General features: G+C 68.1%; 48 protein-coding genes and 1 riboswitch (2 of these 49 only partly in view). Of the genes, 17 read left to right on the top strand and 31 right to left on the bottom strand.

Annotation, left to right across the window (positions count from 1 at the left end; translation table 11 throughout):
* From KW843_RS01530 to KW843_RS01520, 3 genes are all read right to left on the bottom strand, one after another.
* Positions 1-114, bottom strand: the 5' end (the start) of a protein-coding gene (locus KW843_RS01530) for a carbohydrate ABC transporter permease (RefSeq protein ID WP_218293336.1). 768 nt of this gene lie to the left of the window's left edge; the window shows 114 of its 882 coding nt (coding positions 1-114); the start codon lies at positions 112-114; the stop codon falls past the left edge of the window.
* A gap of 275 nt (positions 115-389) precedes the next feature.
* A complete protein-coding gene (locus KW843_RS01525; RefSeq protein ID WP_255591227.1) occupies positions 390-1577 on the bottom strand; it encodes a carbohydrate porin in 1188 nt (395 codons plus the stop codon).
* A gap of 24 nt (positions 1578-1601) precedes the next feature.
* Complete coding sequence (locus tag KW843_RS01520) at positions 1602-2852, bottom strand: ABC transporter substrate-binding protein (protein WP_218293335.1); 1251 nt, start codon at positions 2850-2852, stop codon at positions 1602-1604.
* 238 nt (positions 2853-3090) lie between these two features.
* Here KW843_RS01520 and KW843_RS01515 point away from each other — a divergent pair, with 238 nt between their 5' ends.
* Both KW843_RS01515 and KW843_RS01510 read left to right on the top strand, forming a co-directional pair.
* Positions 3091-3804 carry a response regulator transcription factor gene (locus KW843_RS01515; protein WP_218293334.1) on the top strand — a complete coding sequence of 238 codons (714 nt, stop codon included), beginning with the start codon at positions 3091-3093 and terminating at the stop codon, positions 3802-3804.
* Between the two features lie 153 nt (positions 3805-3957).
* Positions 3958-5352, top strand: a complete 1395-nt coding sequence (locus KW843_RS01510; RefSeq protein ID WP_218293333.1) for a sensor histidine kinase — start codon at positions 3958-3960, stop codon at positions 5350-5352.
* 816 nt (positions 5353-6168) lie between these two features.
* On the opposite strand, the gene tal is transcribed toward KW843_RS01510, so the two are convergent.
* The 4 genes from tal to KW843_RS01490 are packed head-to-tail and all read right to left on the bottom strand — an operon-like array spanning position 6169 to position 11524.
* Positions 6169-7119 carry a transaldolase gene (gene tal / locus KW843_RS01505; RefSeq protein WP_218293332.1) on the bottom strand — a complete coding sequence of 317 codons (951 nt, stop codon included), beginning with the start codon at positions 7117-7119 and terminating at the stop codon, positions 6169-6171.
* A gap of 7 nt (positions 7120-7126) precedes the next feature.
* Complete coding sequence (locus KW843_RS01500) at positions 7127-8209, bottom strand: ABC transporter ATP-binding protein (RefSeq protein WP_218293331.1); 1083 nt, start codon at positions 8207-8209, stop codon at positions 7127-7129.
* 24 nt (positions 8210-8233) lie between these two features.
* Entirely contained in the window at positions 8234-10492 is a 2259-nt protein-coding gene (locus KW843_RS01495) for an iron ABC transporter permease (RefSeq protein ID WP_218293330.1), read from the bottom strand.
* Positions 10493-10495: 3 nt separating this feature from the next.
* Entirely contained in the window at positions 10496-11524 is a 1029-nt protein-coding gene (locus KW843_RS01490; RefSeq protein WP_218293329.1) for an ABC transporter substrate-binding protein, read from the bottom strand.
* A 286-nt stretch (positions 11525-11810) separates the two neighbouring features.
* On the opposite strand from KW843_RS01490, the gene KW843_RS01485 reads away from it, so the two are divergent.
* A complete protein-coding gene (locus KW843_RS01485) occupies positions 11811-12656 on the top strand; it encodes a MurR/RpiR family transcriptional regulator (RefSeq protein ID WP_218293328.1) in 846 nt (281 codons plus the stop codon).
* Positions 12657-12785: 129 nt separating this feature from the next.
* On the opposite strand, the gene KW843_RS01480 is transcribed toward KW843_RS01485, so the two are convergent.
* The 9 genes from KW843_RS01480 to KW843_RS01440 all read right to left on the bottom strand — a co-directional run bounded on the left by KW843_RS01480 (position 12786) and on the right by KW843_RS01440 (position 25324).
* Positions 12786-14642 (bottom strand): hypothetical protein, encoded by a 1857-nt coding sequence (locus KW843_RS01480; RefSeq protein ID WP_218293327.1) that lies wholly within the window; start codon positions 14640-14642, stop codon positions 12786-12788.
* 356 nt (positions 14643-14998) lie between these two features.
* The gene (locus KW843_RS01475) at positions 14999-16051 is read right to left on the bottom strand and encodes an ABC transporter ATP-binding protein (RefSeq protein ID WP_218293326.1); all 1053 of its coding nucleotides are present in this window, start codon (positions 16049-16051) and stop codon (positions 14999-15001) included.
* Positions 16048-17037 carry an ABC transporter ATP-binding protein gene (locus tag KW843_RS01470; RefSeq protein WP_218293325.1) on the bottom strand — a complete coding sequence of 330 codons (990 nt, stop codon included), beginning with the start codon at positions 17035-17037 and terminating at the stop codon, positions 16048-16050. Before KW843_RS01470 ends, KW843_RS01475 begins: the two co-directional genes overlap by 4 nt.
* A 32-nt stretch (positions 17038-17069) precedes the next feature.
* Complete coding sequence (locus tag KW843_RS01465; protein ID WP_218293324.1) at positions 17070-17981, bottom strand: ABC transporter permease; 912 nt, start codon at positions 17979-17981, stop codon at positions 17070-17072.
* A 133-nt stretch (positions 17982-18114) separates the two neighbouring features.
* Positions 18115-19698 carry an ABC transporter substrate-binding protein gene (locus KW843_RS01460; RefSeq protein WP_218293323.1) on the bottom strand — a complete coding sequence of 528 codons (1584 nt, stop codon included), beginning with the start codon at positions 19696-19698 and terminating at the stop codon, positions 18115-18117.
* 85 nt (positions 19699-19783) lie between these two features.
* Positions 19784-21001 (bottom strand): M20 aminoacylase family protein, encoded by a 1218-nt coding sequence (locus KW843_RS01455; protein ID WP_218293322.1) that lies wholly within the window; start codon positions 20999-21001, stop codon positions 19784-19786.
* A gap of 148 nt (positions 21002-21149) precedes the next feature.
* Positions 21150-22130 (bottom strand): ABC transporter permease, encoded by a 981-nt coding sequence (locus KW843_RS01450; RefSeq protein WP_218293321.1) that lies wholly within the window; start codon positions 22128-22130, stop codon positions 21150-21152.
* Positions 22131-22271: 141 nt separating this feature from the next.
* A complete protein-coding gene (locus KW843_RS01445; protein ID WP_218293320.1) occupies positions 22272-23852 on the bottom strand; it encodes an ABC transporter substrate-binding protein in 1581 nt (526 codons plus the stop codon).
* Between the two features lie 413 nt (positions 23853-24265).
* A complete protein-coding gene (locus KW843_RS01440) occupies positions 24266-25324 on the bottom strand; it encodes a porin (protein ID WP_218293319.1) in 1059 nt (352 codons plus the stop codon).
* A gap of 316 nt (positions 25325-25640) precedes the next feature.
* On the opposite strand from KW843_RS01440, the gene coq7 reads away from it, so the two are divergent.
* Positions 25641-26258 carry a 2-polyprenyl-3-methyl-6-methoxy-1,4-benzoquinone monooxygenase gene (gene coq7 / locus KW843_RS01435; protein WP_218293318.1) on the top strand — a complete coding sequence of 206 codons (618 nt, stop codon included), beginning with the start codon at positions 25641-25643 and terminating at the stop codon, positions 26256-26258.
* A gap of 70 nt (positions 26259-26328) precedes the next feature.
* Here coq7 and KW843_RS01430 read toward each other — a convergent pair whose 3' ends face one another.
* Positions 26329-26778 carry an OsmC family protein gene (locus KW843_RS01430; RefSeq protein WP_218293317.1) on the bottom strand — a complete coding sequence of 150 codons (450 nt, stop codon included), beginning with the start codon at positions 26776-26778 and terminating at the stop codon, positions 26329-26331.
* 359 nt (positions 26779-27137) lie between these two features.
* Here KW843_RS01430 and ilvA point away from each other — a divergent pair, with 359 nt between their 5' ends.
* The 3 genes from ilvA to KW843_RS01415 all read left to right on the top strand — a co-directional run bounded on the left by ilvA (position 27138) and on the right by KW843_RS01415 (position 30180).
* A complete protein-coding gene (gene ilvA, locus KW843_RS01425; protein ID WP_218293316.1) occupies positions 27138-28700 on the top strand; it encodes a threonine ammonia-lyase, biosynthetic in 1563 nt (520 codons plus the stop codon).
* 86 nt (positions 28701-28786) lie between these two features.
* On the top strand, positions 28787-29593 hold the full coding sequence (gene cobS, locus KW843_RS01420) for an adenosylcobinamide-GDP ribazoletransferase (RefSeq protein ID WP_218293315.1): 807 nt from the start codon (positions 28787-28789) through the stop codon (positions 29591-29593).
* A complete protein-coding gene (locus KW843_RS01415) occupies positions 29590-30180 on the top strand; it encodes a histidine phosphatase family protein (protein WP_218293314.1) in 591 nt (196 codons plus the stop codon). Before cobS ends, KW843_RS01415 begins: the two co-directional genes overlap by 4 nt.
* A 43-nt stretch (positions 30181-30223) precedes the next feature.
* Here the strand turns inward: KW843_RS01415 and KW843_RS01410 are convergent, their stop codons facing one another.
* The gene (locus tag KW843_RS01410; RefSeq protein WP_218293313.1) at positions 30224-30679 is read right to left on the bottom strand and encodes a type II secretion system protein N; all 456 of its coding nucleotides are present in this window, start codon (positions 30677-30679) and stop codon (positions 30224-30226) included.
* A gap of 48 nt (positions 30680-30727) precedes the next feature.
* Between KW843_RS01410 and gspG the strand changes: the two genes are divergently transcribed.
* From gspG to KW843_RS01360, 10 genes are all read left to right on the top strand, one after another.
* A complete protein-coding gene (gspG, locus tag KW843_RS01405; protein WP_370628420.1) occupies positions 30728-31180 on the top strand; it encodes a type II secretion system major pseudopilin GspG in 453 nt (150 codons plus the stop codon).
* 31 nt (positions 31181-31211) lie between these two features.
* On the top strand, positions 31212-31730 hold the full coding sequence (locus KW843_RS01400) for a prepilin-type N-terminal cleavage/methylation domain-containing protein (protein ID WP_255594485.1): 519 nt from the start codon (positions 31212-31214) through the stop codon (positions 31728-31730).
* The gene (gspI, locus tag KW843_RS01395; protein ID WP_218293312.1) at positions 31727-32113 is read left to right on the top strand and encodes a type II secretion system minor pseudopilin GspI; all 387 of its coding nucleotides are present in this window, start codon (positions 31727-31729) and stop codon (positions 32111-32113) included. The genes KW843_RS01400 and gspI overlap by 4 nt, the downstream gene beginning before the upstream one ends.
* Before the next feature lie 178 nt (positions 32114-32291).
* A complete protein-coding gene (locus KW843_RS01390; RefSeq protein ID WP_218293311.1) occupies positions 32292-32918 on the top strand; it encodes a general secretion pathway protein GspJ in 627 nt (208 codons plus the stop codon).
* 80 nt (positions 32919-32998) lie between these two features.
* Positions 32999-34009 (top strand): type II secretion system minor pseudopilin GspK, encoded by a 1011-nt coding sequence (gene gspK, locus KW843_RS01385; protein WP_218293310.1) that lies wholly within the window; start codon positions 32999-33001, stop codon positions 34007-34009.
* An 83-nt stretch (positions 34010-34092) separates the two neighbouring features.
* Complete coding sequence (gene gspL, locus KW843_RS01380) at positions 34093-35391, top strand: type II secretion system protein GspL (RefSeq protein WP_218293309.1); 1299 nt, start codon at positions 34093-34095, stop codon at positions 35389-35391.
* Positions 35388-35936, top strand: coding sequence for a type II secretion system protein GspM (gspM, locus tag KW843_RS01375; RefSeq protein WP_218293308.1), 549 nt, complete (start codon positions 35388-35390; stop codon positions 35934-35936). The genes gspL and gspM overlap by 4 nt, the downstream gene beginning before the upstream one ends.
* Before the next feature lie 50 nt (positions 35937-35986).
* Complete coding sequence (gene gspN / locus KW843_RS01370; protein ID WP_369641434.1) at positions 35987-36802, top strand: type II secretion system protein N; 816 nt, start codon at positions 35987-35989, stop codon at positions 36800-36802.
* Between the two features lie 4 nt (positions 36803-36806).
* On the top strand, positions 36807-39431 hold the full coding sequence (gene gspD, locus KW843_RS01365; RefSeq protein WP_218293307.1) for a type II secretion system secretin GspD: 2625 nt from the start codon (positions 36807-36809) through the stop codon (positions 39429-39431).
* Positions 39432-39444: 13 nt separating this feature from the next.
* Positions 39445-40833 carry a GspE/PulE family protein gene (locus KW843_RS01360; RefSeq protein WP_218293306.1) on the top strand — a complete coding sequence of 463 codons (1389 nt, stop codon included), beginning with the start codon at positions 39445-39447 and terminating at the stop codon, positions 40831-40833.
* Between the two features lie 126 nt (positions 40834-40959).
* Here KW843_RS01360 and KW843_RS01355 read toward each other — a convergent pair whose 3' ends face one another.
* The 13 genes from KW843_RS01355 to mraY form a co-directional block, all read right to left on the bottom strand.
* Complete coding sequence (locus KW843_RS01355; protein ID WP_218293305.1) at positions 40960-42618, bottom strand: methyl-accepting chemotaxis protein; 1659 nt, start codon at positions 42616-42618, stop codon at positions 40960-40962.
* A gap of 178 nt (positions 42619-42796) precedes the next feature.
* Complete coding sequence (thiC, locus tag KW843_RS01350) at positions 42797-44677, bottom strand: phosphomethylpyrimidine synthase ThiC (protein WP_218294387.1); 1881 nt, start codon at positions 44675-44677, stop codon at positions 42797-42799.
* A 141-nt stretch (positions 44678-44818) separates the two neighbouring features.
* Positions 44819-44942, bottom strand: a riboswitch (TPP riboswitch).
* A gap of 44 nt (positions 44943-44986) precedes the next feature.
* The gene (locus KW843_RS01345; RefSeq protein WP_218293304.1) at positions 44987-45163 is read right to left on the bottom strand and encodes a hypothetical protein; all 177 of its coding nucleotides are present in this window, start codon (positions 45161-45163) and stop codon (positions 44987-44989) included.
* 82 nt (positions 45164-45245) lie between these two features.
* Positions 45246-46169 carry a UDP-3-O-acyl-N-acetylglucosamine deacetylase gene (lpxC, locus tag KW843_RS01340; RefSeq protein WP_218293303.1) on the bottom strand — a complete coding sequence of 308 codons (924 nt, stop codon included), beginning with the start codon at positions 46167-46169 and terminating at the stop codon, positions 45246-45248.
* Between the two features lie 406 nt (positions 46170-46575).
* Positions 46576-47817, bottom strand: a complete 1242-nt coding sequence (gene ftsZ, locus KW843_RS01335) for a cell division protein FtsZ (protein ID WP_218293302.1) — start codon at positions 47815-47817, stop codon at positions 46576-46578.
* A gap of 175 nt (positions 47818-47992) precedes the next feature.
* Positions 47993-49222, bottom strand: a complete 1230-nt coding sequence (gene ftsA, locus KW843_RS01330) for a cell division protein FtsA (RefSeq protein WP_008903721.1) — start codon at positions 49220-49222, stop codon at positions 47993-47995.
* 107 nt (positions 49223-49329) lie between these two features.
* The gene (locus tag KW843_RS01325) at positions 49330-50136 is read right to left on the bottom strand and encodes a cell division protein FtsQ/DivIB (protein WP_218293301.1); all 807 of its coding nucleotides are present in this window, start codon (positions 50134-50136) and stop codon (positions 49330-49332) included.
* Entirely contained in the window at positions 50133-51119 is a 987-nt protein-coding gene (locus KW843_RS01320; RefSeq protein ID WP_218293300.1) for a D-alanine--D-alanine ligase, read from the bottom strand. The genes KW843_RS01325 and KW843_RS01320 overlap by 4 nt, the downstream gene beginning before the upstream one ends.
* Positions 51116-52549 carry a UDP-N-acetylmuramate--L-alanine ligase gene (murC, locus tag KW843_RS01315; RefSeq protein ID WP_218293299.1) on the bottom strand — a complete coding sequence of 478 codons (1434 nt, stop codon included), beginning with the start codon at positions 52547-52549 and terminating at the stop codon, positions 51116-51118. The genes KW843_RS01320 and murC overlap by 4 nt, the downstream gene beginning before the upstream one ends.
* Positions 52546-53613 carry an undecaprenyldiphospho-muramoylpentapeptide beta-N-acetylglucosaminyltransferase gene (murG, locus tag KW843_RS01310; RefSeq protein ID WP_218293298.1) on the bottom strand — a complete coding sequence of 356 codons (1068 nt, stop codon included), beginning with the start codon at positions 53611-53613 and terminating at the stop codon, positions 52546-52548. Before murG ends, murC begins: the two co-directional genes overlap by 4 nt.
* Positions 53610-54881, bottom strand: a complete 1272-nt coding sequence (gene ftsW, locus KW843_RS01305; RefSeq protein WP_218293297.1) for a putative lipid II flippase FtsW — start codon at positions 54879-54881, stop codon at positions 53610-53612. The genes murG and ftsW overlap by 4 nt, the downstream gene beginning before the upstream one ends.
* Positions 54878-56875, bottom strand: coding sequence for a UDP-N-acetylmuramoyl-L-alanine--D-glutamate ligase (gene murD / locus KW843_RS01300; protein WP_218293296.1), 1998 nt, complete (start codon positions 56873-56875; stop codon positions 54878-54880). The genes ftsW and murD overlap by 4 nt, the downstream gene beginning before the upstream one ends.
* Positions 56872-57671: the 3' portion of a phospho-N-acetylmuramoyl-pentapeptide-transferase gene (gene mraY / locus KW843_RS01295; RefSeq protein WP_218293295.1), read on the bottom strand. The gene runs 379 nt beyond the window's last position; 800 of the gene's 1179 nt are visible here — the last part of the coding sequence; its start codon lies off the right edge, out of view — the gene reads right to left on this strand; the stop codon is at positions 56872-56874. The genes murD and mraY overlap by 4 nt, the downstream gene beginning before the upstream one ends.

Raw genomic sequence — 57671 nt, 5'->3', positions numbered from 1 at the left:
CAGGCTCAATACGCCGTTCCACAGCATCAGGCCGTAGATGAACGCAAAACCCAGAACAAAAGCCGGTGTCACGACCAGCTTGGGCAACCATGTCTCGAACGTATTCTTGGTCATCGCCGGGCCCCCCCATGGTGAAGAAACATCCCCCTCGGGGGCAGCGACCCGCGCGGCGGCGGAGCGTGGGGGTCATTTTTCATGGCTGCGAAAAAATTTCTGGCATGTGCCTGCATATGAAAAAAAGGGGGGCACGCACAGAGTGCCCCCCAAAGAACAAAGTCACCTCTGACTAACTCGCTAACTCACTTCACCATTCCATGTCCGGGCCACAGGGGCCGCCGCGCCGGGCCAAGCCCCGCGCCGCGCCTCCCTGCGGCCCGAAGTGGAATCACTTACCACCAGACCTCGTACTGCACACCCACCAGCGTGCGCGAAGTCTTGCCGTTGGCACCGAAGGTGGCCGCATTGGCCACGGCGGCGGCCTGGTTCCAGTTGGCCTTGGTTACATACAGGCGCAGCTCGGGGCGCGACCAGAAATCTTCCGACAGGGCCAGGGCACCCGCCAGCGTGACCTTGGACAGGCGCTGGTCGGGGCCCGTGCCCTTGCGCGTGGTGGTGGACAGCTCGGCCAGCATCTTGAAGTTCTGCGTGAACGCGTACGAACCACGGCCGCCCAGCGAGAAGTCCTTGGTCTCCACGCCGGTCAGGTCGGCCTTGTTGGTCTGGTAGCCAATGAGCGCCTGGCCGCCGAAGGGGCCGCTTTGCCAGTTGATGGAGTCAGCGATGCGCGTGGAGCGCCGGCCGGGCCGGCTGCCGTCGATGGCCTCGAACTCCCCGTCGATGCGGGCATGGCCCCGCGAGGTCTGCAGGTACAGGGTATTGCTGATGCTGGGCAGCAGGAATTCCTTTTGCGTGTGCATCAGCGAGACGCCCGAGCCCGAGCCGCCATTGGCCTGGCCCTTGCCGCCCACGGCCGTCAGCAGCACGCGCAGCTTGCCGCCGGGGTTGGTGTTGATTTCCGACAGGTCGGCGTTGATGCGGTGCGCCTTGACGTTGTTGGGCAGGTTGCCGTCGAACTTGTCACCGGTGAACACGCCCACACCCAGCTTCATGCCGCCGATCGGCACGTCGGTCACGCCGGCGCCGATGTTGTCGCCGTAGTTGAGCAGGAAGTAGTCGACGATGTGCACGTCCTGGATCCGCAGGCGGCGCTGGCCGGCCCAGAACTTGGCCTCGGGCGAGAACGAGAAGCCGCTCATTTCCACGTAGGCCTGCTCGGTGCTGATGTCGCCGCTGCCCCACTTGGCGGGCATGTAGTTCACCTTCCACTTGATGCCGTTGGTCTCGAAGCCGCGCGCGAAGTTGACTTCGATGCCGTTGTCGCCCTCGTTGCCCAGGCGGAACTTCTGCAGCTCGCCGCCGAGCGACAGGTTGCCCTTGACGCCGTCGGAGTGGTTGAACACGGGACCACCCCGCGAGTAACCGTTCATCTCGAAGCCGGCAACTTCCAGTGCCATGGCTCCATTCATCGCGCATGCGGCGGCCAAAGCCACCGCCGTGAGGCGGTTTCTTTTCATCATGTTGATTCCCTCAGTGGTGGTGGTTTATTTGGTCTTCGCGGCGGTCGCGATCTTCTTCATGGCGTCGGCGACGCTCACCTTGTCGTCATTCCAGAACTGGCTGACCACGTCCTTGATGGCGCCTTCCGTGGCGGGCGCGATCGCCATGCCATGGGCCACGCTGGGCAGCAGGCTGCCGCTCTTGGCGGTGTCGGCGAAGTCCTTGGCCGAGGCCTTGGCGCAGTCGTCGAACTTGTCCATCTTCTGGCCGGCGCGCACCGGGATGGAGCCCTTGTTGAGGTTGAACACCTCCTGGAATTCGGGGCTCATGATGGAACTGGCCAGGTCGCTCTGCGCCTTCTGGGCAGCGGCATCCTTGAGCTTGAACAGGATGAACGAGTCCACGTTGAAGGTGAACGACGTGGTCGTGCCCGGCGCCGCGGCGCACAGGAAGTCCTTGCCCGGCGCCTTGTTGGCCGCCAGGAACTCGCCCTTGGCCCAGTCACCCATGAGCTGGAAGCCCGCCTTGCCCTGGATCAGCATGGCCGTGGCCAGGTTCCAGTCGCGGCCGGGTGCTCCGGGGTCGGTGTACGACTTGATGCGGCGGAAGGTCTCGAGCGACTTCTTCATGGTGTCGCTGTTGATGGCCTTGTCGTCAAGCTTGACCAGGGCGTCCTGGTAGAACTTGGGACCACCGACACCGAGCACCACCGATTCGAAGGTGGTGAAATCCTGCCAGTTCTGGCCCCCGTGGGCCACGGGCACCAGGCCCGCGGCCTTGAGCTTGTCGGCGGCGGCGAAGAACTCGTCCCAGGTCTTGGGCATGGCGGCCACGCCGGCCTTCTTCAGGGCCTCGGAGCTGCCCCACATCCAGTTGACCCGGTGCACGTTGACGGGGGCCGCCACGTAGGCGCCCTTGTACTTCATGACGTCGGCGACCACCTTGGGCAGCAGCTCGTCCCACTTCTCGGCCTTGGCCAGGGCGTCCATGTTGGCCAGCACGCCTTCGGAGGCCCACTCCTGGATGGCCGGGCCCTTGGTCTGCGCGGCCGAAGGCGGGTTGCCCGAGATCACGCGGCTCTTGAGCACGGTCATGGCGCTGTCGCCGCCGCCGCCGGCCACGGCGAAATCACGCCAGGTGTGGCCCTTGGCCTGCATGATCTTCTTGAGCTCGGCCACCGACTTGGCCTCGCCGCCCGAAGTCCAGTAATGCAGGACCTCGACCTCCCCCGCGCTGGCGGACATCGCTGCCGCCAGGCCCACCGCCACTGCGGCGATCTTTGTCATCTTCCACATACCCTTGTCTCCTCGATGTTTGAATCCGTTTGGTGCGCAGCAGACCGGTGCCGTTCAGCGCAGTCGGTACTTTAATTACAATAATTAATGAACATATCAGGACTTTCCCGGGGTGTGCTTTCTCCGCCAGGGCTCCACCCTGTTACCGGATTACGTGCGGCGCGCAGGCCCACCCCCGCGCCACCCCGGGCAGGCGGACCGGCGCGGCCGCGCAGGCCGCTTTGTTATGCTCAATCCCATGGCCACGATACTGATAGTCGAAGATGATGCCCTGTTGCTGGACGCGCTGACCGGGCAACTGCAGCAGCTGGAGTTCGGCGTCTGCACGGCGTCGAGCGTGGCCGAGGCCACCGCCCTTTTGCAGGCGCAGGCGGTGGACGGCATCATCCTGGACCTGGGCCTGCCGGGCGCCGACGGCATGGAGCTGCTGACCTGGGCGCGCACCCACATCGCCGGCCTGCCGGTGCTGATTCTCACCGCGCGCGACGGCGTGGAGGACCGCGTGCTGGGCCTCAACGCCGGGGCCGATGACTACATCACAAAACCCTTCAACATGCAGGAGCTGCAGGCCCGCCTGCAGGCCATGCTGCGCCGCGCGCGGCAACCGGCGTTCACCCAGGCGAGCAGCGCCGGGGGCCCCGGCACCACCATCGGCCCCCTGGCGCTGGACCACGCCAGCCACAGCGCGGCCCTCGACGGCGAGCCGCTGGACCTCACCCAGCGCGAATGGGAGCTGCTGGAGCTGCTCGTGAACCGCTGCGGCGAGGTGGTCACGCGCGACGACGTGCTGGCCGCCTGGCGCGCCAGCCCGCCCGAGCCCGGGCAGACCGCTGCGCCGCTGAACTCCAATGCGCTGGAGGTCTACGTGCACCGGCTGCGCAAGAAGCTCGACCCATCGCCGCTGAACATCCGCAACATCCGGGGCCTGGGCTACATGCTGGCGAAACCATGAACAACCCCCTGAGGCGCTGCGCGCCTTCCCCCTTCTCTCGCGCTGCGCGCGGGAAGGGGGACGCCGCCGCCAGCGCGGCGGGGCGGCCCTTGCGCGGCGGCCCTGGCATCGGCCGCGCCAGTTTCATACGGCCTGCACTGGGCCACCACTGACATGCGGCAGGTCCCGGGGGTCTCCCTGCAGCGCAAGCTGCTGCTGTGGCTGCTGCTGCCCCAGCTCGTGCTGTGGCTGTCGGGCGGTTTCCTGGCGTGGCGCATCGCGCTGCAGAACGGCGAAAAGGGCATCGACCAGACGCTGACCCAGTCAGTGCGCGCGCTGGCGCGGCAGATCAAGCCCATCGGCGACGGGCTGCTGGTGGATTTCCCCAAGGCCGCGCAGGACATCCTGGAGCAGGACCCGGCCGACCGCATCACCTACATGGTGTCGTCCCCGCCCGGCCGCTTCCTGCTGGGCAATGCCCAGCTGCCCGCGCCGCCGCCGGTGGAGGTGCGCGTGGGCGATCCGTACCTCTACCACGCGCGGGTGGACGACCGCCCCGTGCGCGTGGCGCTGCTCGATGTGGACTACGGCACGCCCCAGACACGGCAGACCCTGCGCGTGCAGGTGGCCCAGAGCCTCACGGTGCGCGAACGCATCGCGCAGGAGCTGCTGGAGCAGATGGTGTTCCCGATGGGGCTGATGGGGCTGGCGCTGAGCGCGGTGGTCTACGCGGGCGTGCTGCGCGGCCTGCAGCCGCTCAAGCGCCTGGAGGCCCAGATCGAGCAGGCCGGCGCCCGGCCCCAGGCGGGCACCACGCCCCTGCCGCCCATCGAGCTGACCTCGGCCCCCCAGGAGGTGCATTCGCTGGCCAGCACCATCAACCGGCTGCTGGAGACCGTGGCTCGCGGACAGCAAAAGGAAAAGCGCTTCCTCAACGATGCCGCGCACCAGCTGCGCACGCCGCTGGCGGGGCTCATCGGCCAGACCGAGCTGGCGCTGCACGAGAGCCATGAGCCCGCGGTGCAGGAGCGGCTGCACAAGGTGCTGTCGGCCGCGCAGCGCAGCGCCCACCTGGTGCACCAGCTGCTACAGCTGGCGCGCTCGGAATCGAACGTGGAGATGCAGTCCATCGACCTGGCGGCGCTCGCGCGCGAGGTGGCCCGCGAATGGGCGGCCCGCGCCCTGGCGCAGGGCATGGACCTGGGCTATGAGGGCGACGACCAGCTGGCGGTGCAGGGCCACCCGCTGCTGCTGCGCGAGGCGCTCAACAACCTCATCGACAACGCGCTGCACTACGCGGGCGAAGGCGCCACCGTGACGGTGCGCGTGGGCCGCGAGGAGCCCGGGCGCTGGGCCCTGCTGGTGGTGGAGGACGACGGGCCCGGCGTGCCGGCCGAGCACCTGGGCGATCTGTTCGCGCGGTTCTGGCGGGGGTCGGACAAGGCGGGCGGGTGCGGGCTGGGGCTGTCGATCGTGGAGGAGATCGCGCTGCGGCATGGGGGCCGGACGGTGGCCGAGGGGGTGGTACCGAGGGGATTGCGGGTGGGGATGCGCTTGCCTGCGGGGTGAATTTTTAGGTGTTTTGGCTCCTGGCGCTTATCTATCAAGCGCTAGCAGCTATTGTTTTTATAGTTCACGCAGTGCCTGAGTGAAGGCGGAGGCCGGGGTGTGCGCCCGGCGGCGCAGTAACTTTCTCTTGGGTCGCCAAGAGAAAGTCACCAAAGAGAAGGCGACCCTGCTGTCTGCGACCCCTTCGCTGCGCTGCGGGGCAACCTGGGGTGCTCGGTCACGAGGTGCACCGCAGAACTCGCTGCGCGCCCCAGGCGCATCCAGAAGGAAACCCACGAATCGGACATTCCTTCGGGCCATCGCTGCGCTCGGCCTCGCGGTCGCGGCGCGAAGCGCCCGCGCGTTCCGGGCCGAGCGAAGCAAAGGCCCGTGTGGCTGTTTGGCTGTTCGCTCCCCACCCCCATCTGGCTGCGCCTGCGGCGGGGCGGTTGCGGGGTGAGCATGGGCGTCGCAGCGCCCATGCCTCGTGCTCTGACTCGCCGTGGTTGTCCGAGCGGCGCGCGCCAGCGCACAGCGAGTTCCACGGCGCACCCCGCAACCGCACCGACGCAGGTTTGCCCCGCAGCGCAGGGGTCACAGACTGTGGGTCGCCTTTCTTTTGGGTACTTTTCTTTGGCGAAGCAAAGAACAAGTACCTCGCCCGCCGGGGCGACATCCCGGCCTCCGCCCTCAAACCAGGCACACAGTCAGATCAACACACAAACCCAGGCGCCTACAAGCGCAGTCCGAACGAGCAAAAGCTACAGAGCCACAAAAACCATAGCGGCCGGCACTTGCCACACAAGCGCCGGTCGCCAAAAACACTCAAAGCCGACTTCAAGCCGCCAGGATCAGCTTCTCCAGCTTCACCGCATCCGCCGCAAACGCCCGGATGCCTTCCGCCAGTTTCTCCGTCGCCATGGCATCTTCATTGAGCGCAAACCGGAACCCCGCCTCGTCATAGTTCACCGCGGGCAGGTCCAGCCCCTTCGCTGCGTCCGCATCGAGCGCGCGCTGCAGCGGCGCATCGCTGGCCGCCAGCTGGGCCAGCAGGTCGGGCGCGATGGTGAGCAGGTCGCAACCCGCCAGCGCCGTGATCTGGCCCACGTTGCGAAAGCTCGCGCCCATCACCTCGGTGGCGATGCCGAAGTGCTTGTAGTGGTTGTAGATCTGCGTGACCGACTGCACGCCCGGGTCGTTGGCCCCCGCACGCGCGGCCTCGTCCCAGCTGGCGCCGGCCTGCTTCTTGTACCAGTCGTAGATGCGGCCCACGAACGGCGAGATCAGCTGCACCTTGGCCTGGCCGCAGGCCACGGCCTGGGCGAACGAGAACAGCAGCGTGAGGTTGGTATGGATGCCCTTGCGCTCGAGCTGCTCGGCGGCCTGGATGCCTTCCCAGGTCGAGGCGATCTTGACGAGCACCCGGTCGATGTGGATGCCTTCGGCCTGGTACAGCTCGATGATGCGCTCGGCGCGCGCGACGGTGGCGCCGGTGTCGAAGCTCAGGCGCGCATCCACCTCGGTGGAGACGCGGCCCGGAATCGTGGCCAGGATCTCGCGGCCGAAGCGCACCAGCAGGCGGTCGATGATTTCATGAATCGGGCGGCCCCGGAACTGCGCCACGGTGTCCTGCAGCAGCGGTGCGTACTCCGGCTTTTGCACGGCCTTCAGGATCAGCGAGGGGTTGGTGGTCGCATCCTGGGGCTGGAACTGCGCCAGTTGCTTGAAGTCGCCGGTGTCGGCAACCACGGTGGTGAACTGTTTGAGGGCGTCGAGTTGGTTCGTCATGGTGTCATTATTCCGCATTGGCCAGGGCGCCATCGGTACTACCAACCACCGATACGCCGTGGGTGCCCAGGCTCAGCAACACGTCCTCGCCCACGGCGAGCACGTCGTCCAGGTCGGACGACACCACGAAGATGCCGCCCAGCGCCGTCTCGAAGGTGTATTCGTGCACTGCCCCCAGGTAGGCCGACTTGGCGAGCCGCGCCGGCAGCAGGCCGTCGCCCTGGCGGTGGATGCGCCAGGCCTCGGGGCGCACCGCCACCTTCACCGAACCGCCGTGCACCGCCATGCGCGGGCGCAGCGCCAGCGGCCCGAGCAAGACCGAGCCATCGGCTTGCGCAGTAGCCGGGAACAACATCGCCTCGCCCATGAAGCCCGCCACGAATTCGCTGTGCGGCGTTTCGTACAGCGCGCGCGGCGAGCCCTTCTGCGCAATCAGCCCCTGGTTCATCACGATGATCTGGTCGCTCACGGCCATGGCCTCTGCCTGGTCGTGGGTGACATACGCCACCGTGAGCGACAGGCGCTGCTGCAGCGCGCGGATTTCCTCGCGCATCTCGCGGCGCAGGCGCGCGTCCAGGTTGGACAGGGGTTCGTCGAACAGCAGCACCTCGGGCTCCAGCACCAGCGCGCGCGCCAGGGCCACGCGCTGCTGCTGGCCACCCGACAGCTCGCTGGGCAGGCGGTCGTCATAGCCCACCAGGCCCACGCCACGCAGGGCCTCCACGGCCTTGGCGCGGGCCACGTCCTTGGAGAACCCCGACATGCGCAGGCCGTACATCACGTTCTCGGCCACGTTCATGTGCGGGAACAGCGCATAGCTCTGGAACATCATGCTCACATTGCGCTGCGCGGGGCCGAGCGTGGTCACGTCCTTGCCGCCGATGAGGATCTCGCCCGCGGTGGGCGACTCCAGCCCCGCGATCATGCGCAAGGTGGTGGTCTTGCCGCAGCCCGAGGGCCCCAGGATGGTGGTGAGCGTGCCGCGCGGCACCTCAAAGCTGATGCCTTTGACCGCCAGGCCCGCGGACGGGTCGCTGCCGTAGCGTTTGGTGATGTTGCGGAACACGATGCCCGCATCGCTGTTGTTCATGGCGTATCTTCTTTTTGAAAGGTGTCAGTGCGCGGCGGCGGGTGCCGTGCGTGCAGCGCCCCGGCGGCCCAGCTTGCGCTCGCCGACGAGCAGTTGGATCAGGCCGATGGAGGCGGACATGAGCAGGATGAGCACCGTGCAGTACGCGAGTGCCACGCCATAGTCGCCATTGCCCACGCGGCCGATGATGTAGGTGGTGGCCAGCTCGTTTTCGGCCGTGACCAGGAAGATCACCGCGCTCACCGTGGTGATGGCGCGCACGAAGCTGTACACCAGCGCCGCGACCAGCGCGGGCTTGAGCAGCGGCAGCACCACGTGGCGCAGCGTCTGCACGCTGCCCGCGCGCAGCATGACGGAGGCCTCGTCCAGCGAGCGGTCCAGCTGCTTGAAGGCCGCCGTGCCCGCCCGCACGCCCACCGGCAGGTTGCGGAACATGAAGCACAGCACGATGATGAGCGCCGTGCCCGTGAGCTCGAACGGCGGCACGTTGAACGCCAGGATGTAGCTCACGCCCAGCACCGTGCCCGGGATGGCGAAGGCCAGCAGCGCCGCGAACTCGAACGCGCCCTGCCCCCGGAACTCGGTGCGCGCCAGCAGCCAGGCGATGCCGATGCCCAGCGTGGCCGTGAGCGGCGCCGAGATGGCCGCGAGCTTGACGGTGGTGAAGAAGGAGTTCCACGCCGTGCCCGCCCACACCACGCCGAACTGGCCCCACTCCACGCTGAACGCGGTGCGAAAGTGCGCCAGCGTGATGGTGTAGTCGCGCCCCCAGGTCTGCACGAAGCCGCCGGCCAGCGCGAACAGGTAGACGATGAGCGTGAAGGCCATCCACGGCAGCGCGATGGAATGCACCACGCGGCGCACGCCGGCGGGCAGCGGCATGGCGATGCCCGCGTCGCCCTTGCCCGACACGGTGGTGAAGTTCTGCTTGCCCAGCAGGCCGCGCTGGATGGCGAACACGGTGAGCGCGAAGAACGTGAGGATCCAGGCCAGCGACGCCGCACGCCCCTGGTCGTACTGCGCGCCCACGATGGCGAAGAAGATCTCGGTGGAGAGCACCGAGAACTGCCCGCCCACCACGATGGGGTTGCCGAAGTCGGCCATGCTTTCGATGAAGCCCACCAGGAATGCGTTGGCCAGGCCGGGCTTGAGCAGCGGCAGGGTCACGGTCATGAAGGTGCGGTGCGGGCTGGCGCGCAGGGTCTGCGCGGCCTCCTCCAGGCTGGGCGCCACGCCCTGCACCACGCCGCGCATGATCATGAAGGCGATGGGCGTGAAGGCAAAAGTCTGCGCCACCCACACGCCGAGCCAGCCATAGAACCAGCGCGACGGGGTGATGCCGAACGCGTATTCGAGAAACTGGTTGAACACCCCGGCGCGGCCGAACAGCAGGATGAGGCCCAGCCCCACCACGAACGGCGGCGTGATGATGGGCAGCAGCGCCACGATGTTCAGCGGCCGCGCATAGCGGCGCGAGGCGCGCTCGGCCATCAGCGCCATGAAGCTGCCCAGGAGCGTGGTGCTGGTGGCTGTCATCAGCCCCAGGAACAGCGTGTTCCAGGCCACGCCGCAGCGCTGGCCACCGGCCAGGCACGACAGGCCGAAGTTGCGTTCGTGCGCGATGCGCTCCCACACCACGGCCAGCGAGAACGGGCCGTCTTCGAGGAAAAACGCGGCCGACAGCGCCTTGAGCACGGGGAACACGATGAACAGCGCCAGCAGGCTGCCGCAGGTGAGCACGGCCGCCGCCACGAACAGGTCGCCCTTGAAGAATCCACGCCGCGCGACGCCAAATGCCAGCAGCACCAGCAGCGCAGAGAGCACCACGAACCCGCCCCAGCCCATGCCGGGCTGGCGCGCGCCCAGCTCGCCCAGGGTGGTGTTCATCCATTCAAACGCCCAGCCGCGCGCACCGATGGTGAAGCCGCTCGCCAGCAGCGCCAGCAACCCCAGAGCGCCCCCTGCGGCCAGCACCGCACCCTGGGTGCGGCCGGCGGGAAGGCAGGCGCCCAGCCCGGCCACGGCCAAGCCGACCAGGCCCAGCCAGAGCCACGACCGGCCGAACAACGCCGCCTGCATCAGCCCGTTGGCCGCCTGTTCGCTGCTGAAGACCTGTCCCACCGCGAGCAGGCCGTTGGCATCCTGCTGCGCATACCAGGGAAATGCCAGATAGCCCAGCACGCCCACGACCCACCAGACCCACAGGGGCCGGTTGACCGAGGCGCTTCGCGCTGAGGTTCGAAAAGTTGCGTGCGCCGCCGCGGCTGCTGCCGACACCACCATCCCTCAGCGCGCAGCGTTCTGCACGTCTTTTTCCCAGCGCGCGATCAGGCGGCGGCGCTCGGCGCTCGCGCCGTACTTGGCGTAGTCGTAGTTGATGAGCTTCATCTTGGCCGGGTCGGTCATGCGCGGGTCCTTGGGCACCTGCGTGTTGCTGGGCAGCTGGAACTGCTTGGCCGCCAGGCCGAACTGCTGCCCCCCGGGCGTGAGCGCCCATTCGTAGAACTTCTTGGCCGCATCGGTGTTCGGGCCGTTCTTGACGATGCTCATCGAGCCCACCTCGGCGCCCGTCCCTTCCGAGGGCGTGATGGACCCGACGGGAAAGCCGTTGACCGCCTCGGTGGTCACGTCGTGCACGAAGCTGATGGAGACCGTGGTCTCGCCCCGCGCCGCGGCCTTGACCGGCGCAGTGCCCGAGCGCGTGTAGGTGCTCACGTTGGGGTGCAGGGCCTTGAGGTACTCGAACGCCTTTTCCTCGCCCATGATCTGCACCAGCGTGGCGATCATGGTGTAGGCCGTGCCGCTGGAGGCCGGGTTGGCCATCTGCACCTCGCCCTTGAACTCGGGCTTGAGCAGGTCGGCCCACGACTGCGGCGGGTTGAGCTTGCGCTTGGCCAGCAACTCCTTGTTGTAGCCAAAGCCCAGCGGGCCCAGGTACACGCCCACGGTACGGTATTTGGAATCGGTGGCCTGCTTCTGCGCCCAGGGGTAGAGCTGGGCGAGCTGCGGCGATTTGTATTCGAGCGTGAGACCCTGCTCGGCCGCCTGCAGGTGCGGGTCGCCCGTGCCGCCGAACCAGATGTCGGTCTTGGGGTTGGCCTTCTCGGCATTGAGCTGGGCCAGCGCCTCGCCCGATCCCTTGGCCGTCATGTTGACCTTGGTGCCGGTGGTCTTGGCGTACACCGTGGACATCAGGTTGCACCACTCGGCCTGCACCGAACAGATGATGTTGACCTGGCCCTGGGCCCAGCTGCCGCAGGCCGCGGTCGCAAGGGCCGCTCCGGCCAGCAGGTTCTTCAGCAGAGGTTTGCGCATGAAAGGCTCCTAGGTATCGGGATTACGTGATGCAAGGATGCTATTGCTGCGGCCCTGGCCGGGTCAGGGGGGAACCCCGCAGGCATGGTGCAAGCAGGATGAAAGGCAGGGCCAGCCCCCTCCCCGTGGCGTTTGGAACCAAGTTACATTAGGCGAACATGCGACACCGCCATCCCCGGCGGCGCCGCCGACCACGAGCCCGCCCATGCCCGCCCTGTCTTGCTCCCCGTCGATGCGCCGCCTTGGCCCGCCCGGCTGCCGGCGCCACTGACACGCCTTCACCGACATGCTCGACCGCATCACCGCCTCCCTGCCCTCGCTGGCCCCCGCCGAACAGCGGGTGGCCAAGCTGGTGCTCACCGACCCCCGCGCGTTCGCACGGCTGCCCGTGCGCGAGCTGGCCGAGCGCGCCCACGTGAGCAAGCCCACGGTGGTGCGCTTTTGCCGCAGCATGGGCTATGACGGGCTGGCCGATTTCAAGCTCAAGCTCGCGGGCAGCGTGAGCGAGGGCGTGCCCTTCATCCACCGCAGCGTGGATGCGGATGACAAGACGGGCGACGTGCTGGTGAAGGTCGTCGACAACGCGGTGGCCGCCTTCCTGCAGTACCGCAACGCGGCCAGCACCGTGGCCATCGAACGCGCGGCCGAGGCGATTGCCGCGACCTGGAAGACGGGCAAGCGCATCGAGTTCTACGGCGTGGGCAATTCGGGCATCGTTGCGCAGGACGCCCAGCACAAATTCTTTCGCCTGGGCGTTACCTCCATCGCCAGCAGCGACGGCCACATGCAGGTGATGAGCGCCACCTTGCTGGGCCCGGGCGACTGCGCGGTGATCATCTCCAACTCGGGCCGCACGCGCGACCTGATGGACGCGGCGGACATCGCGCGCAGGAACGGCGCGACCACCATCGTCATCACGGCCAGCGGCTCGCCCCTGGCCAGCACCTGCCAGATCCACCTGGCCGCCGACCACCCCGAGGGCTACGACCGCTACAGCCCGATGGTGTCGCGCCTGATGCACCTGCTGATCATCGACGTGTTGGCGACCTGCGTGGCGCTGCGCATCGGCAGCTCGCTGCAGCCCATCCTGCAGCAGATGAAGGAAAACCTCCGCGCCAAGCGCTACGCGTAGGCGCCCTGCCGCCCGCAGGATCCGCCACCCTCGGGACATCGGCCCCTGCGTGCCCAGAACCGCCGACCACCGCCGGCCCGGCGGCGCCGACGGCACACCCTCTGCCGGCCGGTGCCCGGATGGCTGCCCCTACAGCGGCGTGCACATGGCCGAACAGCCCGGAGTGCCATCACAGACCTCCCCGCCGTTGACGACCCCGTCACCACAGTACCCGCCCGTCAGGCTCAACGGCGCCGTGCAGGAGGCGTTGCAGGCCATGCAGGAAGCGCTGCCATAGGGGCAGCTGGTCTCCGTCACGTTGTTGCCGTCGTCGCAGACCTCGGCGCCGTTGCGTATGCCGTCGCCGCAGAAGGCGCCCGTGAGGCTCAGCGTCGCCGTGCAGGTGGCGTTGCACCTCATGCAGGTGGCGGTGCCGTCCGGACAGCTGGTTTCCGTCACGTTGTTGCCGTCGTCGCAGACCTCGGCGCCGTTGCGTATGCCGTCGCCGCAGAAGGCGCCCGTGAGGTTCAGCGTCGCCGTGCAGGTGGCGTTGCATGCCTGGCAGGTGGCCGTGCCGTCCGGGCAGCTGGTCTCCGTCACGTTGTTGCCGTCGTCGCAGACCTCGGCGCCGTTGCGAGCGCCGTCGCCACAAAACTGGCCGGTCAGGCTCAGCGTTGCCGTGCAGGTGGCGTTGCAGGTGGTGCAGGACACGGTGCCATAGGGACAGCTGGTCTCCGTGACGGCATTGCCGTCATCGCAGACCTCGGCGCCGGTGCGCACCCCGTCGCCGCAGACGTTGGCAGCCGCCACCTCGACCGTCGCCACGCCCCACCCTCCGGGGGTCAGCCGGTTGTGCGCGCGGTACTCGAAGCGGTAGGTGCCGGGGAGCGTGGGCGGCCCCACGGTGAATCCACCATCCGCCGCCACCGTCAGCGAGTTGCCCGCGAACGCGACCACCCCGCCCGCCGGCGTGTTGGAGACCGCGCCTTGCACGCGGAACTCGCGGACCTGCAACGGCGGGGAACCAGGCGCATCGTTGGACAGCAGGCCCGGTGCGGGCACGGACAACGGGGCACCCACGGTGGCGGCGAACGGCCCATCGTCCAGCGGCGCGCCGTCCCGCACGCCGAGGTCCAGGTCATAGCGCAGCTGCAGGGTGCTGCCTTCCAGCCGCGCGTAGACGGCCGCGATCTGGTGCGGGCCGGTGGTGGAAGCCGTCGCCACGGGCGGCGTACCACCCCAGTCCGACGGCGACCCGTCGCGCACGATCGCGGCCCAGGCCAGGCTCACCACGAGCAACAGGCACAAGGTGGCACCGGTGGCCGCGTAGCGGCGAACGCGGGCAAAGCGGTAAGTGGCAAAGACCAGCGCACAGGCCACCAGCAGCAGGCCGGCCCCACCCAGTGCGGGCACGGCCACGGCAGCTGCCGCCGCCGCGGCCAGATGGATCGGCGAACCGCCGCTGCCATCAGCCGACAACAGGGCGCTGGGCGGCGCGCTGCCGTCGGTGGTGCTGGCGACGAATCCTAGCCGCACGCCGGACGCCGCCGCACTCACCAGTTGCGCATAACTTTCGACAACGTCCGTGTGCATGCCGGCGGCAGCGACACCCAGAGGCCAGTGCAAGGGCGCGCTGGGCACGAAGCTGGGGTCGGCCACCAGCACTCCGCTCTGGCAGACCTCTCGCGCGACATCCCCCACCGGCTCGGCCGCCAGCAGGTCGATGCGGGTGATGGCAGCCTGCTCCACGCCCCCGAAGGCCCCGCCCGGAGTGGCGACGGTACAGCCGGTCGCGGGGTTGTTGTCGCTGTCGATCAGCGTGCGGATCTCCGTGGCGGCATGGGCGGGCACTGCATGCGCCAGGGAGGCAACGGCCAGCACAGCAACCACGGCATGGAGAAGTCCCCGGCCGCCGCGCAACCAGGGCGACCGCCAGAGCACGGTCAATTGTTGGAAAACAATGCGGCGCGCAGAGCGCAGGCGCGTCGCAAGCATGAGAGCGAGCATGGATTCAGAAAAGAAAGGGGTGGACGAGGCCGGATTCCCCAAAGGGACGCGGTAGCGATCCGGCTCTGCAACATCTGGTAATAAGACATCATACGAACCACTTGCCAACCCACCAAGCGCAATTTGGCAAGCGCGGAGCCCGCAGCCACCGACGCCTGGTGCGCACCGCCGGGGCGACCGCGGGTGCCGCCCACGGGTCGCTGCGGGGCCCAGGCCCCGGCAGCCGGCGTCGGGGGTGTTCCATGGCGCCAAGCCAGGTACTCCCGGCAAGGCGCACACCAGCCAGTTTGACAGCCAGACAGGCCCTCAGCGCTTTCCCATCAAGCGCAAGCAGCTATAAATTCAGGAGCAAACTCTCAGATCCGCCCCTCTTCCACCGCATGGCAGGCGATCCGGATGCCGCCAATGCTGAGCAGCTGGGGCCGTTCGGCGCGGCAGCGGTCGTTCACGTGCGGGCAGCGCGGATTGAAGGCGCAGCCGGGGGGCGGGTTCAGCGGGTTGGGCACCTCGCCCTGCACCGGCGTGCGCGCCTTGCCGGTGTCGTGCATCTTGGGGATGGCATCGAGCAGCATGCGCGTGTAGGGGTGGCGTGGCGTATCGAACAGCGTGTGCTTGTCGGCCAGTTCCACCAGGCGGCCCAGGTACATCACGCCGACCTGGTCGCTCACGTGGCGCACCACGGCCAGGTTGTGGCTGATGAACAGGTACGTGAGCTGCCGCTCGCGCTGCAGGTCCTTCATGATGTTGAGCACCTGCGCCTGCACCGACACGTCGAGCGCCGAGGTGGGCTCGTCGCACACCAGGAACTCGGGCTCGGTGGCCAGGGCGCGCGCGATGGAGATGCGCTGGCGCTGGCCGCCGGAGAACTGGTGCGGGTACTTGACCATGTCCAGCGGCGACAGGCCCACGGACTTGAGCAGCTCGCCCACGCGGGCCTTGAGCTCGACCTTGTCGGTGATGAGGCCGTGCTCGCGCAGCGGCTCACCGATGATGTCCTCGACCAGCCAGCGCGGGTTCAGGCTGGCATAGGGGTCCTGGAAGATCATCTGGATGCGCCGGCGCATGGCCTGGGCATCGTTGCCCTTGAAGGCGGCGTGCGCGTCCTGGCCGTCGAAGGTGAGGCCGCCGCGTGTCGGCTCGTACAGGCCCACCAGCAAACGGGCCACCGTGCTCTTGCCGCAGCCCGATTCGCCCACCAGGGCGAGTGTCTTGCCCCGTTCGATCTCGAAGCTCACGCCGTCGACCGCATGCAGCAGCGTGCGGGGCTTGCGCTCGATGACGCGGTTGAGCCAGGGGGCGGAGACATCGAAAGTCTTGGCCAGATCGTGCGCCTGCACGAGGGGCCGGCCTTGGGCGGCGACGGGGGCCTTGCCTGCGGCGGCGGTGGTGGCGGTGGTCGTAGTGCTCATGCGGCCACCTCGGCGTTTTTCATCGTGGCGCCGGCGTGCAGCCAGCAGGCGGCGCGGGTGGAGCCCGCATCCATCAGGTCGGGACGTTCGGTCATGCAGCGGTCAAAGGTCTTGGGGCAGCGCGGGTTGTAGGCACAGCCCTTGGGGATGGCATTCAAGCGGGGCATGGCCCCGTCGATCTGGTTCAGGCGCTCGCGGTCCACCGCCATGTCAGGGATGGAGGCCATCAGGCCGCTGGTGTAGGGGTGCGATGGCTTGTTGATGACGTCGTGCACGGGGCCGATCTCGGCCACGCGGCCGGCATACAGCACGGCCACGCGGTCGCAGGTCTCGGCGATCACGCCCATGTCATGGGTGATCAGCATCACGGCGGCACCGCGCGATTTGCAGATGTTTTTCAGCAGCGTGATGATCTGCGCCTGGATGGACACGTCGAGCGCCGTGGTGGGCTCGTCGGCCACGATGAGCTTGGGCTCGGCAGCCAGGGCCAGGGCGATCACCACGCGCTGGCGCATGCCGCCGGAGAACTGGTGCGGGTAGTGGTCGATGCGCTCCGCCGCCGCCGGAATGCCGGTGTCCTGCAGCAGCGCGATGGCGCGCTGGCGGGCCTCGGCGGGCGTGACCGGCAGGTGGGCCAGGATGGTCTCGGTGAGCTGGCGGCCCACGGTGTACAGCGGGTTCAGCGAGGTCAGCGGGTCCTGGAAGATGGCGCCGATCCGGCGGCCGCGGATATGCCGCATTTGCTCATTGCTGAGGTTGTCGATGCGCTGGCCCTCGAGCAGGATCTGGCCGGATGCCACGCGGCCCGGTGGCTCCAGCAGGCCGATGATGGCGGCGCCGGTGAGCGACTTGCCCGCGCCAGATTCACCCACCACACCCAGGATCTCGCCGGGTGCGATGGAGAAGGAAATGTCGTCCAGGGCGCGCAGGGTACCGCGGCGGCCCGGGAATTCGACAACGAGGTTTTTGACTTCTAGAAGGCTCATGGGGATATCGCTTTTCTTGTTCTTGTTCTTGTTCAGCGCAGGCGCGGATTGAGGGCATCACGCAACCAGTCGCCCAATAGATTCACGGAAAGAGCAATCAGCACCAGCATGGCACCGGGGAACACGGTGATCCACCATTCGCCCGAGAACAGGTAGTCGTTGCCGATGCGGATCAGCGTGCCCAGCGACGGCGATGTGGGCGGCGCGCCCACGCCCAGGAAGGACAGCGTGGCCTCGGTGATGATGGCGGTGGCGACCTGGATGGTGGCCAGCACGAGCACCGGGCCCATCACATTGGGCAACACGTGCTTGCGCATGATGCGCAGCGACGAGACGCCCGTCACGCGCGCGGCCTGCACGTACTCCTTGTTGCGCTCCACCAGCGTGGAGCCGCGCACGGTGCGTGCGTACTGCACCCAGCCCGTCAGCGAGATCGAGATGATGAGCACGCCAAAGGCCAGCGACTCGTGCGCGTTGGGAAACAGCGCGCGGCCCACACCGGCAATCAGCAGGGCGACCAGGATGGCCGGAAACGACAGCATCACGTCGCACAGGCGCATGAGCACCGCGTCGATCCAGCCGCCGCGAAATCCCGCCAGCAGGCCAAACGCCACGCCCACCACCACCGAGAGCAGCACCGACGCGATGCCCACGACGAGGGAGATGCGCGCGCCGTAGATCAGCGCGGAAAGGATGTCGCGGCCCTGGTCATCGGTGCCCAGCGGGTATTTCATGGAGCCTTCGGCGCTCCAGGCCGGGGGCAGCCGCGCATCGCTGAGTTCGAGCGTGGCCAGGTCAAACGGGTTGTGGGGCGCGACCCATCCGGCGAACACCGAACAGAACACGCAGACCAGCGCGATCGCTGCGGCCAGCATGGCCACCGGCGATGTGCGGAAGCTGTAGCCAACATCGCTGTCGAGCCAGCGGGCAAGGGTAGTTTTCATTGTGGGAACCAGTAAACAGGCACCACCGCCAGGCCCGGGTAGCGGCCTCGCGGTGGTGTGGACTTTCAAAAGAACCGGTTGTCGTTTCTCTTGATTCTTTTGCGACGATCTAGGTACGAAATCTTCTGACCGCTTACTTGCCGATGGTCATCCACTTGAAGTACATGAAGTTGTCGGCCATCTGCACGAGTTTCACGTTCTTGTTCACGCCCCAGGCCAGCGCCTGCTGGTGCAGCGGCAGGTGGCCGATGTCGGCGCTGTGCAGGTCGAAGGCTTCCTTGATCATCGCGTCGCGCTTGGCCTTGTCGGTCTCGACCAGCACCTTCTTCGTCAGTTCATCGAGCTTGGGGTTGCAATAGGCGCCCAGGTTGAACTGGCCGGCACCGCCCTTGTCGTCCGGGCAGATCATGAGCGCGTTGAGCGCGTTGTGCGCGTCGTAGGTCGTGGGCGTCCAGCCCAGCATGTAGAAGCTGGTGTCGCGGCGCAGCACCTTGGGGAAGTAGGTACCCTTGGTCTCGGCCTGCAGGTTGATCTTGACGTTGATGCGCGAGAGGTTGGCGGCCACGGTCTGGCAGATGCGGCCGTCGTTCACGTAGCGGTCGTTCGGGCAGTTCATGGACACTTCGAAGCCATTGGGGTAGCCGGCTTCCACCATCAGCTTCTTGGCGGCTTCGACGTCGTACGGCAGGCGCTTGGTCTCGGGCTGGAAGCCGTTGATGCCAGGGCCCACCATCAGCGCGGAAGGGTTGGAGGCGCCGCGCATCACGGTCTTCTTGATGCCGTCGATGTCGATGGCCTGGTAGAAGGCCTGGCGGACGCGCTTGTCCTTGAAGGGGTTCTTGCCCTTCACGTTGGAGTACAGCAGCTCGTCGCGCTTCTGGTCCATGCCCAGGAAGATGGTGCGCAGCTCGGGGCCGGTCACCGCACGCGTGTTGGGGCTGTTGTTGACACGGTCGATGTCCTGCACCGGCACGGGCTCCATCACATCCACTTCGCCCGACAGCAGCGCCGCCACGCGCGTGGCATCGTTGGCGATGGGCGTGAACACCACTTCGGTCACGTTGCCCTCGATCTTGCCCCAGTAGGAGCCGTTGCGCACGAACACCGAGCGCACGTTGGGCTGGCGCTCGCGCAGGCGGAAGGGGCCTGTGCCGTTGGCGCGGAACGAGGCAGCGTTCTCGATGCCCTTGCGGCGGTCGACGGGCATCACGGCCTGGTTGGTCTCGCACCACTTCTTGCTCATGATGTAGGAGGTCGTGATCACGTCGGGCAGGATGGGCTGCGGCGCCATGGTTTCGATCTCGACGGTGTGATCGTCGATCTTGCGCACCTGCTTGATGTCGCTGTTGGTGGCCTTCATGTCCGAGCCCTCGCCCTTCATGCGGCCAAAGCTGAACACCACGTCGTCTGCCGTGAAGGGGGTGCCGTCATGGAATTGCACGCCCTTGCGCAGCTCGAACCGCCACACGGTGGGTGCGGTTTGCTTCCAGGCCGTGGCCAGCGCCGGCGCCAGGCTTAGGTCCTTGTTGCGGCCGACCAGCGGCTCGTACACGTTGCTGGTCACGCTCAGCTGGAGCGATTCGTTGAGCGAGTGCGGATCCATGGAGAGCGCATCGCCCTGGTTGGCAATTCGGATGGTCTGCGCATTGGCGACCATGCTGGTTGCGGCCATCGCGGCAAACAGTGCGGCAAGGGCGGCTTTTTTCTGGAATTTCATGGAAATCTCCTCGTAGTGAAAAGGGGTGCGAAAGGTGGTGGATCCAGGGATTGGATGCTGGCGTTGCGCGAAGGGGATGCAGCCCTCAGGGCACCGCCAGGGGCATGGACTGCTCGATCAGGCTCGCATGCAATGCAGAGCCCAGCGGCAGGATGTCGTCGTTGAAGTCGTAGCGGCTGTTGTGCAGCGCACTGCCGCTGGCGCCGGTACCCTGGCCGATGCGCAGGTAGGCGCCCGGGCGGGTCTGGAGCATGAAGGCGAAGTCTTCCGCGCCCATGCTGGGCTCCAGGTCGCGCACCACGTGGTCCGCGCCCAGCAGGGATTCGGCCACGTCGCCCGCGAAGACGGCCTCGCTCTCGCTGTTGATCGTGGCCGGGTAGATGCGCTCGTAGTGCACCGTGGCATTGGCCCCAAAGCCCAGAGCAATCGCGTTGCACAGTTCCTTGAGGCGCTTTTCCACCATCTCCTGCACCACGGGGTCGAACGTGCGCACGGTGCCCACCAGGGTGGCGGAGCCGGGTAGCACGCTGAAGGCGCCCAGATCGCCTGCCTGCGCGGCGCAGATGCTGACCACGGCACTTTCGATGGGGCGCACGTTGCGCGACACGATGCTCTGCGCCGCCGTGATGATGTGCGCGGCCACCACCAGCACGTCCACCGTCTGGTAGGCATGCGCGCCGTGGCCGCCGCGCCCCGTGATCTCGATGGTGAAGCGGTCGGCCGCCGCCATCATGGGGCCCGGGTTGATGCCCACGGTGCCGGGCTTCATGGCCGGCCAGTTGTGCATGGCATAGATGGACTGCACCGGGAACCGGTCGAACAGGCCGTCTTCCATCATCACGCGGGCGCCCGCCAAGCCCTCCTCGCCTGGCTGGAACACGAGCACGGCCGTGCCGTCGAAATTGCGGGTCTCGGCCAGGTAGCGCGCCGCGCCCACCAGCATGGCGGTGTGGCCGTCGTGGCCACAGCCGTGCATGAGGCCGGGCTTGCACGACTTCCAGGAGAAGTCGTTGTGCTCTGCCAAAGGCAGCGCATCCATGTCGGCACGCAGGCCCACCATGGAGCCGCTGGAGGTGCTGCGGCCGCGGATCACCGCAACGATGCCCGTGCGGCCGATGCCGTCGTGGATCTCGTCCACGCCGCACACCTTGAGCGCCTCTTTCACGCGGTTGCCTGTATAGATTTCTTCAAAGCCCAGCTCGGGATGGGCGTGCAGATCGCGGCGCAGGGCGGTCAGCTCCGGATGGAACTGCGCGATGTGCGCAAACGCCCGGCCACCCGCTTTGTATCGGAGCGACTGCATGTCAGACGCCCGGAAAGCTCGTGCAGCGCCAGCAGCCGGCAAAACCGGCGCGGCCCAGGCCAGTGCTGCCGCGCAAGGGCCGCCCCGCCGCGCTGGGAGCATCCCCCCTCCGGGGGGATGGCGCGAAGCGACTCAGGGGGGAGCTCATTCAATGGCCTCCTGCCTTGCCCACGCGCAGACGGGGGTCCACCGCGAAGTACAGCAGATCCACCACCAGGTTGATCACCACGAAGATCAGCGCGATCAGGCAGAGGTACGCCGCCATCACAGGAATGTCCGCAAAGGTCACGGCCTGGATGAACAGCAGGCCCATGCCGGGCCACTGGAACACGGTCTCGGTGATGATCGCAAACGCGATCAGGCCGCCCAGCTGCAGGCCGGTGATGGTCATCACGGGCACCAGCGTGTTCTTGAGCGCGTGCCCAAAATGGATGGCGCGATTGGACAGGCCCCGGGCCCGCGCGAACTTGATGTAGTCCGTGCGCAGCACCTCCAGCATCTCCGCGCGCACCAGCCGCATGATCAGCGTGAGCTGGAAGATGGCCAGCGTGATGGCGGGTAGCGTGATGTGGTGCCAGCCCTTGGCCTTGAGCAGGCCGGTGCTCCACCATCCCAGCTGCACCACTTCCCCGCGGCCAAAACTCGGGAACCAGCCCAGGGTCACCGCAAACACCAGGATCAGCAGGATGCCGATCAGGAAGGTGGGCAGCGACACGCCGAGCAGCGAAAGCGTCATGAACATCTGGCTGGTGAAGGTGCCGCGCTTGAGCGCCGCATACACGCCCATGGGCACGCCGATCACCAGCGCCAGCACCGCGGCGACCAGCGCCAGCTCCAGCGTGGCGGGGAAACGCTCGGCAATGAGGCGCGAGACCTTGGCACCCTGGCGCAGGCTCAGGCCGAATTCGCCTTGCGCCGCATTCACGAGAAAGTGCCAGAACTGCACGAAGAAGGGTTTGTCCAGGCCGAGGGAGGCACGCAGCTCCCGGATCTGTTCAGGGGTGGCATCCTGTCCCAGCAGAAACACCACGGGATCTCCCACGTACTGGAACAGCATGAAGGAGATGAAGGCCACCGTGACCATGACAATCACAGCCTGTATCAGGCGGCGCAATATAAAGGCAAGCATCGGGAAGTCGAGTGAGTGTTCGATAAAGGCACCGCGGCCACTTTTGATGGCAGGGGCACTGACTGGCAATACGTCGTCGTCAAACTGAATCAAGGAGAGCAAGGGCCTCGAGGCCCTTGCTCTCAGCGTATCGACAATCGATCAGTTCACCTTGACCGTGCGCATGTCCACGCGGTTGTCGGCGCGGTGGACCAGCTCCACGTTCTTCTTCATGGCCCAGGGTATCACCTGGTCATGCAGAGGAAGGTGGGATACGGTGTCATTGGACAGCTGCAGCGCCTCCGTCAGCATGCGCGCGCGCACGGGAGCGTCCGTCTCGGCCTTGATCCGGTCCACCAGGTAGTCCATGCGCTGGTTGCTGTAGCGGCCCACGTTGTAGTTGCCGTCACCCCCCTGGCCCACGGTGCGTACCAGCGACTGCAGGCTGTACAACGCATCGAACGTCGGCACGCCCCAGCCCAGCATGTAGATGCTGGCTTCGTAGCGCTGGATCATGGGGAAATAGTTCACCAGTGGCAGCGTGCGCAGCTTGGCCTTCACGCCCACACGCGACCACATGGCCGTCACGGCCTGGCAGATGGCCTCGTCGTTGATGTAGCGGTTGTTCGGGCAGGCGAAATCCACTTCGAAGCCATCGGGATAACCCGCTTCGGCCAGCAGCTTCTTGGAGGCTTCGACACTGTAGGGGAAACGCTTGCCTACGGCTTCGGTGTATCCGGCCACCTGGGGCGCCACGATGGTGCCCGTAGGCTTGCCCAGGCCGCGCATGATGTTGCGCGAGATCGTGTCGGCATCGATGGCCTGGTACAGGGCCTTGCGCACGCGCACGTCCTTGAGCGGGTTCTTGCCCTTGATGTTGGAGCCTGGCAGCTCATCGCGGAACTGGTCCATGCCCAGGAAGATGGTGCGGTTCTCCACACCGTCGATCACCTTCAGGTCGGGGCTGGCGCGCAGGCGACCCAGATCCTGGGGCGTGGGGTCCAGCACCATGTCCACTTCGCCCGACAGCAGCGCAGCGATGCGCGTGGCGGCGGACTTGATCGGGGTGTAGACGATTTCCGTGACGTTGCCGTCCATCTTGCCCCACCAGTTGGGGTTGCGCTTGAAGACCATCTTCACATCGGGCTGCCACGACTCCAGCGTGTAGGGGCCGGTGCCCATGGCATTGCGGTGGGCAAAGTTCTCATCGCTGCCCTTGATGTCCTTGGGCTCCACGGACTTGTTCTTTTCCGCCCAGGCCTTGCTCATCATGCGCAGTTCGGTCATCTGGCGCAGCAGCACGGGATTGGGGGCCGTCAGGATGACGTCGATGGTTTGCGCGTCGACCTTGTTGACCTTGCTGATGCCCTGGATGTAGGGCGTGAAGTTCGACGTCTTCGCCATCGCGCGCTGCAGCGAGTACACGGCGTCATCGGCGGTGAACGCCGACCCATCATGGAACTTCACTCCCTGGCGCAGCGTGAAGCGCACCTGTGTGGGGCTGACCTCTTTCCAGGAGGTCGCCAGGACGGGCTCCACGTCAAATGTCTTGCTGTTGTAGTAGACCAGGCTCTCATACACATTGGCATGAATGCCGTTTTGCAGTGCATTGTTTTGGGAATGGATATCCCAGGTCGCAATCTCCCCCTGGCTCGCCCATTTGAAGGGCTTGGCATGCAGCGCTGGTGCTGCAAGCAGTGCAGCCATGGCAGCTACCGACAAAAGACTGTATTTGAGTTTCATGGAACCCTCTTGATTAAAAGTTTTACTATGCAGTAAAGGTTGCTCTATAGCCAACGGGAAATCCCTGAATCTCCAGCGCCGAGAAGGGCCTCTGAGGGTGGATTTACGTTGCTTTTGCGTCGTTCCAGCACGCAAGGATGGTGCCAAGAATCTGCACCGGGGCAAAGAAGGGAAAGAAACCACGGAGACAGGGCCAACAAGGCCCTCCGGAAGGTGCCAGGCATTGCAGCGGCAGCAGGCATGTACCCGGAGTTACATGCCATCCAGCACTGGATTGTTCACTCGGGCAATCCACAATTCAACTCCCGCAATCAACCGCAGACAAACAGTCAGTCGGTCGGTCAAAAAAAAAGCCGCCCGAAGGCGGCTTTTTAGCTTTGATATCGTCAACTGGCCAAAGGCCAGTCTTGATATTAGAAGCTGTGACGGATACCGAAGTCGTAGCCGTTGGAGTTTTCGCCAGCAGCAGTCACGGAACCGTTCAGGGACTGAGCGGAGCCGTTCTTGTTGCTCACGTGAGCGTACGTTGCGTACAGAGCCGTGCGCTTGGACAGGTTGTGCACGTAGCCCAGAGCCAGCTTGTTGGCGCGGGGATCAGCACCGGGGGTTTCGATCTTGTAGGTGGAGTAAGACAGACGGATTTCGCCTGCGCCGACTGGCACCAGACCACCGATCAGGAAGCCCTTGCCTTCGTTGCCGTTCTTGATGTCGTCTTGGTTGTAGTGAGCCATGATCTTGGCCACGCCCAGATCGTATTGACCGCCCACGTTCACAGCCTTGATGTTGCCGCTCAGGAACTTGGTGTCAGAGAAAGCCAGAGCCACGTTGATGGGGCCGTTGGCGTAACCAGCGCGCAGAGCCAGGCCGTTGCCGTCCTTCTTGTTGGCAGCGTTGCTCAGGTTTTCACCCATGTAGTACTGTGCTTGGCCGTAGAAGCCGCCCAGGTTGCCAGGCAGGAAGTAGCCGATGGCGTTCGAAGCGCGGATGGTGGTTGGGCCACCCAGGCTGGAGTTCAGGGTTTGGGTCGTGCCAACACCGTTCGTGCCGAACGGATCGAACACGGTCAGGTTCCAGAATTGGGGCGTGTAGTCACGGCCCAGACGCACTTCACCGAAGCCGCCGTTCAGGCTGACCGTCGAACGACGGTTGAACGTCAGGCCTTGTTGGCCGTTGCCCAGGGCAGCAGCGGCGCCTTGGTTGGTAGCGTTGGTAGCAGCGCCTTGGCCGTTGTCGTTGTTCAGACCAGCTTCCAGCCAGAACGAAGCGGACATGCCGCCACCCAGATCTTCAACGCCGCGGAAACCCAGACGGCTGCTGTTGTAGCCGGAGTTCGTCAATTGGGACTTGTTAGCGACGCTGCCGGAACCGTAAGCGTAGGTTGCATCAACCACGCCGAACAGGGTCACGGACGATTGAGCCATTGCAGCGCCGGAAGCAGCCAGCACAGCCAGGGCAATCAGGGATTTTTTCATTGCGAGTTACTCCAAGGTTAAACATAGGGCGCCGGTACGGGGGGTCTATGGTGAAAGCACCTGCACAGTCCCGCCGGTTCCCCGGGCCAACCTCCTGGTGGGGAAGTTGCTCTTATTGCACCAGACCCGGCCGGGTTTCGCAAAGGAATTCACCCACAATCGACCCGAAAGGGGAAAATCGTTGCAGTGTTGCAACATTTCACGGAGCGCCAGCAAAATCGGTTTCGGCACCCTTGCGGCCCCCGTCGGCACCTGCCGAATATTTGTATCCAAGTGAAAATTGTGTTTCCTGCCCCTTGCCATCCTGAAAGCTGCCATGGACCCCTTGCTGACCGCCGCTGACAACGCCCTGCGCACGCTTTTCGCGCCCCCCCGGGCCTGCGAGCCCACGCCCGCCCTGGGCATCGCGGAAGCCGACCTCGACCCCGCCCAGAAGAAGCTGGCGGGGGCATTGATGCGGGTCAATCACGTGGGTGAAGTCTGTGCGCAAGCCCTCTACACGGCGCAGGCCGCAGTCACACGCGATGCAGGGTTGCGCGTGCACTTGCTGGAGGCCGCCCGGGAAGAAACAGACCATCTGGCCTGGACGCGCGGGCGCCTGGAGGCCCTGGGAGCACGCCCCAGCCTGCTCAATCCGCTGTGGTTCGCGGGCGCCTTCGCGCTGGGCCTGGTAGCGGCCAAGGTGAGCGACCGGGCCAGCCTGGGGTTCGTGGCGGAGACGGAAAACCAGGTGGCGGCGCATTTGCAGGGCCACCTTGCGCGGCTTCCCGCGCAGGACCTGGCCTCACGGGCCGTGGTGGCCCGAATGAAGGACGACGAGGAGCGCCACGCGGCGCAGGCGCGGGCCTCCGGCGCGCTGCAGCTGCCGGCACCCGCCCGCGCCGCGATGAGGGCCGCCGCCAAGGTGATGACCACCACGGCGCACTACATCTGACCGTTCCCCCGGAGCCCTGCACCGGGAAAGTGCGTGCGGCCCGGGCGCCCGCCGCGGTTCGGGGCGGCCGTCAGGCCTCGATCACCTCGAAGCCGGTGGTGATCTCGGCGGTCTTGCCGAGCATGATGCTGGCCGAGCAGTATTTGTCGTGGCTCATGGCAATGGCGCGCTCCACCGCCGCGGCGGGAATCCCCTTGCCCGTCACGGTGAAATGCATGTGGATCTTGGTGAACACCTTGGGGTCGGTCTGGGCCCGCTCGGTGGTGAGCTTGACGCTGCAGCCGCGCACGTCGTGGCGGCCCCGCTTGAGGATCAGGACCACGTCATAGGCGGTGCAGCCACCCGTTCCGGCCAGCACCGTCTCCATGGGCCGGGGCGCCAGATTCTGCCCGCCATTGGCGGGATTGGCGGCATCGGGGGCGCCATCCATGGCCAGGACATGGCCGCTGCCGGTTTCGGCCACGAAGCCCATGCCGGAGCGTGTTCCTGCCCCTCCCGTCCAACTGACTGTGCATTCCATTTGTGTTTCTCCTGTGTGACACGTGGTTTTTTTCGCACGGAAAACCGAAACGAAAAGAATTTGATGCGAATTTTGCTGCATCGCAACAAGACTCGCGCTAAACTTCGCCCATGCGCTGCCGGTTTCGAACAAAAAGGAAACGGCAGGCGGCAAGAAGTCCGGAATCCGGTACTTGCCCCGCACCGATTGTCTCCTCCATCTCCTCAAAGGATGGATTAGCCCCAGGCCTCACGGCCCGGGGCTTTTTTTTGGCCGGTCCGGCCGCGCGCCGCCCGTGTGGCGTCCGGGCCAGGCCGGAAACCGACGCCCTATGATGTGGCCCCCGCCGCTGTCCAGCGGCGGCCCCACCAGCTCCCGCCATGACCCAGCACCTCACTCCCGCCGACTACCTGAAGAAAATCCTGACCGCCCGCGTGTACGACGTGGCGGTGGAGTCGGCGCTGGAGCCCGCCAAGAACCTCAGCCGCCGCCTGCACAACAAGGTGCTCTTGAAGCGCGAGGACCAGCAGGCGGTGTTCAGCTTCAAGCTGCGCGGCGCCTACAACAAGATGGCGCACCTCACGCCCGAGCAGCTCGCGCGCGGAGTGATCTGCGCCTCGGCCGGCAACCACGCGCAGGGCGTGGCCATGAGCGCCCACAAGCTGGGCGCCCGCGCGGTCATCGTGATGCCGACCACCACGCCGCAGCTCAAGATCGATGCCGTGAAGACGCTGGGTGGCGAGGTCGTGCTGTTTGGCGAGAGCTATTCCGACGCCTACGGCCACTCGGTGACGCTTGAAAAGGAACAGGGCCTGACCTTCGTGCACCCGTTCGACGACCCGGACGTGATCGCGGGCCAGGGCACCATCGCCATGGAGATCCTGCGCCAGCTGCAAAGCCTGGGCAGCAACCAGCTCGATGCCGTGTTCGTGGCCATCGGCGGCGGCGGGCTCATCTCTGGCGTGGCCAACTACATCAAGGCCGTGCGGCCCGAGATCAAGGTGATCGGGGTACAGATGAACGACTCGGACGCGATGATCCAGTCGGTCAACGCGCACCAGCGCGTCACGCTGCCCGATGTGGGCCTGTTCTCGGACGGCACGGCCGTCAAGCTCGTGGGCGAGGAAACCTTCCGCATCACCCACAGCGGCCTGGTGGACGGCTTCATCACCGTGGACACCGACGCCGTCTGCGCCGCCATCAAGGACATCTTCGTGGACACGCGCAGCATCGTCGAGCCCGCGGGGGCCCTGGCCGTGGCCGCCATCAAACAGTACGTGGCCGAGAACAAGACCCGGGGCGAGACCTACGCCGCCATCCTGTGCGGCGCCAACATGAACTTCGACCGCCTGCGCTTCGTGGCCGAGCGCGCCGAGGTGGGCGAGGAGCGCGAGGCGCTGTTCGCCGTGACCATCCCCGAGGAACGCGGCAGTTTCCGGCGCTTTTGCGAGGTGGTGGGCGACCTGCCCGGCGGCGCGCGCAACGTGACCGAGTTCAACTACCGCATCAGCGACGCCGCCAAGGCCCATGTGTTCGTGGGCCTGACCACCAACGGCAAGGGCGAATCGGACAAGATCGCCCGGAACTTCGGCCGCCACGGCTTCGAGGCGCTGGACCTGACCCACGACGAACTGGCCAAGGAACACCTGCGCCACCTGGTGGGCGGCCATTCGGCGCTGGCGCAGGACGAGCGGCTGATGCGCTTCACCTTCCCCGAGCGGCCGGGCGCGCTGCTCAAGTTCCTGAGCCTGATGCAGCCGACCTGGAACATCAGCCTGTTCCACTACCGCAACCAGGGCGCCGACTACGGCCGCATCCTCGTGGGCATGCAGGTGCCGCCCGAGGACACCGCCACGTTCGACGCCTTCCTGGCCACGCTGGGCTACCCATACGTGGAAGAGACGCTGAACCCGGCCTACCGGCTGTTCCTGCGTTCCAAGTGACCAGGATATGGGTCGAACCGGCCTCCAGCGCTTATCCAACCAGCGCTGGCAGCTATCAAATCTGACATAGCCTCCTCCGCCCGTCCATGCAAGCCCTGCGCCACTACCTGCTGGCCGTGCAGTTCTTCACGCGCATCCCGGTGACCGGGCGGCTGGCGCAGTGGGTGGGCTACAGCCCCGCCATGCTGCGCGCCAGCGCGGCGCACTTTCCGGGCATTGGCTGGTTGGCGGCGCTGCTCGCGGCGGGCGTCTATGCCGCGCTTCACTGGGCGCTGGCGCCCAATCCGCTGGCACCGGCCGTGGCCGCCGTGTTCTGCACCATCGCCACGGTGCTGATGACCGGCGGCTTCCACGAGGACGGCCTGGCCGATGTGGCCGACGGCCTGGGCGGCAGTGCCGACCGCGAGCGGGCGCTGGACATCATGAAGGACTCGCGCATCGGCGCGTTCGGTGCCATGGCCCTGGTGCTGGCGCTGCTGGCCAAGCTCAGCGTGCTGGCGCTGCTGGGCTCCCACAGCCTGCTGGCCGCCGTGGCCGCGCTGGCGGGGGCCCATGTGGTGTCGCGTTTCTGGCCCCTGCTCATCGTGCGCAGCCTGCCGCATGTGGGGGACACCGCCCGCTCCAAAAGCAAGCCGCTGGCCGACCAGATCTCGGGCACTGCGCTGGCGACGGCATTTTCATGGTGTTTTGTGCCGCTGGCGCTTGTCTGGAAAGCGCAATCAGCTACATATTTAGTAGCAGCCATTGTGCTGAGCGCCCTCGCCGCCGCCTGGATGGCCCGCTGGTTTGCGCGCCGGCTGCGGGGGTTCACGGGGGATTGCCTGGGCGCCACGCAGCAGGTCAGCGAAATCGGCTTCTACCTGGGCGCGGCGCTGGCCCTGCGCTGGATGTGAAGCCCGTGGCCCGACCGCAGCGCGGCGCCCGCCTCTGGCTGGTGCGCCATGCCCAGCCGCGGGTGGCGCCCGGCATCTGCTACGGCGCGCTGGACGTCCCCGCCGACCCCGCCGCCACCCGCGCCGCCGCGGAACGCCTGGCCACCACCCTGCCACCCGGGATCCAGGTGTTCCACTCCACGCTACAAAGATGTGAGCAGCTTGCGATGGAATTGCAAGCGCTGCGGCCTGATTTGATACCCAAACCCGACGCCCGCCTGCGCGAAATGGACTTTGGCAGCTGGGAAGGGCTGGCCTGGGATGCCATCGCCCGCTCCGACATCGACGCCTGGACGGCCGCGTTCGCCAGCTACCGCCCCGGGAATGGTGAAAGCCTGGCGGCCATGCTGGAGCGCGTGGCAGCCGCGCTGCATTCCCTCCCGCCCGCAGAAGAAACCGCACGGGATGTGGCCTGGATCACCCATGCCGGCGTGATCCGCTGCGTGGCCTGGCTGCAGGCACGTGGGGGCGAGCTGCCGCGCTCCGAAGAATGGCCCCTTGCCGCGCCGGGCTGGGGCGAGTGGGACATCGCCCACCGGGGCATCTGAGAGCGGAGGCCCTGGCGGGCGACTGCGCCCGCCACGCGCCGGGTCAGCGCTTCAGGGGCATGTCCAGCGTGAGCGTGGCGGCGCCTCCCACCTCGGCGCCCAGTTGCGCCTGGCGCGGGCCCAGCGCCTGCAGCACCAGCCCCTCGTCCACCGCCGCGCCCACGCGGAAGGGCCTGGCCGGCTTGCCATCCACCGCGATCAGCGCGGCACCGCCGCCGCTGCTGCGCCCCGAGAGCACCCCGATCAGCGCGAACCGGCTGGCCAGCGTGGGCGCAGCGGGCGCGGGCGCAGCGCCCGCCGGGGACGCCACCGCCCCGAGGAGGCGGGCCAGCGCCTGCGCGTCGGGCGCCACCGGCGCTGGCAACACCGCGGGCGCGGCGATGCCGCCCGCCGGCGCCGACAGGCGCAGGCCCCAGAAGACCACGCTGGCGCCCGCCGCGGCCCAGAGCGCCAGGGTCCCCAGGCGCACGCCCCATTTGCTGTGTGAATTGGTCACCATGCGGGGATTATGATTCACGCGATCCGACCATCCGAGAGACCGCCAGCAGTGAACACTTCCCTCCCCTTCCTCTTGCGCTCCGCCCGCCGCAGCCTCTCCCGGGGCTTCACCCTCATCGAGCTGATGGTGGTGCTCGTCATCATCGGCGTGCTGGCCGCCCTCATCGTGCCCAATGTGCTCGAGCGTGCCGACGACGCCCGCGTGACGGCAGCCCGCACCGACATCACCAACATCATGCAGGCGCTCAAGCTGTACCGCCTGGACAACCAGCGCTACCCCACGGCCGAGCAGGGCCTGCCGTCGCTGATCGTCAAGCCCACCTCGGGCCCGGTGCCCAACAACTGGAAGCTGTACCTCGAAAAACTGCCCAACGACCCCTGGGGCCGCCCGTACCAGTACCTGAACCCCGGCATCAAGGGCGAGATCGACGTGATGTCGTTCGGCGCCGATGGCCAGTCCGGCGGCGAAGGCAAGGATGCCGATATTGGCAGTTGGCAATGAGGGCCGGCCCTTCGCCGTGCACCCCCGCCCCATGACACTGGCGCGCCCCAGGCCGGGGATGCCGTGGAACCGGCCTGGCCGGGCCACCGGTGGCCCGGCCCCTCTGCGGGGACGCCGCGCAGCGGCCCAGGGGGGCTTCACGCTGCTGGAGCTGCTGGTGGTCATCAGCATCATCGCGCTCGCCACGGCGGGCGTGGGCGTGGCGATGCGCGACAGCGGGCAGACGCTGATCGAGCGCGAGGCGGCCCGGCTGGCGGCATTGCTGGAATCCGCGCGCGCGCAGTCGCGCGCCGGCGGCATGCCCGTGCGCTGGCGCACCGAGGCACGCGGGTTCCGCTTCGAAGGGCTGCCGCCCAGCGCGCTGCAGGCGCTGCCCAGCCAGTGGCTGGATGCGGGCACCACGGCGCGCGCCCCCACCATGCTGGTGCTGGGACCGGAGCCGCTCATCGGCCCGCAGCAGGTGCTGATCACCCACCACGCCCATCCCGAACGCGCGCTGCGCGTCGCCACCGATGGCGTGCGCCCCTTCACCGTCGAGCCGGTCCAGTGAGCAGCCGCCCGCGCCCGGATCGACGCAGCGCGCCGCAGCGCGGCTTCACGCTGGTGGAAGTGCTGGTGGCGCTGGGCATCGTCGCCATCGCCCTCATGGCGGGCCTGCAGGCCACCACCGCGCTCACCCGCAACGCGCTGCGCCAGTCGGACATCGTGCTGGCCCAGCTGTGCGCCGAGAACGAGCTCGTGTACACCCGCCTGTCGCGCCAGATGCCCAGCGTGGGCGACAGCACGCTCGCCTGCGAACAGGCGGGGCGCACGCTCACCGTCGCCGTGAGCGTGCGCCCCACGCCCAACCCGAGCTTTCGCCGCGTGGACGCGCAGGTGCTGGATGGCGACAACTCCATCCTGCGCATCTCGACCATCATTGGAAGGTATTGACCAGATGCCCCCCCTGAGTCGCTTCGCGCCTTCCCCCCAGGGGGACGCCACCCGTGGCCTGGCAAAGCCAGTTCCACGGTGGCACTGGCGTTGGGGCGCGCCAGGTTCCACGGCCTCCGGCGATGCGCGGCCGCATGTCAGAAGGAATCCGTCACGTCGCACTCACGGTGGCTTCACCTTGGTCGAACTGCTGCTGGCGATTGCGGTGATGAGCCTGCTGGCCATCCTGAGCTGGCGCGGGCTCGATGGCATGGTGCGGGCGCAGGAGATCACGCGCCAGCGGGCGGATGAAATGCTGGTGCTGCAGGCGGCGCTGGGCCAATGGGGCACGGACCTGGATGCGCTCACGCCGATCGCCAACACCACGCCGCTCGACTGGGACGGCCAGGTGCTGCGCCTGACGCGGCGCAGCAGCGCCGTGCCCGACGAAGGCGCCCTGGTGGTGGCCTGGACACGCCGGGGCGCCCAGGGCGAGGGCCAGTGGATGCGCTGGCAGTCTCCCCCGGTGCGCACGCGCGCCCAATGGCAGGAGGCCTGGCAGCTGGCGGCGCAATGGGCGCGCACGCCGGGCGAGGCCGAGCGGCGCCACGAGATGACGCTGCTGCCGCTGGCGGACTGGCAGATCTTCTACTACCGGGGCGGCGCCTGGTCCAACCCGCTCTCCAGCAGCGGCGCCAGCGCGAGCGGCGCGGCGGCCATCCCCGACGGCGTGCGCCTGCAGATCACCCTGCCGCCAGGCCAGGCCCTGGTCGGGCGCCTCACGCGCGACTGGGTGAACCCGGTGCTGGGCGGAGGCAGATCGTGAGGCGCCGCGCACCACGCACCCATGACGCTGGCACGGCCAACGCCAGTGCCCCCGTGGAACCGGCTTTGCCGGGCCACCGGATGCGTCTCCCTCCCGCGCAGCGAGAGAGAGGGAAGGCGCGCAGCGCCTCACGGGGGGCCGCTTTGCTGCTGGCCATGCTCACCGTCACGCTGGTGGCCACCTTCGCGGCCGCGGCCATGTGGCAGCAGTGGCGCGCGGTGGAGGTCGAGACGGCCGAGCGCGGCCGCGTGCAGTCCACCTGGATCCTGGTCGGCGCGCTCGACTGGTCGCGCCTGATCCTGCGCGAGGATGGCCGCTCGGGCGGCGCCGACCACCTGGCCGAGCCCTGGGCCGTGCCGCTGCAGGAGGCGCGGCTGTCGACCTTTCTCGCGGCGGACAAGAACGTGAGCCAGGTGGACGACGCCAGCACCGACACCACCGAGGCCTTCCTGTCGGGGCAGATCTCGGACATGCAAGGCCGCATGAATCTCATGAACCTGGCGGCCACCGGGCCCGAGCAGGCCGTGGCGATGCGGCAGTTCACGCGGCTGTTCGAACGCCTGGGGCTGCCGCAGCAGGAGCTCGGCCTGCTCGCGCAGGCCCTGCGGCAGGCACAGGCCACGACGGGCAGCGACAGCAGTACGGCGCCACTGATGCCACCCACCGTGTCCCAGCTGGGCTGGCTGGGCCTGGCGCCCGCCACCGTGGCCCGCCTGACCCCGCACGTGGCGTTGCTGCCCGTGCGCACCCCGGTCAACATCAACACCGCCGACATCGACGTGCTGCTGGCCGCCATCGACGGCCTGGACATGGCCAGCGCCCAGAAGATCCTGCAGGTCCGCGAGGCACGGCATTTCCGCACCCTGAGCGAAGTGCGCGACCTGCTGGGCGCGAACATCGACATCAATGAAGGCGCCCATGCGGTGGCCTCCTCCTACTTCGAGGTGCGGGGCCGCCTGCGCCTGGGCGATGCGATGGTGGACGAGCGATCGCTGGTGCGCAAACAGGGTATCGAGGTGACCACGCTGTGGCGCGAACGCGGCGCTTTTGACCGCGAAAACACCGGGGCCGCGCCGCAGCCTCCGCGCTGAGACGCAACACATCCGCAACACATCCGCGGGTTGGGCCCTGCACTGTCAAGCCCTCCCCCTAAAATGGCCCGCAAAACCCGTCCATGAGCACCCTCATCCTTTTCCTGCCGCCCGCCCGCCCGGGCCCCGCCACCGAGTACAGCTACACGCTGACGGCGGACGGACACACCGCCATCCGACATGCCAGCGCCCCGGCGGCGCTGCTGCCCGAGCCCACGCGCCCTGGCGGCGAGGTCGTGGCCGTGGTGCCCGCGCGGGCGCTGTCGTGGCAGAAGGTGCAGCTGCCTCCCGGCCTGCCCCTGGGCGCCGGGCAGCAGACACCGCGCCTGCGGTCCGTTCTGGAGGGGCTGCTCGAAGACCGCGTGCTTGACGATGCCTCCCAGCTGCACTTCGCGATCCAGCCCGCGGCGCACCCCGGCGAACCCGTGTGGGTGGCCGTGTGCGACCGCGCCTGGCTGCGCGAGAACCTGCAGGCGCTGGAGGCCGCGGGCCGCCGCGTGGCGCGCGTGGTGCCCGAGTTCGCCCCCGGCCCGACCGCCAGCGGCCGCCCCGAACTGTGCGTGCTGGGCACGCCCGAGGACGCCTGCGTGGTCCTGACGGGCCAGGGCGCGGACCACGGCGTGGCCGTGCTGCCCCTGTCGAACATGGCCATGGCGCTGGCCCGCGCGGGCATGCCCGCCCAGGCGGCTTCCGGCGAGGACGGCGACGCTCCCGTCGTGCGCGCCGAGCCCGCCGTGGCGGCCCTCGCGGAACGCACCCTGGGCCAGCGCGCGGCGCTGCACACGGCCAGCCAGCGGGCGCTGGAAGCCGCGCGCGGCGACTGGGACCTGGCCCAGTTCGACCTGGCCAGCACGGGACGCACGCGCGCGCTGCGCAAGGCGGGCAGCGTGGCCAGCGCACTGCTGTACGCCCCCCAGTGGCGCGCGGCGCGCTGGGGTGCCGGGCTGCTTGCCGCGGCCCATCTGGTGGGACTCAACGCCTGGGCCTGGCAGGAGCGCCAGGCGCTGGCGGCCAAGCAGGCCGCGGTGCGCGCCACGCTGACCCAGACCTTCCCCAAGGTGCAGGTGGTGGTGGATGCCCCCGTGCAGATGGAGCGCGAGCTGGCGCAGCTGCGGCAGGCCGCCGGCAGCGTCTCGGCGCGCGACCTGGAGCCCCTGCTGGCCGCTGCGGGCACGGCCCTGCCCAGCGGCCGACAGCCCACCGGCATCGAATACACCCCTGGCGAGCTGCGCCTGCGCGGCGTGGCGCTGGCCCCCGACGAGGAACCCGCGCTCAGCGCCCGCCTGGAAGCCGCGGGCTACCGGGTGCGGCTGGAAGACGGCAGCCTGCTGATGAGCGCCGCCGAAGGCGGCCCACGGCCCCATGCGCAAGGCACCCCATGACACGCAACACCACCGCGCTGCGGGACCGCTGGCAGGCGCTGGCACCCCGCGAACAAACACTGGTCCTGGCCGCGGGCGGCCTGATCGCCCTCGCCCTGCTGTGGTGGGTGGCCGTGGCCCCCGCCCTGTCCACGCTGCGGACCGCGCCCGCCCGCCATGCCGCGCTCGACACGCAGCTTCAGCACATGCAGGGCCTGCAGGCCGAGGCCCAGCAGCTGCAATCCGCCCCGCGCACCAGCACCGGCGACGCGGTGGGCGCGCTGCGCACCGCCCTGACCCAGCGCCTGGGCAACACCGCCCAGCTCAATGTGGTGGGCGACCGCGCCACGGTGACGCTCAAGGGCGCGCCCGCCGACGCCCTGGGCCAGTGGCTGGCCCAGGCGCGCAGCAACGCACGGGCCACGCCGGTGGAGGCGCGGCTGGCCCGCAGCGCCCCGGCCGCCCCTCCCCCGGGCACCGCGGCACCCGCCGTCCTGGGCGCTCCGGCCTCGGCCATGCCGCGCTGGGACGGCACGCTGGTCCTCGCCCTGCCAGCCCAGCGCTGACACGGCCCGCCAGACAGACCAGCCGACAGACAGACAGATATTCCCTCAACGTGGCCACCAGCACCCGCACCCGCACCCGCAAGCCTCCCGTCCGTGCCCCGCGCTCCGCCTGGGGCTGGGCGCTGGCGGGCGCCGTGGCCGGCGTGCTGCCCGCCGTGCTGGCCTTCGCGCCAGCGCACTGGCTGGCGCGGGGCCTGGCCCGCGCCACCAATGGCCAGGTGCAACTGCTGCAGGCGCGCGGCACGGTCTGGACCGGCTCGGCCCAGCTGGTGCTGACCGGCGGCGCGGCGAGCCAGGACCGCGCGGCCCTGCCCGGCCGGGTGGAGTGGCGGTTGCGCCCCGGCCTCGCCGGCCTGCGCGCCCAGCTGCATGCGAGCTGCTGCACGCCCGAGCCCCTGCAGCTGCACGCACAGGCCCGCTGGGCCGGCCCCCGGCTGACCCTGGCCGATGGCCAAAGCCAGTGGCCCGCCGCCATCCTGGCCGGGCTCGGGACTCCCTGGAACACCTTGCAGCCCCAAGGCCAGCTCACGCTGCAGACGCGCGGCCTGGCCTTCAGCTGGACCGCGGGCCGCATGGTGCTGGAGGGCCAGGCCCAGATGGATGCGCGGGCCATGTCCTCGCGCCTGTCCACCCTGCGGCCCATGGGCAGCTACCGGCTGCTGCTGGCGGGCGGCGAGGTGCCCGCGCTCACGCTCAGCACGCTCGACGGCCACCTGCAGCTCAGCGGCACCGGCCAGTGGGTGGGCCAGCGCCTGCGGTTTGCGGGCGAGGCCAGCGCCACCCCCGAGCGCGAGGCCGCCCTGTCCAATCTCCTGAACATCATCGGACGGCGCAGCGGCGCGCGCTCCATCATCACCGTGGGTTGAACCTATGACTTCCTTGTTTTCGCACCGCCCGGGTTTTGCTCTCAAAACAATAGCTTTCAGCGTTTTACTGACCTGCGCTGGCGGCCAGATCATTGCGCAGACCGCCATTGACACCAGCACCGGCAGCGTGCGCTCGGGCGAACCGGTCACGCTGAACTTCGCCAATGCCGAGATCGAGGCGGTGGCGCGCACCATGGCCACCATCACCGGCCGCAACGTGGTGGTCGATCCCCGCGTCAAGGGCCAGCTCAACCTGGTCACCGAACGGGCCGTGACACCCGCCGCCGCCTTCCAGCAGTTCCTGGCCGCGCTGCGCCTGCAGGGCTTCACGGTGGTGGAGGCCGCAGGCCTGTACAAGGTGGTGCCCGAGGCCGACGCCAAGCTGCAGGGCGGCAGCGTGAGCGTGGTGCAGGGCAACGCCGGCAGCGCGCCCGGGGGCGGGCAGATCGTCACGCAGATCTTCAAGCTCAACTTCGAGAACGCGGCCAACCTCGTGCCCGTGCTGCGCCCGCTGATCAGCCCCAACAACACCATCAACGTGAACCCCGGCAACAACTCGCTGGTGATCACCGACTACGCCGACAACCTGCAACGCCTGGCGCGCATCGTGGCGGCCATGGATGTCTCCAACGCCAGCGACGTGGAAGTGATCCCTCTGCGCAACGCCGTCGCCACCGACCTCGCGCCGCTGGTGGCGCGCCTGATCGACGGCGGCAGCGGCGCCACCCCCGGCGCGCCAGGCGCACAGGGCCAGACCGACACCTCGTTCAAGACCACGCTGATCGCCGAGCCGCGCAGCAACGCGCTGATCCTGCGCGCGGCCAACCCGGCCCGCGTGGCCCAGGTGCGCGCGCTGGTGGCGCAGCTCGACCAGGCGCCCGCGCCCGGCAGCAGTGCGGCCACCGGCAACATCCACGTGGTCTACCTGAAGAATGCCGACGCCACCAAGCTGGCCACCACCCTGCGCGCCGCGATGGCGGCCATGGGCGGCAGCGGCAACACGGGTGGCGGCGGCGCGGGCGCAAGCGCCGCACCGGCGGCGCCCAGCGCAGGCGTGGGCGGTGGCAACAACAGCGGCAGCATGCTGTCCACGGGCAGCAGCCTGTCCGGGGGCGGCAGCAACTCCGGCCTGGGCTCTGGCAGCTCCAGCATGGGCACCAGCAGCACCAACAACAACCAGCCCTCCACCGGCGGCCAGATCCAGGCCGACCCGACGACCAACTCGCTCATCATCACGGCGCCCGAGCCGCTGTACCGCCAGCTGCGCACCGTCATCGACAAGCTCGACGGCCGCCGCGCGCAGGTGCTGGTGGAAAGTCTGATCGTGGAGGTGTCGGCCAACAAAGTGGCGCAGTTCGGCATCCAGTGGCAGGGCATCCTGGGCAAGCAGGGGGACGGCACGGTGGGTGTGATCGGCACCAACTCCGGCGCGGCCGGCGCCAACATCCTGGGGCTGACCGCCGCGCTGGCGTCGGGCAGTGCCAGCAGCATCGCCACCGCCGCGGGCGGCCTGGGCGGGGGCCTGAACCTGGCGCTCGCGCCGCGCATCAACGGCCAGTACTACCTGGGCGCGCTGGCCAACTTCCTGCAGAACAGCGGCGACGCCAACGTGTTGTCCACCCCCAATCTGATGACGCTGGACAACGAGGAGGCGCGCATCCTCATCGGCGACAACGTGCCCTTCGTCACGGGCTCGTATGCGAACACCGGCAACAGCGGCACAGTGAACCCGTTCAACACCGTGGAGCGCAAGGACGTGGGCCTGATGCTCAAGGTGCGCCCGCAGATCGGCGAGAACGGCACCGTGAAAATGGCGATCTACCAGGAGATCTCCAAGATCGACCGCTCCACCCTGTCCAACGCCACCGGCCCCACCACCAGCAAGCGTGCGGTCGAATCGAACGTGGTGGTGGACGACGGCAGCATCATCGTCATCGGCGGCCTGCTGGAGGACACCTACTCGCAGGGCGAAGACAAGGTGCCCGTGATGGGCGACCTGCCCGTGGTGGGCAACCTGTTCAAGAGCGAGAACCGCTCGCGCCGCAAGACCAACCTGATGATCTTCCTGCGCCCCATCGTGGTGCGCGACAACGCGACCAGCGACGCCCTGGTGGTGGACCGCTACGAAGCCATCCGGGCGCTGCAGCACGCCACCCAGCCCGCCCCTAGCCTGATGATGGGTACGGTATCGGGGGCCCCGGTGCTGCCCGCACTGCCCGTGGCACCCGAACGCACCGCCCCCGCCGCCATGCCGGCGCCCCTGCAGCAGCAACAGCAGCAGCAGCTGACCCCGGTGCCCGCGCCCCAGCCAGTCAACCCCGCCACGGCCCCACAAAGCAGCGCCCCGGCCCAGCCCGGCACCGCCGCCACGCCCATGGCCAAGGTGCCGGTGCCCCTGTACTACGTGAACGTCGGCGTGATGGGCCAGGACGCCCAGTCCAGGAGCGCGATGGCCAAGCTGCGCGACTCCGCGCTGCCGCTGTCCCTGCAGGCGGTGGAAACCAACCGGGGCAAAGCCACCCGTGTGCGCGTAGGCCCGTTCGCCACGGAAGACGCCGCCCAGGCGGCTGCGGCCACGGTGCGCAGCCAGACGGCCTTGAACGCCACGGTGGCGGCCCAGGCGCTCTGAGGACCGAGCCCCCATGCGCCACCCCCTACCCTACGCCTTTGCCCGCACGGCCCAGCTGCTGCTGGAGGACGACGGCCACCAGCTGGTGCTGTGGCATGGCCCCAGCCCCGACGCGGGAGCGCTGTCCGAAGTGCTGCGCAAGCACCCTGTGCAGCAGCTGCTGCCGCTGGACGCCCCGGCCCTGGCCCAGCGCATCAGTGCCGTGTATTCGCACAGCGAATCGAGCGCCGCCACGGTGGTGAGCGAGGTCGAGAGCGACGCCGACCTCTCGCGCATGATGCAGGAACTGCCCGCCGTGGAAGACCTGCTGGAATCGGCTGGCGACGCGCCCATCATCCGCATGCTCAACGCCCTGCTCACGCAGGCCGCGCGCGACGGCGCGAGCGACATCCACATCGAGCCCTACGAGCGCCATTCCAGCGTGCGTTTTCGCGTGGACGGCACGCTGCGCGAGGTGGTGCAGCCCAACCGCGCGCTGCACGCCGCCCTGATCTCGCGCCTGAAGATCATGGCCGACCTGGACATCTCTGAGAAACGCCTGCCGCAGGACGGCCGCATCAGCCTGCGCCTGGGCACCCGCGCCATCGACGTGCGCGTGTCCACCCTGCCCAGCGCCCACGGCGAGCGCGCCGTGCTGCGCCTGCTGGACAAGAGCGAGAGCAAGCTGAGCCTGGAAGCCGTGGGCATGCAGGGCGACACCCTGCGCCGCTTTGAGGGCCTCATCAGCCAGCCACACGGCATCATCCTGGTGACGGGCCCCACGGGCTCGGGCAAGACCACCACGCTGTATGCGGCGCTGGGCCGGCTCGATGCCACGCGCAACAACATCATGACGGTGGAAGACCCCATCGAGTACGAGCTGCCCGGCGTGGGCCAGACCCAGGTCAACAGCAAGATCGAGCTGACCTTCGCCAAGGCCCTGCGCGCCATCCTGCGCCAGGACCCGGACATCATCATGATCGGCGAAATCCGCGACTTCGAGACCGCGCAGATCGCCATCCAGGCCTCGCTGACAGGCCATTTGGTGCTGGCCACGCTGCACACCAACGACGCGGCCAGCGCCGTGACGCGCCTGACCGACATGGGCGTGGAGCCGTTCCTGCTGTCGTCCTCGCTGCTGGGCGTGCTGGCCCAGCGCCTGGTGCGCAAATACTGCAGCCATTGCCATGGGGCAGGCTGCGATCACTGCGGCCAGACGGGCTACACCGGCCGCACCGGCGTGTTCGAGCTGCTGGTGACCACGGACGCGATCCGCGCCCAGATCCACAACCAGGCCTCCGAGGCCGACATCCGCACCGCCGCGCTGGCCGATGGCATGGCGCTGATGCGGGAGGATGGCGAGCGGCTCATCGCGGCGGGCATCACCAGCCGCGAGGAAGTGCTGCGCGTGACGCGGGACTGATCCCACGGGCCGGCGGCCGCGCCACAGGCCCTCTCGGTGGCGGTGCGCCACCGGGATCATTTTGCTACTTTTTTAATAGCAATCCGCGCTTGACAAGCAAGCGCTAGAGGCTCAAAACGCTTGGGATCAGCGGATCTGCAGTGCGGGGCGCCGGCCCGCCGGTGAAACGGCGGGCGCGGGCGAGGCCAGCGGCGCCGATGAAGGCGAGGAGGGCAGCTCCGAGCCCCCCCCTTGCAGCTTGAACTGCCGGACCGCGCTGGTCAGCTGCACCGCCTGTTCGCGCAGCGATTCCGAGGCCGCAGTGGACTGCTCCACCAGGGCCGCGTTCTGCTGCGTCATCTGGTCGAGCTGCGAGACGGCCTGGCTGATCTGGCCGATGTTGTCGCTCTGCTCGGCCGACGAAGCGGTGATCTCGCCAATGATGTCGGACACGCGGCGCACGCTGCTCACGATCTCGGTCATGGTCTGGCCGGCCTGGCTCACGAGGCGCGAGCCGTCCTCGACCCGCTCCACCGAGGAGCTGATGAGGCCCTTGATCTCCTTGGCCGCCTCCGCGCTGCGCTGCGCGAGGCTGCGCACCTCGCTCGCCACCACGGCAAAGCCGCGGCCCTGTTCGCCCGCGCGCGCGGCCTCGACCGCGGCATTGAGCGCCAGGATGTTCGTCTGGAAGGCGATGGAGTCGATCACACCCGTGATGTCGGCGATCTTGCGCGAGCTGGTGGTGATCTGGTCCATGGTGGTCACCACCTGCGACACCACGGTGCCGCCGCGCGCGGCCACCTCGGCGGCCGTGGAGGCGAAGTCGCTGGCCTGGCGCGAGGACTGCGCGCTTTGCTGCACGGTGCTGGTCAGCATCTCCATGGACGAAGCGGTTTCCTCCAGATTGGCAGCCGTCTGCTCGGTGCGGTGGCTCAGGTCGTGGTTGCCGCTGGCGATCTCGGAGCTGGCGGTGGAGATGTTGCCCGCCGTGTCCTGCACCTGGCGCACCAGGCCACGCAGCGCATCCTGCATGCGCCCCATGGCGGCCACCAGCTGGCCCACCTCATCCTGGTTCATGGCCTCCACATCGCGCGACAGGTCGCCGCTGGCGATGCGGTCGGCCAGCTCCTGCGCCTGGCGCAGCGATCCGGTGATGGAGCGCACGCTGAAGAACGTGAGCGGGATCAGCACGGCCAGCCCCAGCAGCAGGCCGATGCCGATGAAGGCCGACATGGTGGAGGTGCGGGACTCCACGCCCGCGCGGGCCTCGTCCATCTGCGCGCGGGCCGTGGTGGCCAGGCTGGAGAACAGCTTGTCGGTGGCCTCCATGTGGACCTTGAGCCGGTCGGCATAGGCGCCGCCGCCGGCGCCATCGAGCTGCGCGCCCTCGATCTTCTCGAAGATAGGGGAAATGCCGGTTTCGTACTGCTTGATCTCGGCCAGCGACTTGTCGATGGACTCGACGAAGGCCGCATCGCCCGACTGCACCTGGCGCACATCGGCCAGGCTCTTGCGCAGCGCGGCCAGTGTCTTGGCCCAGGTCTCGCGCAGCGCGGAGACCTCGACCGAGTTGTTGAAGTTGATGATGATGTCTTTTTCGGTACGGCGCAGGTCGCCCAGCGTGGTGCGCAGCTCCGACATGTCGGTGAGGGTCTGTACGCGCTGCGAGAACAGCACCTGCAGCGTGCCGCGCGTGCGGTCCAGCGCCACGTAGCCCATGGCGCCGATGACAACAAGCAGGATCAGGGAAAAGACGGTTCCGAAGTAAAGGCGCGTGCGGATGGAGAAGCGGCCCAGAGCATTCATGGCTCTTCCTTACAGTTTTTAACAGACAATCCAGCATAGCAAATTTGGTGCCACGCCCTCCCCCCGGTCTTCTGAACCGAGTGTGGCCGGACTATATGCCGGGCTGCCGCCCCCGCCGCACAGGGTAAGCACCGCCCCGGGGCCCTTTGCAGGGAATCCCCGGGGTCAGTAGGCGGGCTTATGCCACCGGTGTCACGGGAATGTAGAACTGCCCGCCGCGCTGCTGGAATTCCGCCGCCTTGGTCTGCATGCCCTGGGCCAGCGCCTCGGCCTCCGCCACGCCCTTCTGGGCGGCAAATTCGCGCACTTCCTGCGTGATCTTCATGGAGCAGAACTTGGGGCCGCACATGGAGCAGAAGTGCGCCACCTTGGCGCTGTCCTTGGGCAGCGTTTCGTCGTGGTATTCCTTGGCCGTGTCGGGGTCCAGGCCCAGGTTGAACTGGTCCTGCCAGCGGAAGTCGAAACGCGCCTGGGAGAGCGCGTCGTCGCGCGCGCGGGCCCCCGGGTGGCCCTTGGCCACGTCGGCCGCGTGCGCGGCGATCTTGTACGCGATGATCCCCTGCTTGACGTCGTCGCGGTCGGGCAGGCCCAGGTGCTCCTTGGGCGTCACGTAGCACAGCATGGCCGTGCCCATCCAGCCGATCATGGCCGCACCGATGGCCGATGCGATGTGGTCGTAGCCCGGTGCGATGTCGATGGTCAGCGGGCCCAGGGTGTAGAACGGCGCCTCGTGGCAGGTCTTGAGCTGCTCGGTCATGTTGGCCTGGATCATGTGCATGGGCACGTGGCCGGGGCCTTCGATCATGGTCTGCACGTCGTGCTTCCAGGCCACCTGGGTCAGCTCGCCCAGCGTGTGCAGCTCGGCGAACTGCGCCTCGTCGTTGGCGTCCGATGCGCAGCCGGGGCGCAGGCCGTCGCCCAGGCTGAACGACACGTCGTACGCCTTCATGATGTCGCAGATGTCCTCGAAGTGCTCGTACAGGAAGCTCTCGCGGTGGTGCGCCATGCACCACTTGGCCATGATGGAGCCGCCGCGCGAGACGATGCCCGTGCGCCGCTGCGCGGTGAGGTGGATGTAGGCCAGGCGCACGCCGGCATGGATCGTGAAGTAGTCCACGCCCTGCTCGGCCTGCTCGATCAGCGTGTCGCGGAAGATGGCCCAGGTCAGGTCCTCGGCCACGCCGCCCACCTTTTCGAGCGCCTGGTAGATCGGCACAGTGCCAATCGGCACGGGCGAGTTGCGCACGATCCAGTCGCGCGTGGTGTGGATGTTCTTGCCGGTGGACAGGTCCATCACGTTGTCGGCACCCCAGCGGATCGCCCACACGAGCTTCTCGACCTCTTCCTCGATACTCGACGTGACCGCCGAGTTGCCGATGTTGGCGTTGATCTTGACCTTGAAGTTGCGCCCGATGGCCATGGGCTCCACCTCGGGGTGGTTGATGTTGGCGGGAATGATGGCGCGGCCCCGGGCCACTTCGTCGCGCACGAATTCGGGGGTGATGATCTTGGGGATGCTCGCGCCCATGGGGTTGCCCATCAGCCGCTGCTCGCGGCCAGCGTCGGCCATGTACTGCTCCATCCACTCGCGCTTGCCGTTCTCGCGGATGGCCACGTATTCCATCTCGGGCGTGACGATGCCCTTCTTCGCATAGTGCATCTGCGTGACGTTGGCACCCGCCTTGGCGCGCAAGGGCTTGCGCTGCAGGGCCGCGGCCTCGGCGCGCAGCTGGGCCAGACGGGTGGCGTCTTCGCTCTTCTGGCCATCGTCCAGCGCCACGGGCGCGCGGCCTTCGTAGTGCTCCACGTCGCCACGGCCGGTGATCCAGCCGCCGCGCACTCCCGCCAGGCCCTTGCGCACATCGATCGCAGCCTCGGGGTCGGTATACGGGCCGGAGGTGTCGTACACGCTGACCAGTTCGCCGTTGGTCAGCGCAATGTCGCGCACGGGCACGCGCAGATCGGTGTGCAGGTGGCCGGGGAGGTAGGCCTTGCGTGAGGCAGGAAAGGGTTCGCGCGTGCGTGCGAGCAACTCGGCGAACTTCTCGGGGGTGGCCAGCTTGGCGTGGGGGTCGGGGGCGTTCATGGGCAGGTCTCCTGGTTCCGGTGGCGGTGGGTGCTGCTCCGGAATGGACCTGTGCGCCCCTCGGGTGCGGCTGCACCTGAGGCATGGCGTGCCAGCAGGGACTGCGGGCACGGAGACAAGGAGGTCGGCTCTTCTTCCGCCGGTATGAACCGGATCAAGTTCGTCGGGTTCGCAAGGCCTGCCGAATTTCTTCAGCCACCTCGCATCTCAGCGCTTACGCACACCCCGGAGCAGGCGCGAGTATAGGCCAGAGAGAAAAAACCGCGCTGCGGAGCCTCTCGGTCAGGCGAGGCGCCCGATGAGGACCACCGCAAAGAAGAAGACGGCCGCGATCACCGTCCACTTGAGGATGACGAGCCCCAGGCGTTTGTAGCGCGCCTGCCCCGTGCCGGCATAGAAGGCAAACGACACGGCCGCCGCCAGGAGCAGCAGCATGGCCAGCCAGCGAAAGATCAGCATGTCAGGGACTCCCGGCGCCGTGAAAACGGGCGCGGCACTGGCAGGAGGCTCCGGGCTGCGGCCCGGGAATGGTGCTTCATGCTCACCAGGCGCGCGCCGGCTGGGCAAACCCGCCGGGCGCCTGGCGCTCGTCCTCGAACGTGACGACCTCCCAGGCATCGCGCTGGGCCAGCAGCTCGCGCAGCAGCAGGTTGTTCATGGCGTGGCCCGAGCGGAAGGCGCTGTAGGCCGCGAGCAGGGGCTTGCCGATCAGGTACAGGTCGCCCATCGCGTCCAGGATCTTGTGCTTGACGAACTCGTCGTCGTAGCGCAGCCCGTCGCTGTTGAGCACCTTGTAGTCGTCCATCACGATGGCGTTGTCGAGGCCGCCGCCCAGCGCCAGGCCGTTGGAGCGCATCATCTCCACATCGCGCGTGAAGCCGAAGGTGCGCGCGCGGGCGATGTCGCGGCTGTAGTTGCCTTGCCCCAAGTCGAACTCCACGCGCTGGCCCGTGGAATCCACGGCGGGGTGGTCGAAGTCGATCTCGAAGCTGAGCTTGTAGCCGTGGTAGGGCGCAAGCCGAGCCCACTTGGCCGCGGCGCCCTCGCCTTCGCGCACTTCCACGGGGCGGGTGACGCGGATGAAGCGCTTGGGGGCATTCTGCAGCTCGATGCCCGCGCTTTGCAGCAGGAACACGAACGATGCCGAAGAGCCATCCAGGATGGGCACCTCTTCGGCGGTGATGTCCACATAGAGGTTGTCGATGCCCAGCCCCGCGCAGGCCGACATGAGGTGCTCCACGGTGTGCACCTTGGCATTGCCCACGGCGATGGTGGACGCCAGGCGGGTGTCGGTCACGGCCTCCGCCCGGATGGGGATGTCCACCGGCTGCGGCAGGTCCACCCTGCGGAACACGATCCCGGTGTCCGGCTGCGCAGGCCGCAGGGTCAGCTCGACCCGCTGGCCACTGTGCAGGCCCACGCCCACGGCGCGGGTGATCGTCTTGAGGGTGCGTTGCTGGAGCATCCGGGGATTTTAGTGGGGCGACCCCGCAAAAACCATCCACGGCTGCCTATGACCCTGATAGAAAACGGAGTCGCAGGGGCGGCGTACAAGCTGTCAGAGACACGCAGGTAGCGCCACGCAGCGACTGCATTGCGCGCCACGCGTACCCAGACGGCGGTGACTGCGCAGCTGAGGAGCATACGAGCCAAATAGGAAGCGCGGTGGTGGAAACCGTCACGGCCCAATGCCAGAGACACCGCGCAAGGGCCGCCGCCCCGCCGCGCATGTCGAGAAACCCCTTGCCAGAGTCAAGGGGCGCTCGGTCTGTCCCAGCCCGCGCAGGCGGGCTGGGAGCCGCAGACCTCGCCCCCTCCCGCGCAGCGAGAGAGGGGGTGAAGCGGCGTAGCCGCTCAGGGGGAGTACCGAATCAATCCGCCTGCTTGCGCAGGAAGGCCGGAATCTCCAGGTCGTCCATGCCGCCCGAGGACAGCGCGTCCACGCGCGCCGCGGCCTGGGTGCGGTTGGTACGCCACACGCTGGGCACCGACATGCTGCCGTAGTCGGCCTGCGCGCTGCCGGCATGGCCGCCCTGCACGCCCATGGCCGAGCCCAGGGCCCCCGTGCCCGCGATGGGCATCTGGTAGGCCACGTTGTCCGTGCCGGTGCGCAGGCCGCCCTGCACCACCGAAATCGGCTGGCGGCGCGCGTTGGGGCGCGACAGGCCGGTGGCCACCACGGTCACGCGGATCTCGTCGCCCAGGCTGTCGTCATAGGCAGCGCCGTAGATCACGTGCGCGTCGGGCGAGGCGTAGGCATTGATGGTGCTCATGGCCAGGCGCGATTCGGACAGCTTCAGGCTGCCCTTGGCGGCCGTCACCAGCACCAGCACGCCCTTGGCGCCCGACAGGTCGATGCCTTCCAGCAGCGGGCAGGCCACGGCCTGTTCGGCGGCGATGCGGGCGCGGTCCGGGCCGCTGGCGGTGGCCGTGCCCATCATGGCCTTGCCGGGCTCGCCCATCACGGTGCGCACGTCTTCGAAGTCGACGTTCACGTGGCCGTATTCATTGATGATTTCGGCAATGCCGCCCACGGCGTTCTTGAGCACGTCGTTGGCATGGGCGAAGGCTTCGTCCTGGGTGATGTCATCGCCCAGCACTTCCAGCAGCTTCTCGTTGAGCACCACGATCAGCGAATCCACGTTGGCTTCGAGCTCGGCCAGGCCGTTGTCGGCGTTGGTCATGCGGCGGCCGCCTTCCCAGTCGAAGGGCTTGGTGACCACGCCCACGGTGAGGATGCCCATTTCCTTGGCCACGCGGGCGATCACGGGTGCGGCGCCCGTGCCCGTGCCGCCGCCCATGCCGGCCGTGATGAACAGCATGTGCGCGCCGTCGATGGCCAGGCGGATGTCGTCCACCGCAGCCTCGGCGGCTTCGCGGCCCTTGTCGGGCTTGCTGCCGGCGCCCAGGCCGCTGCCGCCCAGCTGGATGTGGCGGTGGGCCGAGCTGCGGGTCAATGCCTGCGCGTCGGTGTTGGCGCAGACAAACTCCACGCCCTGCACGCTGCGGGCAATCATGTGCTCGACGGCGTTGCTGCCGCCGCCGCCCACGCCGATCACCTTGATCTGGGTGCCCTGGTTGAATTCTTCGGCTTCGATCATTTCGATGGTCATGTTGGAGCTCCTGTTTCTTTCACTGAATTCGTTTGCAATCTCGTGTGCAACTGCCAATGGGTTGTTCGGTATGTCATCGTGCGCAGCGGGGATGGCGGTCCGGTACATCGTCGCCATCGCCCACGCGGTATTCGGTGCGGACTGCCTCTCGCCAGCCAAAGAGGAAATTTCATGGTCAGAAATTCCCCACGATGAAGTCCTTGAAACGGCCAAACGCCGTCTTCATGGAACCGCTTTTCTGTGCCACCTTGAAGCCGCGCAGCCGCGCCAGGCGCGCCTCTTCCAGTAGGCCCATGACGGTAGCAGCCCGGGGCTGTGCCACCATGTCAGACAAGGCGCTGGAATACTTCGGAATGCCGCGCCGCACGGGCTTCAGGAAGATGTCCTCGCCCAACTCGATCATCCCGGGCATCACCGAACTGCCGCCGGTGAGCACGATGCCCGACGACAGCACTTCTTCATACCCCGACTCGCGCACCACCTGCTGCACGAGCGAGAAGATCTCTTCCACGCGCGGCTCGATCACGCCGGCCAGCGCCTGCTTGCTGAGCATGCGGGGGCTGCGGTCGCCCAGGCCCGGCACTTCCACCTGCGCCTCGGGGTCGGCCAGCAACTGCTTGGCGTAGCCGCTTTCGACCTTGATGTCCTCGGCGTCCTTCGTGGGCGTGCGCAGCGCCATGGCGATGTCGCTGGTGATGAGGTCGCCCGCGATCGGGATCACCGCCGTGTGGCGGATCGCGCCGCCGGTGAAGATGGCCACGTCGGTCGTGCCCGCGCCGATGTCGACCACCACCACGCCCAGCTCGCGCTCGTCATCCGTCAGCACCGCCTGGCTGCTGGCCAGGGGGTTGAGCATGAGCTGCTCGACCTCCAGGCCGCAGCGGCGCACGCACTTGATGATGTTCTCGGCCGCGCTCTGTGCGCCGGTCACGATGTGGATCTTGGCCTCCAGGCGGATGCCGCTCATGCCGATGGGCTCCTTCACATCCTGCCCGTCGATCACGAACTCCTGCGGCTCCACCAGCAGCAGGCGCTGGTCGCTGCTGATGTTGATGGCCTTGGCCGTTTCCACCACACGCGCCACGTCGGCCGAGGTGACCTCCTTGTCCTTCACGGCCACCATGCCGCTGGAATTAAGGCCCCGGATATGGCTGCCCGTGATGCCGGTGTACACGCGCTGGATCTTGCAGTCGGCCATCAGCTCGGCTTCCTTCAGCGCCTGCTGGATGCTCTGCACGGTGGCGTCGATGTTCACCACCACGCCGCGCTTCAAGCCATTGCTCGGGGCCACGCCCAGGCCTGCGAGCTTGAGCTCGCCATTGGGCAGAACCTCGGCCACCACGGCCATGACCTTGGCTGTGCCGATGTCCAGCCCCACCACGACGTCTTTGTATTCTCTTGCCATATCAGTCTCTGCCCTTCTCTGTTCTGTCCCGCCGCACCCCGGCCTCATTCACGAACCACCCCGCTCTCCACGCCACGCACCGCTGTTGCTGCTGCTGTTGCATGCCGTCACCTCCTGCGCACGCCACCCGCGGCGCCCATGGCATCGGGGATCACGGTGCTCACGCCGCGCATGCGCAGCGCATACCCCCCGGCGTGCCGCAGGTCCGCGGATTCCAGGGACTCCACGCGCCGGCCGTACTGCGCCGCCACCTGGGTCAAGGTGCGCGTGAAGCGCTGCGTGCGCTGCACCACCTCCTGCGGTGCCCCGCCCCCCAGCTCCACCACCGCGTCGCTGTCGAGCCTGGCGCGCCAGCCGCCCCGGCCGGTCAGTTCCAGGGACTCGACCTCCAGCCCCAGGGGCTTGAACACCGGTTGCAGCAGCCCAAACATCTGCAGCACCTCGGGGGAACTGCCCGCAGGGCCCAGCAGGCGGGGCAGGCCGTCCTGCTCCACATCGCCCACGTTGGCCTCGAACACCTCGCCCTGCCGGTTGACCATGGCCGAGCCGCTCTCCGGTCCCCAGTACGCCACGGCCTCGTGTTCCTGCAGCTCCACCTGCAGGCTGCCGGGGTAGACCCGCCGCACCTCGGCGCGGCGCACCCAGGGCACTTGCTCGAACGCCGCGCGCGCGGCGCGCAGGTCCACCGTGAAGAAGTTGCCCGCGAGGTGCGGCGCCACATTGGCCCGCAGGGTGACGGCGTTGTTGTGCACCAGCTCCCCCTGCACCACGATGCGCGCGATCGCGAAGCCCGGATAGCGCAGCATCCACCAGGCACCCGCCGCCAGCACGAGCAGGGCGCAACCCACGAACAGGACCGACGCGGTCAGGTTCATGAGCTTGACGTCCAGCGGTGCGGGCAGCGCGGAGTTCATTTGGCGGCGGCTCCTTGCGTGTCGAGCACGGCATCGGCCAGGATGCGCAGGCACAGCTCCTCGTAGCTGATGCCCGCAGCGCGCGCGGCCATGGGCACGAGGGAATGGCCCGTCATGCCCGGCGAGGTGTTCATCTCCAGCAGAAAGGGCTTGCGGTCGCTGGCGCGCAGCATCAGGTCGGCGCGGCTCCAGCCCCGGCAGCCCAGGCTGCGGTAGGCGTCCAGCACGATGCGCTGGATCTCGCGCTCTTCCGCTTCGGGCAGGCCGCTCGGGCACTGGTATTTCACGTCGTCGGTGAAATACTTGTTCTGGTAGTCGTAGGCACCGTCGGGCGCCACGATGCGGATCACGGGCAGCGCGCGCGCGCCGGCGCCCTGGCCCAGCACGGCGCAGGTGACTTCCTCGCCGTCGATGAATTCCTCGCAGAGCACATCGGGGTCGTATTTCGCGGAGAGCTGCACGGCCTCCTGCATGTCCGAATAGCCGCGCACCTTGGTCACGCCGATGGACGAGCCTTCGCGCGGCGGCTTGACGATGAGCGGCAGGCCCAGCTCGTCGGGCACGGTGCGCACCACCTCGCGCTGCTGGCGGTCGGGCGCCAGCCACACGTAGCGCGGCGTGGGCAGGCCCTCGGCCAGCCACACCCGCTTGGTCATGACCTTGTCCATCGCGATGGCCGAGGCCATCACGCCCGGGCCCGTGTAGGGGATGCCCAGCAGTTCGAGCGCGCCCTGCACCGTGCCGTCTTCGCCATGGCGGCCGTGCAGCGCGATGAAGCAGCGGGCATAGCCGTCGCGCTTGAGATCGCCCAGCGGGTTCTGCGCGGGGTCGAACGCATGCGCGTCCACGCCGCGCGAGCGCAGGGCTTGCAGCACGCCGCTGCCGGACATGAGGGACACCTCGCGCTCGGCCGAGTCGCCGCCCATCAGCACGGCCACCTTGCCCAGGGACTTCACATCAAAATTCGAATCAAAAAGGGTCATAGCGCGCTCCCCTTCAGCGCCTTAAGCTCATTATTTTGTAGCAATTCAACCACCTTGCCGGGCACGGCGCCGATGGAGCCCGCTCCCATGCACATCACCACGTCGCCGTCCTTCGCGTTGTCGGCGATGGCCTGCGGCAGGTCGGCCACGTTGTCGATGAACACCGGCTCCACGCGGCCGGCCACGCGCAGAGCGCGCGCCAGTGAACGGCCGTCGGCCGCCACCACGGGCGCCTCGCCGGCGGCGTACACCTCGGTCAGCAGCACGGTGTCGGCATGGCCGATGACCTTCACGAAATCCTCGAAACAGTCGCGCGTGCGGCTGTAGCGGTGGGGCTGGAAGGCCAGCACCAGGCGGCGGCCCGGGAAGGCGCCGCGCGCCGCCGCCAGCGTGGCGGCCATCTCCACCGGGTGGTGGCCGTAGTCGTCGATCACGGTGAACTGGCCGCCATCCCGGGCGGGAAGGTTGCCGTAGCTCTGGAAGCGCCGCCCCACCCCCTTGAAGCCGGCGAGAGCGCGCTGCACGGCCTCGTCGGGGATGTTCAGCTCCACGGCGATGGCGATGGCCGACAGCGCGTTGAGCACGTTGTGCTCGCCCGCGAGGTTGAGCACGATGTCCAGGTCCGGCAAGGTGACGCCGTTGCGCCGCTGCACGGTGAAGCGCATCTGCCCCGCCTCGGCGCGCACATTGATGGCACGCACCTGGGCATCTTCGGAAAAGCCGTAGCTCGTGATCGGGCAGGTCACGCTTTGCAGGATGTCGCGCACGGCCGGGCTGTCCACACACAGCACGGCCGTGCCGTAGAACGGCATGCGGTGCAGGAAGTCGACGAACGCGCCCTTGAGCCGGCCGAAGTCGTGCCCGTAGGTGTCCATGTGGTCGGCGTCGATGTTGGTCACCACGGCCATCACGGGCAGAAGATTCAGGAACGAGGCATCCGACTCGTCGGCCTCGACCACGATGTAGTCGCCGCTGCCCAGCTTGGCGTTGGCCCCCGCGCTGTTCAGCCGCCCGCCGATCACGAAGGTGGGGTCCAGGCCCGCCTCGGCCAGCACGCTGGTCACGAGGCTGGTGGTGGTGGTCTTGCCGTGCGTGCCCGCGATGGCGATGCCCTGCTTCAGGCGCATCAGCTCGGCCAGCATGAGCGCGCGGGGTACGACCGGGATCTTCTTTTCCCGGGCTGCGAGCACCTCGGGGTTGTCGGGCGTGACGGCCGTGGACGTGACCACGGCATCGGCACCTTCGATGTGCGCCGCCGCGTGGCCCAGGCAGGTCTTGATGCCCAGGCCCTCCAGGCGGCGCAGCGTGGCGCTGTCGGCCAGGTCGGAGCCCGAGATGCGGTAGCCCAGGTTGAACAGCACCTCGGCGATGCCGCTCATGCCGGCGCCGCCCAGGCCGACGAAATGGATATGGCGAATGGCGTGCTTCATGGTGTTGCAAGCTCCTCGCAGGCAGTCACCACCTCGCGGGTGGCGTTGGTTTTTTGCATGTCTTTAGCTTTAAGCGCCACACCCACCAGGGTGGAACGCTGCATATTCAATAGCATCCCGGACAGCCCCTCGGGCGTCAGGTCGCGTTGCTGCACCAGCCAGCCGCCGCCGGCGTTCACCAGGAACTGGGCGTTGGTGGTCTGGTGGTCGTCCACGGCGGAAGGGAACGGCACGAACACGGCCGCCGCGCCCACGGCCGCGATTTCGGTCACGGTGCTCGCCCCCGCGCGGCAGACGATGATGTCGGCCTCCGCAAACGCGCTGGCGGTGTCGTCGATGAATGGCGTCAGCTCCGCATCGACCCCGGCGGCCGCATAGTGGGCGCGCAGCGCGTCGATCTGCGTCGCGCCGCTTTGGTGAACCACGGTGGGGCGTTGTTCGGCGGGCATCAGCGCGACGGCCTGCGGCACGATCTCGTTGAGGGCCCGTGCGCCCAGGCTGCCCCCCACCACCAGCAGGCGCAGCGGGCCGGAGCGGCCCGCAAAACGTTCGGCCGGGCCGGGTTGCCGGGTGAAGGCGGTGCGCAGCGGGTTGCCCACCCACTGGCCCTTCTTGAACACATCGGGGAAGGCCGTGAACACGCGGTCCGCGACACCCGCCAGCACCTTGTTGGCCATGCCGGCCACGGAGTTCTGTTCGTGCAGCACCAGGGGCTTGCCGGCCAGCACGCCCATCATGCCGCCCGGAAAGGTGATGTAGCCGCCCAGGCCCACCACCACATCCGGCTTCACGCGCCGCACCACGGCCAGCGCCTGCCAGAACGCGCGCAGCAGGCGCACCGGCAGCAAAGCCAGCGTGACGAGGCCCTTGCCGCGCACGCCCGAGAAGTCGATGAGCTCCAGCGCGAAGCCGTGCTGCGGCACGATGCGCGACTCCATGCTGCCCGGCGCGCCCAGCCAGTGCACGCGCCAGCCGCGTGCACGCAGCTCCTCGGCGACGGCCAGCCCGGGGAAAATGTGGCCGCCGGTGCCGCCGGCCATGATGAGGGCGGTTTTTTGCGTCATACGCGCCCTCCCCTCATCAACAATTTGTTTTCATAGTCCACACGCAAGACCACGGCCAATGCCACCAGATTCATCAAGATGGCGGATCCGCCGAAGCTCATCAGCGGCAGCGTGAGCCCCTTGGTGGGCAGCGCGCCCAGGTTCACGCCCATGTTGATGAAGGCCTGGAAGCCGATCCAGATCGCCACGCCCTGCGCCACGAGGCCCGCGAACACGCGGTCGAGGGCGATGGCCTGGCGGCCGATGTGCATGATGCGGCGCGTCATCCACAGGAACAGCACGATGAGCGTGACCACTCCCACCAGGCCGAACTCCTCGCCGATCACGGCCAGCAGGAAGTCGGTGTGGGCCTCGGGCAGCCAGTGCAGCTTTTCCACGCTGCCGCCCAGGCCCACGCCAAAGATCTCGCCGCGCCCGATGGCGATCAGCGAGTGCGAGAGCTGGTAGCCCTTGCCCAGGGCGTGCTCCTCGCTGAACGGATCCAGGTAGGCGAACACGCGCTCGCGCCGCCAGGGGGAGCTGGCGATCATGATGCCGAAGGCCGCCACCAGCACGCCCGCGATCAGGAAGAACATGCGGGCGTTCACACCGCCCAGGAACAGGATGCCCATGGCGATCACGGCCACCACCATGAAGGCCCCCATGTCCGGTTCGGCCAGCAGCAGCACGCCCACGATGGCCACGGCGGCGCCCATGGGCAGCACGGCGCGGAAGAACCGCTCCTTCACGTCCATCTTGCGCACCATGTAGTCGGCCGCGTAGATGAGCACGGCGAACTTGGCCACCTCGGAGGGCTGAAAGCCGATGGGCCCGAGCGACAGCCAGCGCCGCGCGCCATTGACCACCTTGCCCACGCCGGGAATCAGCACGGCCACCAGCAGCAGCAGCGCCACCACGAAGAGCCAGGGCGCCATGCGCTCCCACAGCACCATGGGCACCTGGAAGGCCAGCAGCGCCGCGACGAAGCCGACCACGAGGTACATCACGTGGCGGGTAAGGAAATGGGTGGAGGCGTAGTTGGCAAAACGCGGGTTGTCCGGCATCGCGATGGAGGCCGAATACACCATCACCAGCCCCCAGGCGAGCAGCGCCACCACCACCCACAGCAGCGCCTGGTCGAACCCGAGCACGCTCGCCGGCGTGCTGGTGGTGCGGGGCCGGTAGTCGGTGCCGCCCACGCGCACCGGCAGCACGTCCACGGCCTTGCCGGGCAGGCCGCCGAACCAGCCCGCCACGCGCTGCAGGAAGCTGCTGGCCGGTGCACTCATGCCGCGCCTCCTGTCGCATCGTCCGCCAGGGCCTGCACCGTGTCGCAGAAGACCTGGGCTCGGTGCTCGTAGCCCCTGAACATGTCAAAGCTCGCGCAGGCGGGCGACATCAGCACCGCATCGCCCGCATGGGCGCGCTGCGAGGCCAGTTCCACGGCCTGCGGCAGGGTCTCGGCGTCGACCAGTGCCACGCCGCTGTCCTGCAGCGCGGCGCGGATCTGCGGCGCATCGCGCCCGATCAGCACCACCGCGCGCGCATGGCGCGCCACGGGCGCGGCCAGCGGAGAAAAATCCTGGCCCTTGCCATCGCCACCCAGAATGACCACGATGCGGCGCTCCGCGCCCAGGCCGGTGAGGGCCGCCACCGTGGCGCCCACGTTCGTGCCCTTGCTGTCGTCGAAGTACTCGACGCCGTGGATGACGGCCACGGGCTCCACGCGGTGCGGCTCGCCCCGGTACTCGCGCAGCCCGTACAGCAGGGGCGCCAGCGTGCAGCCTGCCGCCGATGCCAGCGCCAGTGCGGCCAGCGCGTTCACGGCGTTGTGGCGGCCCCGGATGCGCAGCGCGTCAGCGGGCATCAGGCGCTGGATGTGCAGGTCCTCTGCGGCCTCGTTGCGGCCGCGCTTGCGGGTTTCGTCCGCATCCATGGCACGCACCAGCCAGGGCATGCCGCTCACCACCTCGATGCCGAAGTCGCCGGGGCGCTGGGGCATGTCGGCGCCAAACGTCAGGTGCTCGCGCACCTGGGGCTTTTGCAGCTTGACCTTGACCGGCGGCGGCAACATCTGCATCACGGCCGCGTCCTCGCGGTTCAGGATCATGAGCCCGGCCTGGCCGAAGATGCGCGCCTTGGCCGCCGCATAGGCCACCATGTCGCCGTGCCAGTCCAGGTGGTCCTGCGTGATGTTGAGCACGGTGGCCGCCGTGGGCTCGAACCCGGTCACGCCGTCGAGCTGGAAGCTTGAGAGTTCGAGCACCCACACCTCGGGCAGCGTGCCCGCGTCGATGTGGCTGGCGAGCGTGTCGAGCAGCGTGGGGCCGATGTTGCCGGCCACGGCGACGCTCTGGCCCGAGCGCTCCACGAGCTGCCCCGTGAGCGAGGTCACCGTGGTCTTGCCGTTGGTGCCCGTGATCGCCAGCACCGCCGGGGCGTAGCCGTGCGAGGCCTTGAGCGCAGCCAGCGCCATGGAATACAAGCTCAATTCACCACCAGCGCTTATTCCACAAGCGCTGGCAGCTACCAAAACAGGAGCAATTGTCTGAGGACTCAAACCCGGTGAGCGGTAGACCGCATGCAGGTCCTGGCCTTCGACCAGGCTGGCGTCGAAGCCACCGGCCACAAAACGCACCTGGGGCAGCTCCTGCTGCAGCACCGCGAGCTGCGGCGGCGCGGCGCGCGTGTCGGCCACGGTGACCTCGGCGCCACAGCGCACGCACCAGCGCGCCATGGCCAGGCCCGAGGCGCCCAGGCCCAGGATGAGGATCTTCTGGCCCAGCAGCGGACGCAGGCCTTCGCCGGGCCGGCCCAGGGGCTCGGCGGGCCCATCGGCTGGAGCGTCCTGCGTGGCTTCTTCTTCATCAGCCACCTGCGGCAGCGCAGACGCGGCCTCGGGGGCCGCCACCTCGGCAAAAATCTGCGCCACGAAATCGGCGGCGGCCTTGGCGGCGGAGACCGCGGGCGGCTTTTCAGGGTCCCAGGCATTGGCCGCCGCGTTGGCTGCGCGTGCGCCTGTGGCGGGCCCGGGAGCCCCGGCCGTGCCATCGGCGCTTGCCGCAGGTTCCGTCGCGCCGGCCGTGGCGTCCATGGGTTCGGCGGCGGACAGCGCGCCGGGCCCGGCCACGTCGGTCACGCCTGGATCGCCCGGCACCACATCCGCCGTGGACCGCTCTGGTGGCAGCTCCACCTCCGGCGTTGCGGCAGGCGCATCCATGCCCGTGGCCGCCACGGGAGGATCGGCTGGTGCCGCCGGGATGAGGGGATCGTCCGGGTTCATCGCAGTTTCAATGTGGACAGGCCGATGAGGCACAGCAGCATGGTGATGATCCAGAAGCGCACGACCACCTGGGTCTCCTTCCAGCCGCTCTTTTCAAAATGGTGGTGCAGCGGCGCCATCTTGAGCAGGCGCCGGCCTTCGCCGTAGCGCTTCTTGGTGAACTTGAACCAGGTCACCTGCAGCATCACGGACAGCGCCTCGACCACGAAAATGCCGCCCATGATGGCCAGCACGATCTCCTGGCGCACGATGATGGCGATGGTGCCCAGCGCCGCGCCCAGCGCCAGCGCGCCCACGTCGCCCATGAACACCTGCGCGGGGTGCGCGTTGAACCACAGGAAGGCCAGGCCCGCGCCCGCCATGGCCGCGCAGAAGATCAGCAGCTCCCCCGAGCCCGGGATGTGCGGAAAGAACAGGTACTTGGAATACACCGAGCTGCCGGTGACGTAGGCGAACACGCCCAGCGCCGAGCCCACCATCACCACGGGCATGATGGCCAGGCCGTCCAGCCCGTCGGTCAGGTTCACGGCATTGCTGGAGCCCACGATCACGAGATAGGTCAGGATCACGAAGCCCAGCACTCCGAGCGGGTAGCTGATTTCCTTGAAGAACGGCAGCTGCAGCCCCGCCTTGGGCGGCAAATCGAGCGAGAAGCCCGATTGCACCCAGCCCACGAACAGCTCCCACACCTTGGCGTTGGAGCTTTCCGAGATGCTGAACACGAGGTACAGCGCGGCGATCAGGCCGATGACCGACTGCCAGAAATACTTCTCGCGCGAGCGCATGCCCTCGGGGT

The sequence above is a fragment of the Acidovorax sp. sif1233 genome, from assembly GCF_019218755.1.
In the GTDB taxonomy this organism is placed as follows: Bacteria; Pseudomonadota; Gammaproteobacteria; order Burkholderiales; family Burkholderiaceae_C; genus Acidovorax.
Note: the sequence above shows the minus strand (reverse complement) of the source record. Positions and strands in the feature narration are given on the sequence as shown.

Excerpts from the sequence above, each read along its gene's own strand:
- ftsZ (WP_218293302.1), bottom strand. The coding sequence starts at position 47,817 with ATGACCATCGAAATGATCGAAGCCGAAGAATTCAACCAGGGCACCCAG.
- KW843_RS01500 (WP_218293331.1), bottom strand. The coding sequence starts at position 8,209 with ATGAACAACAGCGATGCGGGCATCGTGTTCCGCAACATCACCAAACGC.
- gspD (WP_218293307.1), top strand. The coding sequence starts at position 36,807 with ATGACTTCCTTGTTTTCGCACCGCCCGGGTTTTGCTCTCAAAACAATA.
- KW843_RS01520 (WP_218293335.1), bottom strand. The coding sequence starts at position 2,852 with ATGTGGAAGATGACAAAGATCGCCGCAGTGGCGGTGGGCCTGGCGGCA.
- KW843_RS01465 (WP_218293324.1), bottom strand. The coding sequence starts at position 17,981 with ATGAAAACTACCCTTGCCCGCTGGCTCGACAGCGATGTTGGCTACAGC.
- tal (WP_218293332.1), bottom strand. The coding sequence starts at position 7,119 with ATGACGAACCAACTCGACGCCCTCAAACAGTTCACCACCGTGGTTGCC.
- KW843_RS01525 (WP_255591227.1), bottom strand. The coding sequence starts at position 1,577 with ATGATGAAAAGAAACCGCCTCACGGCGGTGGCTTTGGCCGCCGCATGC.
- KW843_RS01470 (WP_218293325.1), bottom strand. The coding sequence starts at position 17,037 with ATGAGCCTTCTAGAAGTCAAAAACCTCGTTGTCGAATTCCCGGGCCGC.
- KW843_RS01445 (WP_218293320.1), bottom strand. The coding sequence starts at position 23,852 with ATGAAACTCAAATACAGTCTTTTGTCGGTAGCTGCCATGGCTGCACTG.
- gspM (WP_218293308.1), top strand. The coding sequence starts at position 35,388 with ATGACACGCAACACCACCGCGCTGCGGGACCGCTGGCAGGCGCTGGCA.
- KW843_RS01325 (WP_218293301.1), bottom strand. The coding sequence starts at position 50,136 with ATGAACTCCGCGCTGCCCGCACCGCTGGACGTCAAGCTCATGAACCTG.
- KW843_RS01410 (WP_218293313.1), bottom strand. The coding sequence starts at position 30,679 with ATGGTGACCAATTCACACAGCAAATGGGGCGTGCGCCTGGGGACCCTG.
- KW843_RS01440 (WP_218293319.1), bottom strand. The coding sequence starts at position 25,324 with ATGAAAAAATCCCTGATTGCCCTGGCTGTGCTGGCTGCTTCCGGCGCT.
- KW843_RS01495 (WP_218293330.1), bottom strand. The coding sequence starts at position 10,492 with ATGGTGGTGTCGGCAGCAGCCGCGGCGGCGCACGCAACTTTTCGAACC.
- KW843_RS01450 (WP_218293321.1), bottom strand. The coding sequence starts at position 22,130 with ATGCTTGCCTTTATATTGCGCCGCCTGATACAGGCTGTGATTGTCATG.
- lpxC (WP_218293303.1), bottom strand. The coding sequence starts at position 46,169 with ATGCTCCAGCAACGCACCCTCAAGACGATCACCCGCGCCGTGGGCGTG.
- KW843_RS01345 (WP_218293304.1), bottom strand. The coding sequence starts at position 45,163 with ATGCTGATCTTTCGCTGGCTGGCCATGCTGCTGCTCCTGGCGGCGGCC.
- murD (WP_218293296.1), bottom strand. The coding sequence starts at position 56,875 with ATGAACCCGGACGATCCCCTCATCCCGGCGGCACCAGCCGATCCTCCC.
- ilvA (WP_218293316.1), top strand. The coding sequence starts at position 27,138 with ATGACCCAGCACCTCACTCCCGCCGACTACCTGAAGAAAATCCTGACC.
- gspK (WP_218293310.1), top strand. The coding sequence starts at position 32,999 with ATGCGTCTCCCTCCCGCGCAGCGAGAGAGAGGGAAGGCGCGCAGCGCC.
- KW843_RS01460 (WP_218293323.1), bottom strand. The coding sequence starts at position 19,698 with ATGAAATTCCAGAAAAAAGCCGCCCTTGCCGCACTGTTTGCCGCGATG.
- KW843_RS01455 (WP_218293322.1), bottom strand. The coding sequence starts at position 21,001 with ATGCAGTCGCTCCGATACAAAGCGGGTGGCCGGGCGTTTGCGCACATC.
- KW843_RS01490 (WP_218293329.1), bottom strand. The coding sequence starts at position 11,524 with ATGCGCAAACCTCTGCTGAAGAACCTGCTGGCCGGAGCGGCCCTTGCG.
- gspL (WP_218293309.1), top strand. The coding sequence starts at position 34,093 with ATGAGCACCCTCATCCTTTTCCTGCCGCCCGCCCGCCCGGGCCCCGCC.
- KW843_RS01480 (WP_218293327.1), bottom strand. The coding sequence starts at position 14,642 with ATGCTCGCTCTCATGCTTGCGACGCGCCTGCGCTCTGCGCGCCGCATT.
- KW843_RS01400 (WP_255594485.1), top strand. The coding sequence starts at position 31,212 with ATGACACTGGCGCGCCCCAGGCCGGGGATGCCGTGGAACCGGCCTGGC.
- KW843_RS01355 (WP_218293305.1), bottom strand. The coding sequence starts at position 42,618 with ATGAATGCTCTGGGCCGCTTCTCCATCCGCACGCGCCTTTACTTCGGA.
- murC (WP_218293299.1), bottom strand. The coding sequence starts at position 52,549 with ATGAAGCACGCCATTCGCCATATCCATTTCGTCGGCCTGGGCGGCGCC.
- KW843_RS01475 (WP_218293326.1), bottom strand. The coding sequence starts at position 16,051 with ATGAGCACTACGACCACCGCCACCACCGCCGCCGCAGGCAAGGCCCCC.
- murG (WP_218293298.1), bottom strand. The coding sequence starts at position 53,613 with ATGACGCAAAAAACCGCCCTCATCATGGCCGGCGGCACCGGCGGCCAC.
- ftsA (WP_008903721.1), bottom strand. The coding sequence starts at position 49,222 with ATGGCAAGAGAATACAAAGACGTCGTGGTGGGGCTGGACATCGGCACA.
- ftsW (WP_218293297.1), bottom strand. The coding sequence starts at position 54,881 with ATGAGTGCACCGGCCAGCAGCTTCCTGCAGCGCGTGGCGGGCTGGTTC.
- cobS (WP_218293315.1), top strand. The coding sequence starts at position 28,787 with ATGCAAGCCCTGCGCCACTACCTGCTGGCCGTGCAGTTCTTCACGCGC.
- KW843_RS01430 (WP_218293317.1), bottom strand. The coding sequence starts at position 26,778 with ATGGAATGCACAGTCAGTTGGACGGGAGGGGCAGGAACACGCTCCGGC.
- KW843_RS01320 (WP_218293300.1), bottom strand. The coding sequence starts at position 51,119 with ATGACCCTTTTTGATTCGAATTTTGATGTGAAGTCCCTGGGCAAGGTG.
- KW843_RS01360 (WP_218293306.1), top strand. The coding sequence starts at position 39,445 with ATGCGCCACCCCCTACCCTACGCCTTTGCCCGCACGGCCCAGCTGCTG.
- KW843_RS01515 (WP_218293334.1), top strand. The coding sequence starts at position 3,091 with ATGGCCACGATACTGATAGTCGAAGATGATGCCCTGTTGCTGGACGCG.
- coq7 (WP_218293318.1), top strand. The coding sequence starts at position 25,641 with ATGGACCCCTTGCTGACCGCCGCTGACAACGCCCTGCGCACGCTTTTC.
- KW843_RS01510 (WP_218293333.1), top strand. The coding sequence starts at position 3,958 with ATGCGGCAGGTCCCGGGGGTCTCCCTGCAGCGCAAGCTGCTGCTGTGG.
- KW843_RS01485 (WP_218293328.1), top strand. The coding sequence starts at position 11,811 with ATGCTCGACCGCATCACCGCCTCCCTGCCCTCGCTGGCCCCCGCCGAA.